The following is a 56,102-nucleotide window of genomic DNA, read 5'->3' as shown; positions in this document are numbered from 1 at the left end:
GCAGGACGACGCGCATGCGCTGTCCATCGCCCGCAATATCGCCGCCAATCTGAACCGACACAAACCGCAGGGGCCGGTGGTGCGCCCGCCGGTCGAGCCAAAGTTCGATGCGAAGAGCCTGTATGGCGTGATTCCGGTCGATACGCGCAAGCCTTTCGATGTGCGGGAAGTCATCGCGCGCCTCGTCGACGGTTCCGAGTTCGACGAATTCAAGGCGCGCTACGGCGCTACGCTCGTGTGCGGCTTCGCGCACCTGTGGGGCTATCCGGTCGGGATCATCGCGAACAACGGCATCCTGTTCTCGGAGTCCGCGCAAAAGGGCGCCCACTTCATCGAACTGTGCTGCCAGCGCAAGATTCCACTCATTTTCCTGCAGAACATCACCGGTTTCATGGTCGGCCGCAAGTACGAGAACGAAGGTATCGCCAAGCACGGCGCAAAGATGGTGACGGCCGTCGCCACGGCACAGGTGCCGAAGTTCACGGTGATCATCGGCGGGTCCTTCGGCGCGGGCAACTACGGCATGTGCGGTCGCGCCTACTCGCCGCGCTTTCTGTGGATGTGGCCGAATGCGCGCATTTCCGTGATGGGCGGCGAGCAGGCGGCGTCGGTGCTCGCCACGGTCAAGCGCGACGGCATTGAAGCCCGCGGCGGTCAATGGAGCGCCGACGAAGAGGACGCCTTCAAGCAGCCGATTCGCGAGCAGTATGAAAAGCAGGGGCACCCGTACTACGCCAGCGCGCGCCTGTGGGACGACGGTGTGATCGATCCTGCGGATACGCGCACGGTGCTCGGCCTCGGTTTGTCGGCCGCGCTGAATGCGCCGATTCCCGATACGCAGTTCGGCGTGTTCCGGATGTAAGGCACATCGGCCGGGGTTGGTTCGCCATTTCTCATGAATCACGGAGTCACCGCATGAATCTCGCCACGCTCAAGCTCACCATCGAGGGGTTTGTCGCCACCGTCACCCTGAACCGGCCCGACGTCCGCAATGCGTTCAACGAAACCGTCATCGAGGAATTGACGGGCGCGTTCCGGGCGCTTGGCGCGCGCGACGACGTGCGCGCCATCGTGCTCGCGGCCGAAGGCGTTGCGTTCTGCGCCGGCGCTGATCTGAACTGGATGAAGAAGATGGCGGGCTATTCCGACGCGGAGAACCGCGCCGATGCCATGACCCTCGCGACCATGCTCCACACGATCTACCGTTGCCCGAAGCCGGTCATCGCGCGCGTACAGGGCGATACGTATGCCGGCGGCGTGGGACTTGCCGCTGTCTGCGATATCGTCGTGGCCGTCGACACGGCACATTTCTGCCTGTCGGAAGCACGCCTCGGCCTGATTCCCGCCACCATCGGACCGTATGTGATCCGTGCGCTCGGCGAGCCGACCTCGCGCCGGTATTTCCTGACGGCGGAGCGTTTTACCGCGGCCACCGCGCAACGGCTCGGACTCGTGCATGAAGTGGTCGCACCCGACGCGCTCGACACCACCGTCGGCGCCCTCGCGGCCGCACTGGCGGAGAACAGCCCGAACGCCGTGCGCGAGTGCAAACGCCTTGTGCAGGATCTGTCCGGGCGCGACATCGACGCGGCGACGATCGGCGATACCGCCGACCGCATCGCAGCGATTCGCGCGTCGGACGAAGGCCGTGAAGGCGTCCGTTCATTCCTGGAAAAACGTGCGCCGTCGTGGCGTGCGCCGGTGTGAGCGACGCGCGACACAAACTTTCACACTTTTTTTGACGATCGCGTCCGCCGGAGATGCCGCAACGTTGGCGGCGGGTTTCTCGAACTTCGCGCCATCGTCTCGCAAAACGCATTAAAGCGACGACTTCCCGACATAAATACGGCTATTGCCCTGCCAAACCGGTTTGCCTACCATGCGCCCATTCACCCCCTCCGGCCAAGACGTGCTGCCGCACATTGCGTGCGGCCAGCGTCTGGGCCAACCGGCTTGCCAACGCCGCGCCGTGAACTTCACGCGCGGTGGCGGCCGGTCACCTCAGGAGTCATGATGGACGCCCATACCAGGCAAATCCCCCGCGCCGCCGCGCCGCCCCCAAAGGGTGAGCGGCAGGACGGTCAGGACTGGCCGGCTCGCAGCCTGCGCCACGTCTGGCATCCGTGCACGCAGATGAAACAGCAGGCGCAGATGCCCCTTATCGCCCTCGCCAGCGGCGAGGGTCCGTGGCTGGTCGACACCGACGGACACCGCTACCTCGACGCGATCAGTTCGTGGTGGGTCAACCTGTTCGGCCATGCCAATCCGCGCATCAATGCGGCGATCGTCGATCAACTCGGCAAGCTCGAGCACGCGATGCTCGCCGGCTTCACGCACGAACCGGTCGTGACGCTCGCCGAACGGCTGTCCGCCCTGACCGGCGGCGTGCTCGGCCATTGCTTCTTCGCGTCGGATGGCGCATCGGCCGTCGAGATCGCGCTCAAGATGAGCTTTCACGCGTGGCGCAATCTCGGTCACGCCGACAAGCGCGAATTCGTCTGCGTGAAAAACGGCTATCACGGGGAAACACTCGGTGCGCTGGCCGTCACCGATGTGGCCCTTTTCCGCGACGCCTACGATCCGCTGCTGCGCCATGCGCACGTCGCCGCATCGCCGGACGCGCGGCTGGCGTTCGCAGGCGAGGCGGCCGCCGACGTCGCGCGCCGCGCGGCCGCCGATCTCGGCGCGCTGCTCGAAGCGCGCGAGGGACGCATCGCTGCCGTGATCGTCGAACCGCTGGTGCAATGCGCCGCCGGAATGGCGATGCACGACCCGGTCTATCTGCGCGAAGTGCGGGCGCTGTGCGATCGCCACGGCGCTCACATGATCGCGGACGAAATCGCGGTCGGCTGCGGACGCACCGGCACTTTCTTCGCCAGCGAACAGGCGGGCATCTGGCCCGACCTGCTCACGCTCTCGAAAGGCATCAGCGGCGGCTACCTGCCGTTGTCGCTGGTAATGTGCCGGCCGGCCATCTACGACGCGTTCTACGACGACAGCACCGCGCGCGGATTCCTGCATTCCCACTCGTACACCGGCAACCCGCTGGCGTGCCGCGCGGCCGTGGCGACACTCGACATCTTCGCGCAAGACAATGTGCTCGCCCAAAATGTGACGCGCGCGAAGCGTCTGACAGAACGGCTGGCGCCGTTGGCCGGCGACCCGCGAGTCCGTCATTTCCGACAGCGCGGCATGATCTGGGCCTTCGACGCGGCCATCGACGCGCCGCAGGCCGTCACCACCTTTGCGCGGCGCTTTCATGCCGAAGCGCGCGAACGCGGCGTGCTGCTACGCCCGCTCGGCAACACGGTGTATCTGATGCCGCCGTACATTCTCGACGACGCGACGACGGACTGGCTCGCCGCGCAAACCCTGGCGGCCTTCGACGCCGCGTACGATGCGGCAAGCGCCGCCAACGGAGCCCGCTGACATGCATCCCCTGACGCAACTCGAACGCGGCCTGGCCCAGCTCGACGCACAGCATCTGCGCCGCCGGCGCCGCATCGTGGATACGCCGTGCACGCCGCACATCAAGGCCGACGGCAAACCGACGCTCGCCTTCGCCAGCAACGACTATCTCGGCCTCGCCGCGCACCCTGCCGTGGTCGCCGCGCTCATCGAGGGTGCCCGCCGGTACGGCGCCGGCAGCGGTGCGTCGCATCTCATCAGCGGACACTCGCGCGCGCACGCGCAGTTGGAAGAGGCGCTGGCAGAATTCATGGCACCGCATCTGGTGGAACCGCGCGCGCTGTACTTCTGCACCGGCTACATGGCCAATCTCGCGACGATCTCCGCGCTTGCAGGCAAAGACGCCGAGGTGTTTTCCGAAGCGCTCAATCATGCGTCACTGATCGACGGCGCCCGCCTGTCGCGCGCCAACGTGAAGGTCTATCCGCACGGCGACGTGGCCGCTTTGGCGGCATTGCTTGAAGCGAGCCAGGCCGAAACCAAGCTGATCGTGACGGACGGCGTGTTCTCGATGGACGGCGACATCGGCCCCCTGCCGGCGTTGTTGGCGCTCGCGGAGAAGCACTGCGCGTGGTTGATCGTCGACGACGCGCACGGCTTCGGCGTGCTCGGGGAAAACGGACGCGGCGTCTTCGAACATTTCGCGATGCGCTCGCCGAACCTCGTCATCATCGGCACGCTCGGCAAAGCGGCCGGCGTCGGCGGCGCATTCGTCGCGGCGCACGCAACCGTGATCGAATGGCTCGTCAACCGGGCCCGTCCTTACATCTTCACGACGGCGGCCGCCCCGGCGCAGGCGCATGCCCTGCTGACCAGTCTCGCCCTGATCCGCGGCGATGAAGGGCGCGCACGGCGCACGCATCTGCAGGCGCTGATCGCGCAGTTGCGCGACTCGCTCGACCTGCAGCACTGGCAGCACATCGCATCGCCGACGGCGGTACAACCGGTCATCCTCGGCGAGAACGCCGCTGCGCTGCATGCCGCCGCAGGGCTGGCAGAGGCGGGGCTGTGGGTGCCTGCGATCCGGCCGCCGACGGTCCCTGCCGGCACGTCGCGGCTGCGCATTTCGCTGTCGGCCGCGCATACGGCCGGCGACGTCGCAACGCTCGCCTCGGCCGTCAACCGGCTCGATCGGGACTGGACGGGGACTCGCCATGGCTGATGCCCTCCGTGCCCGGCACGCGTTTTTCGTCACCGGCACCGACACCGAAATCGGCAAGACGCTGGTGTCCTCCGCCCTGCTCCATGCGGGCGTACGCCGCGGACTTGTCTGCGCCGGGCTCAAATCGGTCGCAGCGGGCGCCATCGCGCGCGGCGGCCGGCTGATCAACGACGATGTCGAGCAGTTGCGCCGCGCGAGCAACGTCGAACTACCGGACGACTGGTACTGCCCTTATGTCCTGCGCGACGCCACCGCGCCGCACATCGCCGCCGAAGCGGAAGGCATCGCGCTCGATGGCAACGTCATCCGCGCAGGCTACGCACGCATGGCAGAGCGCGCGGATCTGGTCATCGTCGAGGGTGTCGGCGGCTTCCGCGTGCCGCTGAACGACACGTTCGACACGGCCGATCTGGCACGTGAGCTCGGGCTGCCGGTGATTCTTGTCGTCGGTCTGCGCCTCGGTTGCATCAACCACGCGTTGCTGACGGCCGAGGCGATCCTGTCGCGCGGCCTCACGCTGGCCGGCTGGGTCGCCAATCACGTCGACAGCAAATTGCGCCATGCCGAGGCCAATATCGAAGCGATCGCCACACGCCTGCCGGCACCGCTGATCGGCCGCGTGCCGCACCTGGCTCACCCCGACGCCGTCACGGCCTCGGGCTATCTCGATCTCCACCCGCTCATGGGTGATGCAGTCAACGATGCGCCGACGACCGGCGCGCCCCATTGAGCTTCCCGAATACAAGGATCCGTTATATGCAAACCCACGCCCACACCCCGAACGCCCACGGTCACGCCGATGCCGAACGCCGCAACCTCACGCCGTGGCGCACGGAAGACATCGACGCGCTGTTCGCCCTGCCGTTCAACGATCTGATCCATCGCGCGCAGCAGGTGCATCGCGCGCATTTCGACGCGAACGCCGTGCAATTGTCGACGCTGCTGTCCATCAAGACGGGCGGCTGCCCGGAAGACTGCGCGTACTGCCCGCAATCGGCGCGCTACGACACCGGCGTCGAAGCCGAGAAGCTGATGCCGATCGCCGAAGTGCTCGAAGCGGCCCAGCGCGCCAAGGACAACGGCGCGACGCGCTTTTGCATGGGCGCGGCATGGCGCAGCCCGAAGCCGCATCAAGTCGACGCCGTCGGCGAAATGGTGCGCGGCGTGAAGGCGCTCGGGCTCGAGACCTGCGTCACCCTCGGCATGCTGCGCGACGGTCAGGCCGAACAGCTGCGTGAAGCCGGCCTCGATTACTACAACCACAACCTCGACACGTCGCCCGAGTTCTACGGCCAGATCATCACGACGCGCACCTATCAGGATCGTCTCGACACGCTCGCCCGCGTGCGCGACGCCGGCCTGAAAGTGTGTTGCGGCGGCATCGTCGGACTGGGCGAATCGCGCCGCGAACGCGCCGGGCTCATCGCCCAGCTCGCCAACATGGATCCGTACCCGGAATCGGTGCCGATCAACAATCTGGTGCAAGTGGAAGGCACGCCGCTGTCGGGCAACGATGCGGTCGATCCGTTTGATTTCGTGCGCACCATCGCCGTGGCGCGCATCACCATGCCGCGCGCGATGGTGCGCCTGTCGGCGGGCCGCGAAACGATGGACGACGCCCTGCAGGCCCTGTGCTTCCTCGCTGGCGCCAATTCGATGTTCTACGGTGACAAATTGCTCGTCACCGACAACCCGCAAGCCGAAGCCGACCGCCAGTTGCTCACGCGGCTCGGCATGCGCGCCTCGAGCGAGGCGCAGCTCTCGACATGCGGGGACGACACACCCTGCGCCGCGCATTGAGGCCGATGCCCCGGTGCACGGACGACGACCGCCCTGGGCCTGTTCGCGCCAAGGCGGCCCGATCCTGCGCAGGGGCGATGAGCGGCTGACAGCGCGCGGCGCGCCCCCCATACGATTTATCTCAGGAGGCCATATGTTCGACAAGATCCTCATCGCCAATCGCGGCGAAATCGCCTGCCGCGTGGCGGCCACGGCGGCCCGGCTCGGCATTCGCACCGTCGCGGTGTATTCCGACGCCGACGCCCATGCCAAGCATGTGGCCGTGTGCGACGAGGCAGTGCACGTAGGGGGCGCGGCCGCGCGCGACAGTTATCTGCGCGTCGAGAAGATCATTGAAGCGGCGCTCGCCACAGGCGCGCAAGCGATCCATCCGGGCTACGGCTTCCTCTCCGAGAATGAAGCGTTCGCCGCCGCGTGCAAGCGCGCGGGGCTCGTCTTCATCGGCCCGCCGGTCGAAGCGATTCATGCGATGGGCAGCAAGAGCGCCGCGAAGTCGCTGATGGAAGATGCGGCGGTACCGCTGGTGCCGGGTTATCACGGCGAGCGTCAGGAACCGGATTTTCTGCAGGCACGCGCCGACGAGATCGGCTATCCCGTCCTCCTCAAGGCGAGCGCAGGCGGCGGAGGCAAGGGCATGCGCGTCGTGGAGCGCAGCGAAGACTTCCGTGCCTCGCTGGCATCGTGCCAACGGGAAGCGGCGAGCAGTTTCGGCGACGACCGCGTGCTGGTCGAGAAGTATCTGACCCGTCCACGGCATATCGAGATCCAGGTGTTCGCCGACACCCACGGCCACTGCGTCTATTTGTTTGAGCGCGACTGCTCAGTGCAGCGCCGTCACCAGAAAGTGCTGGAAGAAGCGCCGGCGCCCGGCATGACGGAAGCGCGCCGCCGCGCGATGGGCGAGGCCGCCTGCAACGCGGCACGCGCGGTCGGCTACGTGGGCGCAGGCACGGTCGAGTTCATCGTCAATCAGGACGGCTCGTTCTACTTCATGGAGATGAACACGCGCTTGCAGGTCGAGCATCCGGTGACGGAAATGATCACGGGACTCGATCTGGTCGAATGGCAATTGCGCGTGGCGGCCGGCGAGCCGCTGCCTTTGGCGCAAGACGCCTTGCGGATGCGCGGCCATGCGCTCGAAGCGCGTATCTACGCGGAAAACCCGGACAACAATTTCCTTCCGTCGACCGGCACGCTCACCGCCTTGCGCACCCCCACGGCGGTGAATTTCCAGGTGGGCGGCAGCAGCGCGCCTGCGGCAGTGCGGATCGATGCCGGTGTGCGTGAGGGCGACACCATCTCGCCATTCTACGACCCGATGATCGCCAAGCTGATCGTTTGGGGCCAGGATCGCGATGAAGCGCTCGCGCGCATGCGTCAGGCGTTGGCCCAGTACCGCGTCGTCGGCGTGGCCACGAATATCGCCTTCCTTGGCCGGCTCGTGGCCAGTGTTCCGTTCGCGGCCGCCGATCTCGACACCGGCCTGATCGAACGCCACCGCGACACGTTGTTCCCGGCAAAGACGCCTGCGCCGGCGACCGCGCTGGCGCTGGCCGTCGCGGCGCAACTCGCGCGCGAGACCGTCTCGGCGCGCCGCAAGTACCAGGACAGCGCGGACCAGCACTCGCCTTGGCAGGCCGCTACGGGTTGGCGGCTGAATGCGGACTATTGCCGCACGCTGTCGTTTGACCAGGGCGACGTGCGCCACGACGTCGTGCTGAGCTCCGGCGCCACCGGCAGTACCTTGACCGTCGGCGGCGAGACGTTGCCGTTCGCCTATCGTCACGACACGGGTGCGTACAAGATCACGCTGGGCGACCGGCGCGCGCAGGGCCACGTGCATTTCGCGCACGACACCGCCCATGTGTTTGTCGACGGGCAGGAATGGCCCCTCGCATGGCACGATCCGCTCGCGCAAGCAGGCGCGGCCGAAGGCGGCGAAGGCCGTCTGACGGCGCCGATGCCGGGCAAGGTCATCGCCGTGCTGGCGCAAGCGGGCGCGAAGGTCGAGAAAGGCGCGCCGCTGCTGGTGATGGAGGCGATGAAGATGGAGCACACCATCAACGCGCCTGCCGACGGCGAGATCGAGGAAATCCTCTTTGCCGTGGGCGACCAGGTGCCCGAGGGCGCACAGTTGCTTGCGTTCAAGCGGTGAGGCTGACGCCGAAACCCAAACACGGCCCGCCGCCGGAACGGCTCTGGCGTCGGGCCGTTCCGCCTCCACGCGAATTCTGCCAATGCTTGGGAAACGTCCGATAAAATAAACGGGGGGTGAAACGCCCCTCGCGCCCACTGGGATTGGCCCAGTCACGTATGGGATGGGTAGCGATATAACGTCGCACGAGAGCGTCTGATTGTTTAGCCTGTGGGACTCGTCTATGGAGTTCCCGCCATGCATACGAACCCTCTCGCCAAGTTTGGACAACATCTCGCCCACCTGCGCAAAGCGCGCGGCTGGTCGCAGGAAAAACTCGCGCTGGAAAGCGGCCTCGCACGTTCATACGTCAGCGGTATCGAGCGAGGCCGGCGCAACGTTGCGCTGATCAACATCTGCGTGCTCGCCGACACGCTCGGCGTGTCGTCCTCGGAAATGCTGAACTTCCCTGCCGACGGATCGACGGAAACGGTCGCCGTCTTTCCCGGCGACCGTACGCCCGTCCCCATGATTCATCGTGCGTTGCGCAAGCTCGACGAACAGGATCAGGCATGGGTCGCCGAGGTCATACGCAGCCTGAGCACGCGACTCGTGCAGACGCCGAACCGTACGATCGATGCCTGCGTGATCGCGCTGCCGCACGACAGCAGCAACGACGCCGCCGGCACAACCGACGCGGCGAAGCGCCCGCCGGCACGCGATGGATACCTCGCACGAGACACGCAACCGTCGCGCGAAGGGCCGTCATCCCGAGAGGGATATGTCCCCATGGATGGGGTGCGCATCGCTGCCCAGGCGCGAGAAGCACATGAAGGCCACCAAGGGCGCGAGGGCCGTGACGCGCGCGGCGAACGAGACGCGAAAGATACGCGTACCGATCCTTCGCCGCGTCACGGCGACCGTCCCCGCGATACCGGTTCGGATGATTAGCCGATGCCGGGGTCCGTCGTCTCCCGTCCCGTGCCGGCGGGAGGGCTATCGCCCCACCGGTCGAGGTCCAGCGCATCGCGCCAGAACCTTGCGGCCTCCCCGCCTGCGCCCGGCAATTCGGCCGGCGCCGGAGCATCGCACACGGTGATACGTTCGACATGCACCACGATCGCCAAGGCTGGCACTCGCCCGTCGTCGATGAGTCCGCCCAGAAGTTCGGGCTGGATCGACAATTGGGCCTTCCCGGCGAGATGGAGCCCACGGCGCACCGCCGCCGTCGCCAGCCAAAGGCTGATCTGCGGATGCACTAGGAGATTGCGCAAAGTTTGCCGATGCGCAGTCGCATCGAACTCCGGAATCAGTATCGTGTTGGCGTCGAACACCGCCGCGCCGGCGCCCGGCCGCGTACGACGCATATCGCCATGCCAGTCGCCGTCCGGACCCGCCGTCGTCAGGCTGAGATACCGGGCGTCATCAATGATCTGTCTCGCTGCACCGCGCAGGCCAAGCGCAACCTCCGGACTCGGGCTCTGCCCGGTTTCCATGCCTGGCAAACGGGCGTCGGACTGTATCAAAAACAATGGGTCAAGTCGAAACACAGAAATCTCCCTGGTTCACGCACGTTTCAGACTGTCACACTAGCGGCAAGGTCAGGGTGACATAGGCACCTTGCACTCGACGCGGCGTGCACGCAGTAACGCTCGGTCCTCGTCGGCATAGCTAAGAAACATCCCAAGATCCATCGCCCCGATGCGGCCAGGCGATAAGACATGGCATCAAGGACGCAGCCGTCGACCGGCGAAAGTCCACTATGAGACGCCGCCGGGAAAAGGTCAAACCGTTTTCGTCGTTTTACATTAACAAGAGAAATTTCACTATGGACTCCAATCCTTTATACCGATTCGGCAGGCATCTCGCCGGCCTGCGCAAGAAGTACAACTGGGCCCAGGACAAGCTGGCGCTCGAGAGCGGCCTGGCGCGTTCCTACCTGAGCGGTGTGGAACGCGGCAAACGGAACATTTCGCTGCGCAATATCTGCATCCTTGCCGACACGCTTGGCGTGCCGCCGCACGAACTGCTGTCGTTTGATGCGGGCATGACCGCGCTGACCGACGCACGCGCGAACCTGAGCCCGAGCGATCCCTATCCGTCGCTCAACCGCGCCATGCAAAAGCTGTCGGATCGCGACCAGCTCTGGATGGCGGAATTGGTGCGCACGCTCAGCGTGCGGCTCAACCACGGCCAGTTGCGGCAGGACTGACGCCGGCCAAGCCGGCGCGACCGGCGCCGGCCGGCCACCGCGCCACTTATGCCTGGCCGATGAATGCTTCGACCGCGCGATTGAAGGCCACGACGTTGGCGAGATTCATGCCGTGTGAAGCTTGGGGAATCATCATCCGGCGCGCGTCGGGCAAGGCCTGCGCGAGCGCGTCGAGGATGGCGGGATACGGCGCCGGACTGAGGGCGCCGCCCAGCAGCAGCACGGGCGCCTGGAGCGCGCCAAGCGCATCGATCGGCAACGGCGTGCGCGGTTCCTTGACCTGGCCGATCAGCGTGAGGGCATTGTCGCGCACCATCCGCTTGAACCAGGGCACCATGCGCCGCCAGGTATCCGGACCGCTGACCGTATCGATAAACAGAGCGAGTCCGCCATCGATGTCGCCCGCTTCGATCGCCGCATGGGCCCGCTCGCGAAATCCGCCGCGGCCGCTGTCGAACGACACGTCCGACGGGCCGCCGGACAGTTCGATGCCCGGGTCGGCCAGCATCAGCGATCGCACCGTATCGGGCGCCATCAACGCCGCGCGCATCGCAACGTAACCGCCGCGCGAGTGCCCGAGCAGGTGCACCGGCCCCTCGCCGAGTGCCCCGATGAAGGCGGCAAGATCCTCCGCGTGCTGTTCTGCAGAGAAGGTATCGCCCTTGCCGTCCCAGGCGTCGGGCCAGTAGTGGCGCAAACTCACTGACACGACGCGCCGGCGCTCGGCCAACGGCGCCATCTGCGGCTTGAAATAGCGGCAATCGCACAGGGAACCGTGCACCAGGACGAGCGGCGCGCCGGTTGCGCCCGGCGGGGCGGGCGTTTCGAGATACGCCATCGGATACCCGTTGACGGTGAGGGTGTGCGGCGTGACGACCGGCATGGCGGCAAAAAATCCGGAATCAGGGGGAAGGCCGCCAGTATAGCCGTGCCTCGACGCCGTTGTTGCACTGCGACACGGCGGGCGGCCCATGCCTTGCGCCCGCCCCTTTTGCCGGGCAACGCGAACCCGATAGTTGCATGAACCGGCCCTGGCCCGCCGCGATCGGGTATCCTTGCGAACTCCCGATTTTTGCCAACGGCAGACCTCATGGCGCTCAAAGCCACCATTTACAAAGCCGACGTGCAGATCACCGATCTGGACCGTCACTACTATCAATCGCACGGCCTGACGCTCGCCCGCCATCCGTCCGAAACGGACGAGCGCATGATGGTACGCCTGCTCGCGTTCATGCTGCACGCCCAGGAGCGGCTGGCATTCGGGCGCGGCCTGTCCACCGCAGACGAGCCCGACCTGTGGGAACACGACCTCGGCGGCGACATTCTGCGCTGGATCGACGTCGGCCTGCCCGACCCGCGGCGACTTGTGAAGGCTTGCGGCCGTGCGGCGTCCGTCGAAGTCATCGCTTTTGGCGGCCGGCAGGCCACCGTCTGGTGGCAACAAGCGCAGACGCAACTGACCCGTCTGCGCAACCTGCGCGTGCGTCTGCTCGACGAAGCGTCCAGCGAAGCGCTGGCTGCACTCGCAGGCCGCTCGATGCGCCTGCAATGCACGATTCAGGACGGCCAGGTCTGGGTTGCCGACGATTCGCATAACCTCGCCATCGGCCTGACGACGCTGCGCGAGGCGAAGTAACCCGGGCACCGGCCACCTTTGTTACACTTGACGTTAACGTCAACAAGACACGCCGCGTTTCGACGGCGGCCCGGAGACTGCGGCGCCTGCCGCGCAGCCGATCAACCATGGACATCCTGATCTTTTCGCCGGACGGCAAGACCGCCCCGTTTGAAACCGGCCTCGCCGATGCCTTGCCGGGTGCCCGCACCCGCAGCTGGCAACCCGGCGATGACAATGCGGCCGACTACCTCGTGCTCTGGAAGCCCAACGCCGAGGTCCTGAAGCCGCGCGAGCGCCTGAAAGCCATCTTCAATATGGGCGCGGGCGTCGACGCCGTGCTGGGCGTGGACGGTGAAGGCGCGCGGCGTCTGCCCGCCGGCGTTGCGCTGGTGCGCCTCGAAGACGCCGGCATGGGCGCGCAGATGGTCGAGTACGTCAGCCACGCGGTGCTGCGCTATTTCCGCCGCCTCGATGAATTGGCCGAACTGCAGGCGCAAGGCGTCTGGAAGTTTCTCAAGCCGAATCGCATCGCCGAGTTCCCCGTTGCCGTGCTCGGCTTCGGCACGCTCGGCGCACAAGTCGCTGGCGGGCTCGCCGCACTGGGCTTTCCGGTGCGTGCCTGGAGCCGCTCGGCCCGCCCCGGGCGCGAGAACGTCACGTTATACAGCGGCGCCGATGGCTTCGACACTTGTGTGTCCGGCGCGCGCGTCCTGGTGAACCTGCTGCCACTCACGCCCGATACGGCCGACGTGCTCAACGCGAAACTGTTCGCGAAGCTGGCCCCCGGCGCATTTGTCATCAACGTGGCGCGTGGCGGCCATCTGGTGGAAGCCGATCTGCTGGCGGCCATGGCCAGCGGCCAGATTGCCGGTGCCACGCTCGATGTGTTCCGCACCGAGCCGCTGCCGGCCGATCATCCGTTCTGGCGCCAGCCCCGGCTCACGGTCACGCCGCACATGTCCGCGCTGACGCTGCGCGAGGAAACCATCGCCCAGATCGCCGGGAAAATCGCCGCGCTCGAACGCGGCGAAGCGATTACCGGCATCGTCGATATCCAGCGCGGCTACTGATGCCGCGCGCCTGAGGAGACGTTCCATGTCACAGCCTGTCTTGCCCCAACGCGTCAAGGTCGTCGAAGTGGGACCGCGCGATGGCCTCCAGAACGAAAAGCAGCAAGTGCCGACGCCAACGAAGATCGCGCTCGTCGACCAATTGTCGGCGGCAGGATTCCAGAACGTCGAGTCGGCGTCGTTTGTCTCGCCCAAGTGGGTGCCGCAGATGGCCGATGGCTCGGAGGTGATGGCCGGCATCACGCGCTCGCCAGGCACCGTCTACTCGGTCCTCACGCCCAACATGAAGGGCTTCGAGGCCGCGCTCGCCGCCAAGGCCGACGAAGTCGTGATCTTCGCCGCCGCGAGCGAGGCCTTCTCGCAACGCAACATCAACTGCTCGATCGAGGAAAGCATCGCGCGCTTCGAGCCGGTCGCGCGTGCCGCCAAGGACGCCGGTCTGCGCCTGCGCGGCAGTATCTCTTGCTGTCTCGGCTGTCCGTATCAGGGCGATGTCCCGATCGAGAGCGTCGTGAATGTGATCCAGCGGCTGGCCGCCCTGGGCTGCGACGAAATCGACATTGCCGACACGATCGGCGTGGGCACGCCAGGACGCACGCGCGACGTCATGGAAGCCGCCGCCCGCGCGTTTCCGATCGAGCGCCTGTCCGGGCATTTCCACGATACCTACGGCCAAGCGACGGCGAACATCTATGCCGCGCTGCAAAGCGGCATCTCGATCTTCCATTCGTCGGTCGCGGGTCTGGGCGGCTGCCCCTACGCGAAGGGCGCGACGGGCAACGTCGCGACGGAAGACGTGCTGTATCTGCTGCACGGCCTCGGCATCACGACCGGCATCGACCTCGATGCGGTGGTGCGCACCGGCGACTTCATCTCGAAAGCGATCGGGCGCACCAATGCTTCGCGCGTCGGCCGCGCCTTGCTTGCCAAGATGCAGGACGCCGACGACGCCACTTGCGTCTGACCGGCACTTACCCGCGCTTACGCCCCAATGGCCTGCCCCATGACACAGAATCACGCCACGCCAGATCACGACACCCTTCCCGATAGCGCGCGCCGCGTTGCACAGTGGCTCACCGAGGCCGGCCACGACCGGCCGGTGGTGATGCTGCCGGCGACCGGCAAGACCTCGGCCGAAGCCGCCGCCGGTCTCGGCTGCCAAGTCGCGCAGATCGCGAAGTCCATTATCTTTCGCCGCGCGGCCGATGACGTGCCGGTCCTCGTCATCGCCAGCGGCATCAATCGCGTCGATGAGAAGAAGGTGGCTGCGAAAGTCGGTGCACTCGCGAAGGCCGACGCGCGTTTCGTCAAGGAAAAGACGGGCTATTCGATCGGCGGCGTCAGCCCCATCGGCCATTTGTCTGCGCCCGTCATGCTGATCGACGAGGATCTGCTCAAGCTGGAGAGCCTGTGGGCCGCCGCAGGGCATCCGCACGCCGTGTTCAATCTTACGCCCGCGCAGCTGCTGTCGATGACCGGTGCACCGGTCGCCGACGTCGCGCTGCGCGACTGAACGCCATGTCCGTGCCGTCGCCGTGTCAGAATCTCTGCCGGATGAATCCGGCCACGGGCTGGTGCGACGGCTGCTGGCGTACGCTCGACGAAATCGCCGCCTGGTCGACGATGTCCGACGAAGACAAACAGCGCGTCCTCGACGCCCTGCCCGCACGTCGCGCCGAGCATGTGCCGGCCGTTTCCGAAACACCCCGCTGACGCGCCGCCCGCGCGCCGGCATTTTTGGCCCCCCTCCATCCATGGGTAAAATCGTCAGCGTCGGCGAAACCTTTTCCGCCACGCATTCATTCACGCCGGAGTCGATCCGGCACTTCGCCACCCTCGCGAGCGATCATAATCCGCTGCATCACGATGCGGATTACGCGGCCGACAGCCGCTTCGGCGGACTGATCGCGTCGGGCACGCAGCAGATGTCGTATCTGGCATCGCTGCTCGCCACGCATTACGCAAAGACTGCGCAGCCGCTCGGTCTCGAGTTCGACATGAAACTGAAGAAGGCGGTGCATGCCGGCGACGACATCCGCGTCGCGTGGACCGTGACGAGCGCCACGTGGAAAGACAAACTCGGGGGCGATATCGTAACGCTCGACGGACTGGCGACCAACCAGCGCGGCGAGCCGGTCATCGCCGCGACCGCGAAGATCCTCGTCTGCCCGCGCGCGGCCTGAGCGCGGCCAGAAGAGTCCGCTCATGACATCGATCGCCCTGCCGGCCAAGATGCGCGTGTTCGAGCGCGGCTGGCTTTCTTCGAACAATATCCTGTTCCTCGGCGATTCGCCCGCGCTGATTGACAGCGGCTATGCCACGCACGCACCGCAGACGGTCGCGCTCGTCGCCAAGTCGCTGCCGCCCGGACGCACGCTGGAACGGCTCTACAACACGCATCTGCACTCCGACCATTGCGGCGGCAACGCGGCGCTGCAACAGCGCTTTGGCTGCCGCACATGGGTCCCCGCCGCCGAAGCGGACCCGGTCCGTCATTGGGACGAAGCGCGCCTGTCATTCCGCGCGACCGCCCAGCGTTGCGACCGCTTCAGTTTTGACGAAACGCTATCGCCCGGCGACACGATGACGCTCGGCGAGCGCGAGTGGCTGGTGCTCGGCGCGCCCGGGCACGATCCGCACGCGCTGATGCTGTACTGCCCCCACGACGGCACGCTGATCTCGGCCGACGCGCTGTGGCAGAACGGCTTCGGGGTAATTTTTCCGGAACTGGATGGCGAATCGGGGTTTGCCGAACAAGCTGCCGTGCTCGACCTGATCGAACAGCTCGATGTGCAGCGCGTGATCCCCGGACACGGCGCGCCGTTCGACGACGTCGCCGGTGCGCTTTCCCGCGCGCACAGCCGTCTCGACCATTTGCGCGGCGACCCGGCGCGCAACGCGCGAAATGCGCTCAAGGTGCTGATCGTGTTCCGTCTCATGGCCGAGCGCACGTTGATCCGTGCGTCGCTCGCCGACACATTGGCCGGCGCGCGCGCGTGGCGCAATGCGGCAGCCATGCTCGCGCCGCCTTCGAAATGGCCTGCGCTGCTCGATACGCTCGTCGACGAGCTGCTGCGCTCGGGGGCAGTGACGCAGGACGATGACGGCCGGCTGGCCGCGCCCGCCTGATCACAAAAAAACAACGCCGCTCACCCGAAGGCAAACGGCGTTTGAGGACGTGACGTGCCGAACGGCTGCAGCGGTCGCTACGCCGCAGCCGCCCCGCGACGCCGTTTCCGGGGCCGCATGGCACGCGAGATCATCCTATTCGTGCGCGCCAACGCCCATCAAGGGGATTTACCCTGATATCCCTGGACAACCCCGTCCGAACGCCGCGCGCCCAACTGAGGCATTCCTCGACTCGGTGATTCCACAGGGACACGCGAATGCCCCTATAATCGAACGATCGTTCGCGAACTTCAGCGACGCATGCCGCCCGCGTAACACGCGCCGACAAGGAGACTTCATGGCCCTACCTGCAATCCTGCAAAACCTGGCGCTGCCCGTGGTGGCTTCGCCCATGTTCATCGTCAGCTATCCGGAACTGGTCCTTGCGCAGTGCAAGGCCGGTATTGTCGGTTCGTTTCCGGCGCTCAACGCGCGCGAGCCGAAAATGCTCGAGGATTGGCTCGACCGCATGACCGAAGAGCTCGCGACCTATCGCGCCGCGAATCCCGACGCCGTGGTGGGGCCCCTGGCGGTCAATCAGATCGTGCATCAGTCGAACCCGCGCCTCGAACACGATGTGCGCGTGTGTGTCGAGCATCGCGTGCCGATCTTCATCACGAGCCTGCGGGCACCGCCCAAGGAACTGATCGATGCGGTGCACAGCTACGGCGGGATCGTGCTGCACGACGTGATCAATCTGCGGCACGCGCAAAAGGCCATCGAAGCCGGCGTGGACGGCCTGATCCTCGTTGCCGCCGGCGCGGGCGGTCATGCGGGCACGTTGTCGCCATTCGCGCTGGTCGGCGAAGTGCGCAAGATCTTCGACGGCCCCATCGTGTTGTCAGGTTCGATCGCCAACGGCGGCTCGATCCTGGCGGCGCAGGCCATGGGCGCGGATCTGGCGTATATCGGCACGCGCTTCATCGCGTCGACCGAGGCGAACGCCCACGAGTCCTATAAGCAGGCGATCGTCGACGCGAGCGCGTCCGACATCATCTATACGAATCTGTTTACGGGGGTCTCAGGCAATTACATTCGCCAGAGCATCGTCAACGCCGGACTCGACCCGGAAAACCTGCCCACGGCCGACAAGTCCGCCATGAACTTTTCGAAGGCGAAGGCGTGGAAGGATATTTGGGGTGCCGGACAAGGCGTCGGCCTGATGAACGAAATCGTGCCGGCCGGCGAGATCGTCGCGCGGCTCAAGCGCGAATACGACGAAACCCGCCGCCGCTTGTCGGTCTGACGCAATCCCAGCTTCTCACGCCGGCCCTCGTGCCGGCGTGACGCGCCTCGCGCCTGCGCTTCACCCCGCCGCTTCACCCCTCCGCCTCCCACGTGCCGGCATTTCCTTCACGTTTTGTGTCTCGCTCATTCGCCCCGACTCGCGCGAATCCGCCATTTGACCGCCTCACCGCCAAAGCGGCGTGAGGTTGCGGCGATTAGTGTTTCGCATGAGCCCCCGGCACCGGTCCGCGCCGAATGTGCGCAAAGCCGGTTTGTCATTCATCGCGACACGAGCGACACAATCTTGAGGAGCCCATGCCTTACCATTTTCCGCACGCCGTAAATCGTACGCCGCCGTTGCCGTACCGTCTGGCGCCCGGAGCAAACCGCCGCCCATCACAAGTCCGCATGGCAGGTGCCCTTGCGAAACGGGCCGGCGCGCAACACCCCGCACGCCCGGCCGCCGAATGCCGCCCCCCATTCGAATCCCTGAGCTTTCCGCTGGCCGAAGTCCATACGCGCGCGAAGTCCGCCCCCGGATCGCCGCCCCCCATTCACGTCCCGTCCGGAAGACTCGCGCTGGGCATCCAGTGCCTGCTGATCAGTGAACTGGTTCTGGCAAGCGCCGCGTCTCCCTTGTCCGGCAACCCGCCGCGGGCGGCGGCGATGCGGTCGCTGCATCTCGACTTTCCGTTCAAGCAATCACGTTTGCCCGCTGCGCCGCCCGTGCGTCCCGACTTGGCGCCCGTCGGCCGGCAACGTGCAAGCCGAGATATTTGGCCGATCGTAGCATTGCGCCACTACCCGTGGCTCCTCTCGACGACAGAACCAAGCGTTTCGACGCATTCCGGCAATGCCGGACCTTCGGGGCCCCGCTTGCCGAAGTTGCTCTACTGGTATCTCATGCATTTGGTCACCACCCGGGACGCCGGTGTCACGGACACCCCACCTGCGGTCTCCAATGTCACCATTCGCAAGATGGCGCCTGATATCGTCAAGACCCGCTACTCGGCGCAAGACATTCTGAGCGCCCTGGGCGATGCGGCGCATCCCTTCGAAAAACTCGGCGACTTCTTTCGTAACGCATGGGCCGCTACGGGAAATCCGCCGATCCCGGCGCGCAAATGGGCGTCGGCCAAGGGCTGGCTCAAGCGAGTCGATGCATTGACCGCACCATTACCGGTTGTCACGCAAACGCGCCTGGCCGGTCTTGTCGCCCAGCAGATGGCGGACGTGAGCGCAGGCAAGCCGCCGTCCATCGATGCTATATCCGACGTACTGTCCCAAACCGACTTGCGCGGGTTCGCAGCCGCGAAGGATATATTTGCCCTGGTTGACCCCGCCGACAACGCTCTCCCGTTTGATCTCGAACCGGAAAGCACCCTTTCCGGCCCGCCGGGCAGATGGCCGGAACCGGGGGCGGGGGAGGCACAGGAATTCGCCGATCATGCATTGCCGTTCAAGCCCGACCCCGAACCCCACGCCAGCGTGGCGCCATTCCTTGGCGCCAAGGGTGAAGCGGCTTATCTCAAAGGGTATGACTACGCGATCGGCGATGGGGCTGAACCTGCGGGTACCGGCTCGCCCGGCATCCTGACAACGTCGCAAGGCACATTGCTCATTCGCGGCAATGCCGGATATTACCGGGTACGCCAGGACGCTGGCTCCGGGCAATGGTTCATCCATACCGGCGCGCGGGCACGTCCGGAAATTCCGCTGGTGTGGAGCGAGGCTAGCGGCAAGTGGCAAGCCGAGCCACCGCTTTGTCTACGCGGCGGCGGTTGCGGCGGCAGCAAAGGACAACGGCCGGAGTCCGAGGCAGCCCTCGTCAGCGACAGCATCTACGCCGACGATCGCGTTCTGATCGCCGTTTCCGATAGGCGGGTACGCTCGGCCATCAATGACGCGTTTGACTCGCTGGCCGAGATGCATTTGAAGAGAACCAACCGGCCGGAGTATCGCGCGCGACAGGATCACAGTATCTTGGAGGCGCGCCATGACCTGGCGAAATTGCACCGGGGCATCGACAATTCCGAGCCGCTATGGTTGCAGCAACTGGAGGCGGCTGAGGCCACCGGCCGATACTACATCGATCATCCAACCCACGAGGCATACTGCCACGAACATGCGGAGATCCTTTCCTGGCATTTGGCCGAAAACGGCGTACCGCTGCAAAACTTCCGCATCATCACGATGGCGTCCGGCCCTCACACCGGACACGTGGCGGTGCTGTACACGGAGTCTCCCGTGGTGATGGACGTCCTTACCCACAGTACACCGATCGATCAACCGCCCGATACGCCCGACGGTATCACCGCAACGGAATTCGCGAGGCTGGTTTTCCCGTATCGGAAGCAAACGCTGATACTCGACCCTTGGGCCTCGCAGAAAATCATTCGCTTCGACACGGCCACGTCGCGCGAAGACGTAGCGCTGGCCATCGCCGATACGCTCATCGACGCGGGCATACCCGAGGGCCGGCCTTATCGGGTGTCGATCACGCGGCCTGTGACGCCACGCCAGAGCGCCAGATCGTCGCCGGACAGGCCTTCGCGGCAAGTCCGGCGCGCGCCGGACGTGACGCCCAGCGCTCAGTACGTGTACACGCCGCGGCCGGTCTTGCGGCCGAGATAGCCGGCCGCCACCATTTCCTTGAGCAGCGGACACGGGCGGTACTTCGAATCGGCGAACTCTTCGTAATAGACGTTCATGACCGACAGGCAAACGTCCAGCCCGATCATGTCGGCCAGCGCCAACGGTCCGATCGGATGATTGCAGCCCAGCTTCATGCCTTCGTCGATCTCCTCGGGCGTGGCGAGGTTCTCCGCCAGCACGAAGAACGCCTCGTTGATCATCGGCACGAGGATGCGATTGACGACGAAGCCCGGCGCATTCTTCACCGTAATCGGCGACTTGCCCAGCTGACGTGCCAGCGCATCCACGTCGGCATGGGTCGCATCGCTCGTCTGCAGGCCACGGATGATTTCGACGAGCGCCATCAGCGGCACCGGATTGAAGAAGTGCATGCCGATGAACTGCTCGGGACGCGCCACCACCGCTGCCAGCTTCGTGATCGAGATCGACGACGTGTTCGACGCCAGGATCGCCTCGGGCTTCGCCGCGGCTTCGAGCTGCTTGAGAATCTTGACCTTCAGGTCGAAGTTCTCGGTGGCGGCTTCGATCACGATGTCGGCCTGCGCAAGCGCGGCGTAATCCGTGGCCACCGTGATGCGGGCGAGCGTGGCCGCCTTGTCCGCCGCCGTGATCTTGTCCTTCTTGATGAGACGGTCGAGGCTGCCCGCCACAGCGGCGAGTCCCTTCTGTACGGCCGCATCGCTGATGTCGACCATCGTCACGGGCAATCCCGCAACCGCGCAAGCCTGCGCAATGCCGTTACCCATGGTGCCGGCGCCGATGATCCCTACGCTTTGAATCGTCATGTCGTGTCTACTCCATACTCCGTGGACGCCCATTTTCTGTCGGCAGCGTGCGCTCGTGGGGGGCACGCGCGGGCCCGCCTCCGTCGCGACGAAATCGGAGGCGCCATACGCCGCGCACGCGTGGTTCTGCCGTCAAGATCCGCGGGCGACGGGATCTTGCACTGCACAAATGATAACGCGAGTGCCGCGTCCCGGAAACCCGTGGCGATTTCCGTCACATATTGCGGCGATATTGCCCGCCCACTTCGAACAGCGCCTGCGTGATTTGCCCCAGGGAGCACACACGTACGGCATCCATCAGCACCGCAAAGACGTTTTCGTCCGCGATCACCGCCTGTTGCAGACGCCGCAGCATCTGTGGCGCGGCGTCGGCGTGGCGCGCCTGAAACGCGCGCAACCGGCGCAGCTGGGACTGCTTCTCGTCTTCCGTGGACCGCGCCAGCGGCACGGTGCCTGCATGGGCCTCGCTGTCCGGGGCCACGAACGTGTTGACGCCGACGATCGGGTACGAGCCGTCGTGCTTGCGATGCTCGTAATACAACGACTCCTCCTGGATCTTGCCGCGCTGGTAGCCCGTTTCCATGGCGCCGAGCACGCCGCCACGCTCACTGATGCGCTCGAACTCGCACAGCACGGCCTCTTCCACGAGATCCGTCAGTTGTTCCATCAGGAAGCTGCCCTGATTCGGATTCTCGTTGTACGCCACGCCCCACTCGCGATTGATGATCAACTGGATGGCAAGGGCACGCCGCACGGACGCCTCGGTCGGCGTGGTGATGGCTTCGTCGAACGCGTTCGTGTGCAGCGAATTGCAGTTGTCGTAGATCGCGATGAGCGCCTGCAACGTCGTGCGGATGTCGTTGAAGTCGATCTCCTGCGCGTGCAGGCTGCGCCCGCTGGTCTGGATGTGATACTTGAGCTTCTGGCTGCGTTCATTCGCCCCGTACCGGTCGCGCATCGCCACGGCCCAGATGCGGCGCGCAACGCGTCCGAGCACCGCGTATTCGGGGTCCATGCCGTTGGAGAAGAAGAACGACAGGTTCGGCGCGAAATCGTCAACGGCCATGCCGCGCGCGAGATAAGCTTCGACAAACGTGAAACCGTTGGACAGCGTGAACGCCAGTTGCGAGATCGGGTTCGCACCGGCTTCGGCGATGTGATAGCCGGAGATCGACACCGAGTAGAAGTTGCGCACGCGGTGATCGACGAAATACGCCTGGATGTCGCCCATCACCTTGAGGCTGAATTCCGTCGAGAAGATACAGGTATTCTGGCCCTGGTCCTCCTTGAGGATGTCCGCCTGCACCGTGCCGCGGACTTGCTCGAGCGTGCGCGTGCGCACGGCTTCGGCTTCGCTGGCGTTCGGCGCGCGGCCATGCGCCTTCTCGAAACGCGCCATCTGCTGGTCGATTGCGGTGTTGAAGAACATCGCAAGGATGGTTGGCGCGGGGCCGTTGATCGTCATCGACACCGAGGTCGACGGCGAGCAGAGATCGAAGCCGTCGTAGAGCGCCAACATGTCGTCGAGCGTGGCGATCGAAACGCCCGCGTTGCCGATCTTGCCGTAGATGTCGGGGCGTTCGTCCGGGTCGAAGCCATACAGCGTGACGGAATCGAAGGCCGTCGACAACCGTTTGGCCGCCATGCCCGCCGAGAGCAGTTTGAAGCGGCGATTGGTGCGCATCGCGTCGCCCTCGCCCGCGAACATGCGCGTCGGATCCTCGTTCTCGCGCTTGAACGGAAACACGCCCGCTGTATACGGAAATGCGCCCGGCAGGTTCTCGCGCATCAGCCAGCGCAGGAGTTCACCATCGTCCCGATAGGGCGGCAGCACGACTTTCGGAATCCTCAGGCCGGACAGCGTGGTGCGCGTGAGCGTCGTGTGAATCTCCTTGCCGCGCACCTTCGTGACGAGGTCATCGCCCGTGTACGCGTCGCGCGTCGCCGGCCAGCTCGCCAGCAACGCGCGTTCGGTCGCGCCCAGTTGCGCTTCGCGCGCTTCGCGCAGCGCGTCGAGCGATTGCGAAACGGCAGCGGTGTCCGCCGTCCCGGCGCCGCCGGCCATGCGCGCGCTCTCGCGCAACTGCTGGACCTCGTGCGCGAGCGTGCTCTGCGCCTCGGCGTGGACGTGATACTGACGGACAGTCTGCGCGATCTCCGCCAGATATCGCACGCGCGCGGCCGGTACGATAGCGTGCAGTTGCGTCGAGTGCCGGACATCGACACGCGGCAATCGGCCACGGCCGTCGCCGATCGGGCGGCCACGGGCGGCGAGCATCGCCACGAGGCCCTGGTACAGCGCCGTCACGCCGTCGTCGTTGAAATGGGCAGCCATCGTGCCGTAGACGGGCATCTCGCCGGGCGGTGTCTGCCAGGCGTTGCGGTTGCGCTGCACCTGCTTGGCGACATCGCGCAAGGCGTCCTGCGCGCCCTTGCGGTCGAACTTGTTGATGGCGACGAGATCGGCGAAGTCGAGCATGTCGATTTTCTCGAGCTGGGTAGCCGCGCCGAATTCGGGCGTCATGACATACAGCGAGACGTCAGCGTGCTGCACGATGGCCGCGTCGCCCTGGCCGATGCCGGAGGTCTCCACCACGATCAGGTCGAAGCCCGCCGCCCGACAAGCCGCCAGCGCGTCCGGCAGCGCCGCGGACAGTTCCCCGCCTGCGCCGCGCGTGGCCAGCGAGCGCATGAAAACACGAGGTCCGTTGCCCCAATCGCCAATGGCGTTCATGCGGATTCGGTCGCCAAGCAATGCGCCGCCCGACTTGCGCCGCGACGGATCGACGGCGAGCACGGCAATCGTCAGCGCATCGTCGTGATCGAGGCGCAGGCGGCGGATGAGTTCGTCGGTCAGCGATGACTTGCCCGCCCCGCCCGTGCCCGTAATACCGACGACCGTCGTTTTCGCAGCAGCGGCACGTTGCTGGAGCGCCGCGCGTGATTCTGCCGACAGTTTGCCGTTTTCGAGCGAGGAAATTGTCTGTGCCAATGCGCGGCGGTCGCCGTCGAAGACAGGCTGCATTGACAAGGGCGCGAACTGCGACAAGTCGCCGAGTTCACCGGCGCAACGCCGCAACATGTCGTCGATCATGCCTTGCAGGCCGAGCTGCTGGCCGTCGTGCGGAGAATAGATGCGCGTGACGCCGTACGCGTGCAGCGCGGCGATCTCGTCGGGCACGATCACGCCGCCGCCGCCGCCGAACACCTTGATATGCGCCCCGCCGCCCTCGCGCAGGCGATCGATCATGTACTGGAAGTATTCGACGTGCCCGCCCTGATAACTCGACACGGCAATGGCGTGGACATCTTCGTCGAGCGCCGCCTGCACCACTTCGGCGACCGAGCGGTTGTGGCCCAGATGAATCACCTCGGCGCCGCTGGCCTGCAGGATGCGGCGCATGATGTTGATCGAGGCGTCGTGGCCGTCGAACAGGGCGGCCGCGGTGACAAAACGCAAGCGCAGCGCCGGCGTGGCGCCGTGTATTTTTTGCGCGACGGACAGATCGGTCATGTCTCCCCCTTTTCGGTCACGGCGGGCGTGCCGCCGTGCGGGTTCGGTTCGGACAGTATATGACCGGTTGCGCCGAGCGTTAGAACTTCATGCGGATGCCGGGGCGCTCAGACAAGCCCGCGCCGCCAACGCGCGAGTGTTGCTCAGATGCAACACTGGTGGGTAAGACTTGGGGGGAGGCAGGGAATGATGAAAGCCGACGTCGGGGGCGGGGTCGGGGTCGGGCTTACGGGGCGTCAGTCGCGCCGGCGCCCGCCGTGCCCGTTGCCGCCGCCGTAGCCGTAGCCTTGCTCACGGCGATTGCCCTGCGCATCGTAGCGCCGTTCGCGTCCATCGGCCGGTGCAGCCCAGTTCGGAAACTCAGGCTCGCCTCGGCCGCGGTCGGCGTTGAAACGGCTGATGGCGTCGCGCAACGACGCCTTGTTGACGTCAAGCGGGTCGCGCATGCGACCGCCGTCCGCCCACGAAAGGGACGCGACACTCAGCAGCAGCAGCAGGGCACACCAGCGAATACGGGCACTCATCTCGATCTAACCAGACAACGGCCGGCCCAGGAGAGTGGGGCCGGTTCGCACGAGGCGCCTCCCAACGTCTGCGGCTTGCAGCAACGGGGTCAGCGCCAGGATTGAATGTACCGGGCGGGGCCGGTGAGCGTCGATGGAAAAAATGTTAGAACGGGCGATCGTGTGCAACCGTTTGTAACCGGCGCCGATGGATGCGCGTTTTGCGCCGCCTTACTGCTTCTCCACCGACAGCGAAATCTCGCGGATGCGCTCACCGCGCCGGGTCACGGTGTCTTGCGCCGATATCGTGAAGTTGACCGGACGGCCGTATTTCTTGCTCGTCATCAGCCAGTCGGCGGGCAGGCCGGTGGTCGTTGTCGTGGTGGTCCGCACGGTGGTCACGCCGCGCGTGCAGCGGGCGACGTCGCGCGCGAACTGTTTCGCCCGGTCGCGCATCGCTTCAGGCGTGCTCGACTGGAAGTCCCAGACGCACTCGTACGTTGGCGCCAGGCCATTGCCCCGGAAAATCTTGCAGTCGCCGCTCGGCATCGAATACGTTGCCTGATAGCTCGCACCCTGCTCGTTCTGGGCCAGCAGCGGGCCGGTCATGTCGTCGAAACCCTGTTGCGCGCTCTTCGCCAGTCCGTAAATGCCATCGCACTGGCCTGCGGCGAACGCCGCCTGCGTGACGCACAACAGCGTCAGCACGGCACACTTCTGTATTTTAGTCGTTACCATCATTGGAATCTCTGGAGGCGGATCATTGGCCGCGCAGCGGCCCCCGCCGCTTTGTCGTGATCCGTCATGCCCCGACATTAAACCGCAAAGCGGCGCGCGGCGAAACCCGGGGCCTGTTCACGCAGCCCCTGGACACCTCGGCGTTCGCGTGCCAATTCGAGTGGTACTGCGTGCACAAGTTCGCCAGCCCATCATCCATTCGACTGATGGCGGCGATGCGTGCATACCCTATACTCGAGGTGCAGTCTGACTGCTACGTATGGCCCGCATTACCGGCGGTTCGCCGCCATTGGCCATACCACCATGGTGCCAAGTCTTCTTGGACCTTACCATGCCGCTCCGGTACGTGCGGCTGGCGACGGCCCGATGGGTCTCAACCGGCGGAAACTTCCGCCGGTTTTCATTTCCGGATAGCCGATTTACGCAGACCCCGCCTCGGGGCGCGCCCTATCATGCCAACGGCTTAGGCAAAAGTGCCGATATCGTCGCGCGCGCCGCTCTGCAACTATCAAATCACAAGACCAATATTCATCGGGCACTCACCTTCGGGAAGTCAACGGAGTGTTTGTGGATACCTGTACGTCATTCGCGCCGCGCCTGCTTCGCCGGTGTGATGTCTCGCGCCTGAGCGGGTGAGCGCCATGGGACATCCATCGATTCCCGGCCGCGACGATCCGGTCACGCACTACGTGCGCGGTCACGGGGGCACCCTCGCGCATGTGCTCGAAGCCCTGGGCAAATTTCATACGCGCCATGGGCATTGGCCGACGCACCTTCACGTTTATCCCGAAACCCTTGCCGCGCTGGTGCAGGACCTGACCCCGCTCGGGTTCTACATGGTGCAGCTCAAGGTCGAGGTCGTCTCCGATCTCGAGCGCGACCTGTTCAGCGCCGACACCCTCGGCAACATCGCCATCTACCGCGTGCAAGCGGGGAGCATAGGCGACGTGAGCCGTGACGCCGCGCAATGGCTGGGACTCGTCTGCGACGACACCGTGCTGTCGATCCGCCCGCCATGGAGCTGAACGCACCGCCATCCGTCCCGTCGATCGACCCTGCACTTACATTCGCCCCTTTCTGACACGCCGACGTCGTGTGCGGAACGGGCCAACGCCTCCACCGTCCTGCGAGGACACCATGAACCGCTTAGCGATTGTGCTCGATGGCCTGATGCTGCTCTACCTCGCCGCTGCGGCCGTCGTCGGCATGCAAGCCAGCCAGGTCATCCCTGGCGTACTGCTCGCCAACGTACTCGGCATCCTGTTGGGGTTGCTCATGCTCGCTGTGCTGGCCGCACCTTTTTACGTGTCGCTGGTGGTCCTGGCCACGATGAGCGAACGGCACCTGCGTCTTGCCGCATGGCTGCACCGCCTGCTGCTGGCCTTGATGATCGGGCTGACGATGATCTCGATGCTCGCCGGCCATGGCGTGGAAATTTCCGCGCCGTTGTTCGCGCTGGTCGCCACGGTGTCGATCGTGAACCTGATCGCGTTGTCCCGGCAGCATACGCAATCGCAAACGTTTCATCGGTTCGGGCACTGATACCGGTTCGGCATGGGGAATGCGCAACCGCACGCCTCGCGTATGTCGTGCGCGCGAGGACGATGCTAGACTGCGTGGCATGACCGATTGGCGCAAACTCCTCGAGATGTTCGAAACCACGACCCACATTTCCCGCAGAACCGTTGCAATGACGCTGACGGCAGCGTTGACGATTTTGCTGACGGCCGTGCCCATGCCGGCCGCCCATGCCGATGGCCAACATGCGCAACACGATCACCACGCCGCATCCGATGGCATTGGCGAGCCCGGCGACGCCGCCCGCGTCACGCGCACGATCGACGTCGACATGCATGACGCCATGCGCTTCACGCCCGCGACAATCACGGTCAAGCGCGGCGAAACGATCCGCTTTAACGTGAAGAACAGCGGCCGCGTGCGTCACGAGATGATGCTCGGCACGGTCAGCGCCTTGCGCGAACACGCCGAGATGATGCGCAAGATGCCGCAGATGGAGCACGCCGAGCCCAATGCCGTGACGGTCGATCCGGGCAAACGCGGCGAGTTCGTCTGGCACTTCACGCAGGCCGGCGAGGTTCCGTTCGCGTGTCTCGAGCCGGGGCACTTCGAAGCCGGCATGGTCGGCACGATCCGGGTACGCGCCGACGCGGGGTCGATCGGCGGCGGTTGACGGCTACGCGAGTGGAAGCCGCGTCAGCCCCCCGCTGAGGGTTTCGGTGGCGGCCGATTCGAACGCGTCGACATCGCGCGCCTTCAACCGAAGGCGCAACGTCACGGCGTCGCTGTATGCGGCATCGAGCACTTCCGCCCCGTGCCGTTCGGCCACGCGGCGCAACGCCGCCTCATGGCTGAATGCGCAGCGGTAGGCCACCTCGACAGTCGGCTCGACCGCCGTGAGCGTCGCAAGCTTCAGCGCTTCGCTCACCGCCTGGCCGTATGCGCGCGTCAGGCCGCCGGCGCCAAGCTTGATGCCGCCGTAATAGCGCACCACCACGGCGAACACGTTGGCGAGGTCCTTGTGCATAAGCACGTTGTACATGGGCTTGGCTGCCGTGCCGCCCGGTTCGCCATCGTCATCGAAGCCGGACGCGCCCTCGCACAGCAACACCCAGCAGTAATGCGTGGCGTTTGGAAAGCGGCGCTTGAGCGCCTCGAGTTCGCGCATGGCCGCGTCACGCGAAGCGATCGGCATGACAATGCCGATGAAACGGCTTTTCCTGATATCGAGTTCGACCTCGACCGCCTGGGCCAAAGCAAACGTCAAAGCGTCACCGCCCCGCGCGCGAGTTCGATAACGTTGCCGCCCACACGAATTTCACGCGCCGCCGTGACTTCCAAGGTCAGGCGGCATGGCCGCTCGACGCGATCGCCCTGCGACACGCGGGCGCGCAACGGCAACGGGCGCCCCTGCGCAATGAGCCAGCCGCCAAGGTTCGCGCATGCCGACCCGGTACCCGGATCCTCGCTCACGCCCCCGCCCTGCGTCGTAAAGAAATAACGCGCGGTGATATCGAGCACGCCATCGTGCTCGCCGTCGATCGAAAACACATAGCCGGTCTTGCGCGCGAGGCTCGACAACGGCCATTGTTCCAACCGCGCCGAGTCGGGCTGTGCACGCATGACAGCGGCCGCGTCGCGCAACGGGATGAGGAGTTGATCGGCGCCGGTGTCGACCCATTGCGGCGACGAGGCGAGATCGGCGGTTGTCAGGCCCATGAGTGCGGCCACTTCGGCGTCGCTCTCGCGCGCGGCCTGCGTTTTCGGCGCGCCGCCGGCCGGGGCCGTCAGCGTCCAGTGATCGCCGTCGGCATGCACGGGCACGCGACCGGCCAGGAAGTCGATCGCCACGTCGCGGCCCAATCCCCTCAGCGAGCGCAGCACATGTGCCGTGCCGAGCGTGGGGTGGCCCGCAAAGCGCATTTCATAACCGGGCGTGAAGATCCGCACATGGGCGTCGGCCTGCACACCCTCGCGCGGCGCAAGGATGAAGGTCGTCTCGGACAGATTGAATTGCCGCGCGAGCGCTTGCATCTGGTCCTCGGTCAAGCCGCGCGCGTCTTCAAAGACACACAGCGGATTGCCGCCGAATGTCGTTTCGGCAAAAACGTTGAGGATGCGAAAGGCGTACGAGTTGGACATAAGCAACGAACTCCGGAAGCGCAAATTCAGGACGCCGACATCACCAACCGGCGCCAAAGGCCCGTTATCAGCGGGAAGACCCCAAGTCTCGCACAAGCACAGCCGGCGGGAACAGGCACAGTTGAAAATCGGATTGGCCCGGTCCGCGAATCAGATACATCCGAACTACCATGGGGAATGCCTCCGGCGCCCTCGTGTTGTTTGTCAACCCACAAGAGACAATAATTCTCAATACAGCACGATTATGATTTTAGTTTGAGACACTACACTTACAGTCATCGAGGGCGTGACCCTCTCACGACAGAAGGAGTCCTTCATGCTGGATATCAGAAAAGCCGCTGACCGAGGCGTCGCAGATCATGGCTGGCTGCGTTCGCGCCATACGTTCTCGTTCGCGAACTATTACGATCCGAACCAGGCCGGTTTCTCGGACCTGCTCGTGATCAATGACGATCGCGTGGCGCCAGCCCAGGGTTTCGGCAAGCATCCCCACCGCGACATGGAGATCTTTTCGTACGTGCTGGAAGGCGCGCTCGAGCACAAGGACACCATGGGTACGGGGTCGGTGATCGAACCGGGCGACGTGCAATTGATGACAGCCGGGCGCGGCGTGGCGCATAGCGAGTTCAATCACTCGAAAAGCGACCTGGTGCACTTTCTGCAGATCTGGATCGTGCCGGGTGAGCGCGGCCTCACGCCGGAGTATCAGCAGCGCCGCTTCACGCCCGAAGAAAAGCGTGGTCGGTTGCGTCTGATCATCTCGCCGGACGGCAGCGACGAATCGCTGCGCATCCACCAGGATGCCCGCGTGTACGCCGGTCTGTTCGACGGGAACGAGTCGGCCACGCTCGAACTCGCGCCGAATCGCTATGCATACGTGCATGTCGCGCGCGGCAGTGTCAGCGTCAACGACGTGGCGCTCGGTGAAGGCGACGGCCTGCGCGTGCGCAACGAAACCGCGCTCACGCTCAGCCGGGGCAAGGACGCCGAAGTGCTGGTGTTCGATCTGCGGCCGATCGAAACGCCGGATTTCTGAATCCCGGCGCGCACTGCGAAAGCAGTCGCGGCACGGCAGCTCGCGTTGCCGTGCCGCGTTCTCGTTGCGGGCTTTGCGACGGCGACGCATGCGCGGCAGCGCAAGGTCTGCGATACTGCGCCATCGCCGCGTTCTCCGATCCGACCATGTCCCGATTCGTTCGCATCGAATTCGTTCTTCGCGCCCGCAGGGTGGCTCCTCCCTTTCCCGTGAAGTGATGGCGCCCGATCTGGCCGCGCTCACGTGGCAGCCCAGCGCTGCCGGTCTGCTCGATCTGGCGCTCGCCCTGGCTGCCGGCGTGCTGGTGTTGCGCCACCCGCACGCGGTGCGTCCGGGATTGACGGTGCGCACACTGCCGCTGTTCGCCGCGGGACTTGCCGCGTTATCGCTCCTTGCCTATCTCGCCGCCGGTACCGTCGCCATGACAGGCGGAGATGAGGATGGCGCCGGCGCGTTCCTTGCGGACGTCTGGGCCGTACTCACGCAATCGCATTTCGGGGCGATGCAATGGCTCGCCGCGACGGGCGTCATGCTGATCGCCTGCGGCGCCTGGCTGTGGCGGCAGGCCCGCAAGAAGCTTGCGTTGACTGCCTTTTCGGCCGACGACCCGCGCGACCGGCACCATCAGCGCGAACATCAGGCCGAGCGCCTGGCGCGCGGCATTTTCGGCGCGGGCGTCGTTGCGCTGGCCGTCGCGCGGGCGGCCACCGGCCATGCGGCCGACGCGGGGTTTGTCAGCGCCGCCGTGCTCATCCATACGTTCCACGTGCTGGCCGCGGCCACCTGGACCGGTACGCTGCTCGTCGCCGGCTGCGCACTGCCGGGCTGGCGCCGGTGGCCCGTCGGCGCGCGCGCCGCGTATGGCGAACGGCTGTCGTCCATCGCCACCCTCGCACTGCTCGTGGTGCTGTGCAGCGGCCTGTTCAACGCGTGGCGCACGATCGGCGGCACGCCTGTCGCGTCATCGAATCCCGGCGCCGCACCGTATCTGGTGTGGCTGGGCGCGAAGCTCGTGCTGGTGGTGTTTGCCATTTCCCTTGGCGCATGGAACCGTTGGCGCTTCCTGCCGCGCCTGGCCGGCGACGACCACGCCGCACAGCGCGCCTTCGCTCGCATCGTCGCCATGGAAGCCCTGGTGCTTGTGATGGTCATCACGTTCGCAGCCAAACTCGGCACCACCATGCCGCCGGCCTAGCAGGCTGTCGAAATTGAGTCCCATCCAAACGGACGTTGGGCTCGGCGTTACGGATATCGATGGCATCGCGCTCGTGAGGGTCAATCAGCGAAGCGCCTTCGCGTGATGGTCAAGATGCTCGCCGATGAAAGTGGCGATGAAGTAGTAGCTGTGGTCGTAACCCGGCCGGAGGTTCAGTTCAAGAGGGTAGGCGGCTTCCTGGCAGGCAGCGCGAAGCATTTCCGGCTTCAACTGGCTTGCCAGGAATTCGTCGTCCGCGCCCTGATCCACCAGCAGCGGCAGCCGCCCGGTCGTGGTTCCGATCAACGCCACTGCGTCGTGCTGCTTCCACGCTTCGCGGTCGCGGCCGAGATACGCCGTGAACGCTTTTTCGCCCCACGGCACCTCGCTCGGCGCGACGATCGGCGAGAAAGCCGACACGCTGCGGTAGCGTCCGGGATTGCGCAGTGCGATGGTCAGCGCGCCGTGGCCGCCCATCGAATGTCCGCTGATCGCCCGAGCGTCGCTGGCAGGAAAGCCGGCCTCGATCAATGCCGGCAGCTCGTCGACCACGTAGTCGTACATGCGGAAGTGCCGTGCCCATGGCTGCTGCGTGGCGTTGATGTAGAATCCGGCGCCTTTGCCGAGGTCATAGCCCGGATCGTCGGGCACATCGTCGCCGCGCGGACTGGTGTCCGGCGCGACGATGATGATGTCGTGCCTGGCAGCGTATCGTTGCGCACCGGCCTTGGTGATGAAGTTCTGCTCCGTGCAGGTCAGGCCGGAGAGCCAATACAGAACGGGACACTTCCTGCCTTGCAATGCTGCGTTCGGCAAAAAGACACCGAACCGCATCTCGCATCCAAGGGTGACGGAAGCGTGTTTCCAGACTTCCTGGTATCCATCGTGGCTCGCGTGCCGCTCGATTCGCTCCATGCCGATCAGGCCTCCCGATAAGTGCCTTTGGCCTTGGCAGCATGGATGGCCAGAATATCCATCAGCTCCGGGCTCAGGCAATCGTAGGGCTCGAGACCCTTGCTGCGCAGTGTCTGGCGTACCTCAGCCATTGCAGACGGCGGGGTGCCGCTTTCGATGATCGAAGAGACAAAAGCCGCGAAGCCGGGGCCGTCCCAGCCGGTATCCTTCGACAGTTCGGTATGGATGAAATCCAATCCGTAGAAGGCGTGGTCCTTGTTTTCGATGCGTCCGAAAAGGTGCGTGCCACATGCGGAGCAGGCGTGGCGCTGGATCAATGCCTTGTCGTCCACCACGCTCAGTTTTTCGCCATGCGCGCTGACAGCAACCTTGTCGCGTGGCACGACACCCACGACCGAGAACAGGGCGCCCGCCGGCTTCCAGCACTTGCTGCAGCCGCATGCATGATTGAACGCGACTTGCGCATCAATCCGAACTTCGACCGGATCGTGCGCGCACTGGCAGCGCAGTGTGCCGCCCGCAAAATGGTCGGTTCCCTTGTGAATGCCACGATCAACAGCAGGATGAATTGCGATAGTCATGTACAACCTCCTTTACGATGCCTCAAAAGTGAATGACGGTCCGGATTGACTTGCCTTCATGCATCAGGTCGAACGCTTCGTTGATTTCCTCGAGCGATTTCGTATGAGTGACGAACGGTGCGAGCTGAATCTTCCCGTTCATGGCGTCTTCCACCATGCCCGGCAACTGTGATCGCCCCTTGACTCCGCCGAAGGCCGTGCCGAGCCAACGCCGGCCGGTGACCAGTTGAAACGGGCGAGTGGAGATTTCCTGACCGGCGCCTGCCACACCGATGACGACCGATTGTCCCCAGCCGCGATGCGCGCATTCGAGCGCGGCGCGCATGACGTTGACGTTGCCGATGCACTCGAAAGTGTGGTCGACACCCCACCCCGTCATTTCCACGATGACTTGCTGGATCGGCTTTTCGAAATCCTTGGGGTTCACGCAATCGGTGGCGCCGAAGCTGCGCGCCAATTCGAACTTGGTCGGGTTGGTATCGACGGCGATGATGCGTCCGGCCTTGGCGAGCTTTGCCCCCTGGATCACCGCGAGGCCGATTCCGCCCAGCCCGAACACGGCCACGGAGTCGCCTTCCTGTACCTTGGCCGTGTTCTTCACTGCGCCGAGCCCCGTGGTCACGCCACAGCCAAGCAGGCAGACGTGCTCATGGTTGGCCTGCGGATTGATCTTCGCGAGCGATACTTCTGCGATTACGGTGTATTCGCTGAACGTGGAGCAGCCCATGTAGTGATAGACGGGTTGGCCGTTGTAGCTGAAGCGAGTGGTGCCGTCGGGCATCACACCTTTGCCTTGGGTGGCGCGCACAGCCACGCACAGGTTGGTCTTGCCGCTCTTGCAGAACAGGCATTCGCCGCATTCGGCGGTGTAGAGCGGGATAACGTGGTCGCCCGGCTTGACGCTGGTGACGCCTTCACCCACTTCCACGACGACGCCGGCGCCTTCGTGGCCAAGCACGGCGGGAAACAGACCCTCAGGATCGTCGCCCGAAAGCGTGAACGCATCCGTGTGGCACACGCCGGTGTGGGTGATTTTCACCAGGACTTCCCCCGCGCGAGGGGGCTCGACGTCGATCTCGACAATTTCCAGGGGTTTGCCGGGTGCAAATGCAACAGCAGCACGCGATTTCATGTCAGTCCTTTAGACGAGAAAGAAAAATGTTCGGCAACCCGCCGTTCGGGCGGCCGCCAACGAATTCAACGGAGGTACGAGCGCACCAGCGAGACGACTTCGTCGATGGATTTCTGCGAACTTCCGGTCGCTTCCGCGACATGGGAAAACTCCTCTCGCAAATGGCTTTCGAGAACGCCGGCCATCAATCCATTGATGGCGCCGCGCACGGCGGCGATCTGCTGAAGAATCGGTCCGCATTCAGCGCCTTCTTCCAGTGTGCGCTCAAGCGCATCGATCTGTCCTCTTACGCGACGTACGCGCGCCAGAACGCGTTTCTTTTCCTCGAGCGTATGTGGCATGTCATCCTTCGATTGGAACTGGGTGGGAGTATATATAGCATACTCCCTGGCAGTATACCTAGTAGTTCACCTGATATTGAAGATTGCTGTGGCCAAGGCGCGCGTCATCGCTGCAACGACTGGCCGAACGTGCGAAGATCGGCATATCACCAGATATGACGCGGCGCCGGCAAATGCGCGCCGCGATGTTTCGTCCCGCCGAATTCAATCGCAAGAAGCGGAGCGCGCGTCCCCGGCCGCGTCACTAGACTGAAGGCATTCAACGTGCCATCAGGAGAACGCCATGTCTTTGTCCCAGCCCACTTCGCGCCGGCGCGAGTCTGCGCCCGACTCGACGGCGCCGCGAACCGGCAATGCCGCGCCGAACGCCAAACGCAAGCCGCGCTATACGACTGACGCTGCACGCTGGGCGGCGGTTATCGCACGCGACAAAGCCGCCGACGGCCGCTTCTATTACGCTGTGCGCACCACCGGCGTCTATTGCCGGCCCTCCTGCGGGGCTCGCCTCGCACTGCGCGAGAACGTGTCGTTCCACGACTCGCGCGAAGCGGCCGAGCATGCAGGATTCCGCCCGTGCAAACGCTGCAAGCCGGACAAGGCGGGATTGGCAGCCGAGCACGCCGCACGCATCGCCGCCGCCTGCCGCCGCATCGAGTCCGCCGACGCGATGCCCAGCCTTGAGATGTTGGCATCGGAAGCCGGACTCAGTACCTATCACTTTCATCGCCTGTTCAAATCGGTGACGGGTCTGACGCCGCGCGCATATGCCAACGCTCGTCGCGGCGAGCGGGTGCGCAGCACCCTGCCCATCGCCAGCAGTGTCACCGAGGCACTGTATGACGCGGGGTTCAATTCGAACGGACGCTTCTACGCCGCCGCCGGCGACATGCTCGGGATGAAACCCGCCGTCTTCCGCGACGGCGGCGCGAATGAGGTCATCCGCTTTGCCGTCGCGCAATGCGCGCTGGGCGCACTGCTGGTCGCCGCGACGCCGCGCGGCCTGTGCGCGATCTCGCTCGGCGACGATCCCGACGCCCTTGTGCGCGAATTCCAGGATCGCTTCCCGCAGGCGCAGTTGATCGGTGCGGATGCCAAATTTGAGCGATGGGTCGCGCAGGTCATCGGTTTTGTGGAAACGCCGCGCATCGGCCTCGGCCTGCCGCTCGACGTGCGGGGTACGGCCTTCCAGCAACGCGTGTGGCAAGCGTTGCGCGATATCCCGCCGGGACAAACCGCCAGTTACAGCGACGTGGCCGAGCGCATCGGCTCGCCGCGTTCCGTGCGCGCCGTCGCCATGGCGTGCGCCGCGAACACGCTCGCGGTCGCGATTCCGTGCCATCGCGTCGTGCGCCAGAACGGCGACGTATCCGGCTATCGATGGGGCGTGGCAAAGAAGCGTGCGCTATTGGCGCGTGAAGCCTCCGAGGGAGCGCGGACACCGGGTGCATCAACCGGGGATGTCAATGCTTGACCTGAGCGCTGAAATTCCTGCGCCCATCGCACCGGCGCAATCGATAACGCTCGCCGCCCGTATCGGCGGCCTCGCGTGGGATGCCCTTCGCGAATCGCTCGACGCGCGGGGCTATGCGCAGATCGACGGCCTGCTCGACGCGAAAACTTGCCGCGATCTCGCCGCGCTGTACGACGCACCCCATGATGCCAACGCCGCGCCGCGCTTTCGCAGCCGTGTGGTGATGGCTCGCCACGGCTTCGGCCGCGGCGAATATCAATACTTCGCATATCCGCTGCCGCCCGTTGTCGCGACACTGCGCGAAGCGTTCTACGCGCCGCTGCGCGAGGTCGCACACCGCTGGTATCGGGCCATGGGCATCGACATCCGGTATCCGCCTTTATATGCAGATTTCCTCGCCCGCTGTCATGCGGCCGGACAAGTCCGGCCAACACCGCTGCTGTTGCGCTACGGCGTCGACGATTACAATTGCCTGCATCAGGATCTATACGGCGAGCATGTCTTCCCGCTGCAAGTGGCGATCCTGTTATCGGAGCCCGGAGAAGATTTCGAGGGTGGGGAATTCGTGCTGACGGAACAGCGTCCGCGCATGCAGTCGCGCGCGGAAGTGGTGCCGCTCAGGCGCGGCGATGCGGTGGTATTTGCCGTGCATCACCGGCCCGTGCAGGGCACGCGTGGCGTCTACCGCGTGAACCTGCGGCACGGTGTGAGCCGTCTGCGCGCCGGTCACCGGCACACACTGGGTGTAATTCTTCACGATGCGCTTTGACGAGCGATGCCGTCCACCGCGCGTGTATCGCATCTGCCCCCATCAGACACCATTGAGGACATCGACGGCCGGTGACACCCCGCCGTCAACGCAGCATGGCAGACCTTTTCGATACCGATACGGACCCGAACCCGCGTGAGCTTGTGCTGGCCGATGGCGCGATGCTGTTGCGCGGCTACGCACTCGATTACGCTGACGCCCTGCAAGCCGGCATCGACGCGGTCGTCGCCGCCGCACCGTTGCGGCATTGGGAGACGCCCGGCGGCAAGCGGATGTCCGTCGCCATGACCAATTGCGGGCAATTCGGCTGGATCAGCGACCGCCGCGGCTATCGCTACGGCACTCACGATCCGCTGTCGGACCGACCATGGCCGCCGATGCCGGCGGCCTTCCTCGCACTGGCGCAGGCCGCCGCGCGCGACGCCGGCTTTTCCGGCTTCATGCCCGACGCATGCCTCGTCAACCGTTACGTGGGCGATGCGCGCCTGACGCTGCATCAGGACCGGGACGAGCGCGATCTCGGCGCGCCGATTGTGTCAGTCTCATTGGGATTGTCCGCAGCCTTTCTGTGGGGTGGCGCGAAGCGCAGCGACCGGCCGCGCCGCGTGCCGCTTAATGACGGCGACGTGGTCGTCTGGGGCGGTCCGTCCCGCCTCGCTTACCACGGCGTGGCGTCAATCGGCGGCGGCACGGACCCGCGCTACGGCGACGCGCGCTTCAACCTGACATTCCGCCAGGCGCGCTGACCCAGCCGCCGACTGGGTCACCGGCTTAATAGCCGATGGTGAATCGTGCGCGCGGATGCTTGTCGGTTTCGAGTTCGTCAACGAGCGCAATCGCGTAGTCTTCCATCGAAATCCAGCTCTTGCCTTGGGCGTCCACCAGCAGGCTGTCGCCGCCAAGGCGGAACTTGCCCGTGCGCTCGCCCGGCTCGAATAGCGCCGACGGCGACAGGAAAGTCCAGTTCAGTGCCGATTCGCCGCGCAACACCTTGAGGAAGGCGCGGCCTGCGCTCGCTTCCGGCTTGTACGCTTCCGGAAATTCCGGCGTGTCGATCAGCGCCTTGCCCGGCGCGATTTCCAGGCTGCCGGCGCCGCCGACGACCAACAAGCGCGGCACGCCGGCTGCCTTCACCGCGGCAATCAGCTTAACCGGATCCACGGTCGCAAAACGGCCTGCGCTGATCACGGCGTCGTGACGGGCGAGCACCGGCGCGAGCGCGTCAGGATGGGCGGCGTCACCGGCGACCACCGTCAAACCGGCTTCCGGCTCGACACGTTCGGGATTGCGGGCGATGCCGGTGACCGTGTGACCGCGTTGCAGCAGTTCGGCGGCGATACGCGAGCCGACACGGCCGGTGATACCGATAAGCGCGACTTTCATGAAATTCTCCAGATGGGCCGCCGATGCGTTCGATCGGCGATGAATGCCATCGTAATCTCCCCCGACGGGCAGAAAAAGCCCATAATGACGATTACTTTGTTGCATTTTTCGAGCAAATCATGGACCGTCTGACCGCCATGCGCGTCTTCACCGAGGTGGCCGAACGCGGCTCGCTTACGGCGGCGGCCCAGAGGCTCGACATGTCGCGCGCCATGGTGTCGCGCTATCTGGCGGAACTCGAAACATGGCTCGGTGCACGTCTGCTGCACCGGACGACGCGCGCGGTCAGCCTCACCGAAGCGGGCGTCGACGCCTTGCCGCGTTGCCGCCAGTTGCTCGGCATCGCCGACGAACTGGTGACGGCCTCGACCGATGGCGACGCCCCGCGCGGGCTGCTGCGCATTACCTGCAGTACCGGCCTCGCGCAAAGTTTCCTCGCGGCGGCGGTCACGCGTTTCATCGAGCGGCATCCGGCCGTGTCGGTTGACCTGCTGGTCGTCGACCACACCGTCGATCTGGTCGAAGAACGCATCGATCTGGCAATTCGCGTCACCTCCGAGCCGGCGCCAGGACTGATCGCGCGCAAGCTGGCGGCGTGTCCGTCGGTCGTCTGCGCCGCGCCTGCCTATCTGCAACGGCATGGCACACCGGAGCGCGTCGAGGATCTGGTCACGCACAACTGTCTCACCTACGCATACTTCAGCAAGAGTCTGTGGCAGTTCGAGCACGATGGCACGCCGGTCAGCGTGCCGGTCAGCGGCAACCTCAGCGCGAATGAAGCCAGTGTGTTGCTGGCCGCCGCGCTCGCCGGCGCGGGTATCACGATGCAGCCGCTGTATGCTGCGCTCCCCTTGCTGCGCGACGGATCGCTGCGCCCGCTGCTCGCCGGCTACACGCCGCGTGCGCTGACCATCTACGGTCTCTACACCTCGCGCAAGCAAATGCCGACAGCCTTGCGCGCCCTACTCGACGATCTCGTGCTGCAATTCGCCGCGGCACCGTTCCCCAACGCCTCCATCAACGCAAGCTGACCCCTCCGGCGACCTTGTCACGGATTTGTCACGCAAGCCGCGTAAAAACGGCGCTTGCCGCCTGCGCGTGAGCGGTGCCGCGTACGCCCCGAAGGAAGTCCCCTTGGGGGACGCCCCGAAGGAAGTCCCCTTGGGGGGGCGCCCCGAAGGAAGTCCCCTTGGGGATAACGCCGCACGTTGATCGCGCGCATGGATCCTGAGACATGCCAAAGCGAACAACATGACGCACGACGCCCCCTCCGATTCCACTGATTCCGCCGGTTCGCACGACCCGGCGCAAGAGCCTAACCGCCGCGACGACACGCCCGCCGACCCTTCCCGCCGCCGCCTGCTGCAAGGGCTGGCCGCCATCGGCGTGTCGGGCGCCACCGGCACGTTGACCGGCTGTGCGACGGAATCCGGCGCGCAAGCACCGACCGCCGTGCCCGCCAGCGACACGTTCGATGCGCAGTTGAAGTCGAACATCCAGACCGTGGTCGTCATCTATCTGGAAAACCGCAGCTTCAACAACCTGTTCGGCGATTTCCCCGGCGTTTCGCAGCCGCTGTCAAAAGTCCCCGCCTCGCACTACACGCAGATCGACCGCGATGGCAAGACGCCGCTGCCCGCCCTGCCGCCCATTTGGGGCGGTCTCGTTCCCAAAGCGCAGCAAATCGGCGGCAAGCAATACCTGATCGGCGAACAGGCCATCACGGGATTGCCGAACGCGCCGTTCATGCTCAAGGATGCCGAGGGCAAACTGCTGCCCGAGAGCGTCATCACGCGCGACCTGTGGCACCTGTTCTGGCAGAACCAGATGCAGATCGCCGACGGCCGCAACAACCAGTTCGCCGCCTGGGCCGATTCGGGCGGTCTCGTGATGGGCTATTACGGCGAGACCGCCAAAACGCTCAACCTGTGGAAGAACGCGCAGCAATACACGCTGTGCGACAACTTCTTCATGGCGGCCTTCGGCGGCTCCTTCCTGAACCACCAGTTTCTTGCCTGCGGCCGCGCGCCGGTGTACCCCAATGCAGCGCAAAGTCCCGCGCGCGACAAGATCGCGGTACTGGCGGATGGACCGGCCGGCACGCGTCTTGCCGTAGCGCCGGACTCGCCCGCGTCGGCCATCGCGGGCAAACCGAAGTTCGTGCGCGACGGCGCCATCACGCCGGACAACTTTGCCGTCAACACGATGCTGCCGCCGTATCAACCGAGTCCGGTCAAGCCGCCCGCCGCGGGCGATGCGCGCCTGGCCGATGCATCGCATCCAACGACACTGCCGCCGCAAACGCACGCGACGATCGGCGATCTGCTGTCCGCAAAAGGTGTGTCATGGGCCTGGTACGCCGGCGCCTGGCAAGCCGCGCTCGATCACAAGGGCGGCGCGGATACGCCGAACTTCCAGTATCACCATCAGCCGTTCAATTACTTCGCGCAGTTCGCGCCGGGCACGTCCGCGCGCGAGACGCATCTGCGCGACGCCGGTCTCGGCGACAGCCCGATCTCGAACCGGTTCCTTGGCGATGCAATCGCGGGCAAGTTGCCTGCCGTAACGTTCTACAAGCCGCAAGGCAATTTGAACCAGCACGCAGGGTATTCAGATGTGGAATCGGGCGATCAGCACGTCGCCAACGTGTTGGCGCACCTGATGAAGTCGCCGCAGTGGCGCAACATGATGGTCGTGATCACCTACGACGAAAACGGCGGCTGGTGGGATCATGTCGCGCCACCGAAGGGCGACCGCTGGGGGCCGGGTTCACGCGTTCCGGCGCTGGTTGTCTCGCCGTTCTCGAAGCAGGGTGTCGTCGACCATACGCTATACGACACCACGTCGATCCTGCGCTTTCTTACGCGCCGCTTCGACCTGCCCCTGCTCGAAGGGCTGGCCGAACGCAACGCGGCATTCGCCGCGCGCGGCGCCGCACCGCCGGGGGATTTGACACCCGCGTTGCGGTTTGCCTGACGCCCGTCGGAGATCTTCTCGATCTCGCTACGCCGATGAGTCGGGCTCGCTGCGAAACCGGCAACGCATGCGTACGGTCGACCATCGCTTGGCGCTCAGCAATCCCGGCTTGGAGAGTGCGCCTTCTAAATCAGGCCCCGGGCGCTCCACTTATCCGGCTGTCCGAATTCGCACGGCCACCTCTCCCTAATATCCACGATCCCTCACAACGCTCAGCCTTGGCCGCATTTACGGCCGAATGCGGCTCAGTCAAGGAGACAACCTTTGCGCTGCAGAAACTAGAATTCAGCTCCAGCAGCGCCTCGTAGTCATGGCCCTTCTTCGGTATAAACGTAACTGCGACGCCACAGGAATAAAAATGCGCCGGGTCGGTCAGAATCATTAGTGTAATGGGCTGATTGGCGGCTACGTACAACTCCGCCGAATCGGCCGGGTCAGCGTAGCGGCTGCTCGGCATGCCAATTTGGCGGCCACGAAACCCATTGCTGGCTACGAGGCGACCAAGAACTGTTCCTGCTCCCGGAGACGACCAATCGATGCAACTCTTGCCGGGTATCGCCTTGACCAAACCATTTCCGATCACCCGCAACCGAGCCCGATCCCCGTCTAGTGCCTCTGCCGCAGGCCGAAACTGCGTACTGATGCCACTGCAACCTGAAAGGGCTAGCGCTAAAACCGTCAATGCCAGCTCCCTGATAAACCGACTCAACTTCATTTAGTTGTTCCTCGATCAGCGATCTATTCTTTCTACGTCCAGGCAAGATTATCGCCACGGCAACGTGCGCTGTAGTGTCGGAGCAAGGGCGCACTCCAAGCCAGCGCCCCACATGCAATGGCGCGCTCATCTGCGCATCCAGCAAAGCCATCCGATACCGGTAGGTCTGGCGCAGCGCCTCACCCGTAGCGCGGCGTCACGAAGCGTCGGCGGCATGGCCGGTTGTGCGTGCGCCGATGCCCCCTCCGTAGCAAGCGCCATACCGGCCATCACGGCCGACGTGCGTCTCGCCCCAAACAAGCTTGCGGTGAATCTGAAAATGGCATTCCCCCTTTTGACGAACTTGTCAGACCTGCAATCGGGGGCAAGGGGCCGGATTGTGGCAGAGCCGATTCGCCTTGTCTTCCGCTTTTCGCCCAAAGACTTGACTTTCGGAATCTGCCCAACGGAGAACACACTGGATGAAAGCGCCTGGGGATCGCGGGGCGGGCCCCGTCTGACACGACGCAATCCTGAAATCGTTGCACTCATACGAAAGCAGGCTCGCGAGTTAACGCGGAAGCTACGATCATCCGAACACGCAGACCAAAACTGCGGGACTCCATGAAGCGCCACAGAGCGCGTTGGCGGAACATGAGGAGGGTCGAGCAGTATGTTGCTGTTTGCTTCGCGAAAGTACTCTTACGATTTGTGTCCGCGTCATGCCGGCGTTGCCGCTGCTTGGCCGGCGCACCGGAAGTCGCTGGGTGAACAGCCGCGAAACTTGCATCCGGAATTGCATCATGCGCTGGCCGGCATATCCAACAAGCCGCGCGTTTCGTTGACGGGCTACCGTTCGATACCCAGTCCACCGCCAGCGGGCATCGCGCGCAACCAGGGTGTTGCCACCCACGGCACGGGAGTGAGCATCGACCAGTTGAAGCGCGATCTCTTCACGCGACTCGACGCACTGGAAACCAAGGCGTTCGATGCCGGACTCGAATGGAACGAAGAAAGGGCAGTGCAACTTCGTGAAGCGAAGGAGACGCTGTCTCTCGCCTTGACGTCGCTTGAGAAGTTCGGTTGGCGGGAGAGGGTGAAGTCGCTATATGTCGGCCGCAACGTGATCGGCAAGCAAGGAACCATCACCGACCCGGACCGGATCAGCACGAAAGCGAAGCGGTTTCACGGCATCCTTGTGAGAACTCGCGACTCGCTCGAACATTTGGAGAGCGCGCTTGCGTCGCACAAACAGCCGAATGAGGCGGAGGGCGCGGCCGCCGGGACAAAGCGAACAGCGTCATCGGCCAACCATCTATCGAGCCGCCTGATTGAAGAAGCGCGCAACGAGATACCGAGGGAAAAGCGGCGGAAGTTCCTCAGGGCCGCGTTGCAATTCGTTTCGGGATGTGTGAGTGTGGCCGGCATCATCGTTGGCGCCTTGCTCCTCGTGTCGCTGCCTGTATCCATTCCGGTAATCGTCATCGGCGTAGGCATCACTATCGCCCTGAACTTCATCTTTCAGGTAAATCCGGCCTTGAAGCCTTTCGACAAAGGGTTGGGAAAACTGGAAGCCTTGGTAAAGCATCTGGAGAATGACATGCTCGGACAAATCAGGCGCGACCTTGTGGATCTCAGGCGCGAGGTCACGGACATCAAGCGCAAGCTCGAGAGCGTCGAGGCACAGCAAGCGGCTACCGCAACGAACGTCAGCAACATCGCGTTCGCATTGAACCTGCTACTCGCAAACAACACGAACCTCGATCCAAGGATCACGCAGGCCCTTCAAATCCCTGCCGCGAACGATGGCCTGCCTCCGATAGCCGCAAGCAGTCTGCAGTCCGGTCTAGCATCCGTGGGAAGTCAGACGTCACAGGCCGACCTCACACCCGCAAGTACGACAGCCAGGCAGCTCTACCTGCACGTCTGAGCTGCGTGCGAATACCTGTCAGTTTTGACAGGTGCAGCCCAAAATCGAAAGGCCTATGCTCAAGTCGGCATGATGTCGTTTCCCGTGCCTTGCAAACCACCTTTCCACCGGAGGCACTCATGACCATAGCGGAAAAATCTGCTGCGATTCTCATAACGCCAACTCAACCGCCGCAAGCGACCCCATTGAATCTGGCGGAGACGAAGCTGGTACATGACCGGCGGCTTAGGGGCGACTGGCGCTCAGGCGAAATTCGGGCGAGACCGGTAGGCTCGGACGGGCTTTGGTTGGCGGAAGTCGATATGAGCATCGATTGCGCCGGCATCGAAAAAACCATGAGCGTTGCAAAGGATATTATCAAGAAGTATTCAGAATACACGGAGGACGGGCAGCATATCGTTACGTTCGCGTACGAACGGTGGGGTATCGGGTTACCGGCAGGCCCCGTACTCGATGAGGCGCTGTCTAGCGTTAGCGGGTTTCAGTTCTGGATCAACTACGGTTGGGCTCAATATTTCGTTGGCCTGACGGCATACTTTGCCATGGCGGCTTCCGGTGCGGCCATGGATCCGGCAAACGATTTCATTTCCCCACGGTGGCTTTTTCAGCCGATGGTGTCAGGCGCTGAAAGGAGCAGACTCATTACGGCGGTGCGCCTTCGCGGTTACGTGCTCATGCAACAGGGGGTCGGCATTTCGGCGCCAGGAAGGCCGACGATACTTCACACCAACGGGGCTGCGCATTTCACGGATCATCCGGAATTCGGCACGATTCCCGGAGGCTTGAGTTACGTCGACCTGACACGATGGGAAGGCGAGTCCAGGCCGTTCACCCCGAGAGACGTCCAAATCATTCCCTAGTCCACCGAATCACTGAAATCGGACGGGACCGTCGCCCAAAGGCCTCTGGCCAATATCGGTGCGTTCGGGCAAGGCGCGGCCACGGCCCCTCAATCCAGCGCCTCGGAGCGAGCAAGCAGTTTGTCCAGCAAACGCTCGTAGAGGTCGTGCTCTTCCTCGTCGAGCACGGCGAACAGCGCCTCGTAATGCTTGCGCGCCTGCGCGATCACTTCCGCGTAGACCGCGCGTCCGGCGGGGGTGAGCGTGACCTTCACGGCGCGGCCGTCATGGTCGTTTGGGCCGCGCGACACCAGCCCCTGCCTTACCAACCCATCCGCGCCGCGGCTCGCCTGGCTCTTGTCCAGATTGGCGCGGCGCGCGAGCTCGGCGTTCGTCAGCGCGCCAGCCGTGCCGACAACCGCCAATACCCGTGCCTCGGCCAGATTCAAACCCGTCAGCTCGGCGTAGGACTGCGTGATGCGCCGGTCATGCTGCTTCATCAGCCGGTGCATCTTGTACGTCAGGAAGTCGTCGAGCGTCTTGTGCGGGTGCCGCATACGTGTTTTCCCCAAGATTCATATAGTTGCTAACGCAACCATAGCACATTAGAATGGTTGCGTTAGCAACTAAATCGCGCAACGGTCTCGATGAGACCGGCGGCCTGAACGACCACCGCTTCACGCGCGTTTCACCGGGCATCGCACCATGCATCAGCCAGACATCACGCCCCGCGCCTCGCTTTACTATACGTATCGCGTGCATCCCCATTTTTTCAGTGCGACGGAACCTTCGCGCGTGCCGGTGACCATCGTCGGCGGCGGCCCGATCGGCATGGTCACCGCCCTGGCGCTCGCGCGTCATGGCGTGCGGTGTGTCGTGCTGCAGGCGGAGCAGCAAGTTTCCGAAGGCAGCCGCGCCATCGTCTTCACGAAGCGCTCGCAGGAAATCCTGCAACACGTCGGCGTGGCCGATGCGGTCTGCGCGAAGGGTTTGCCGTGGCGTTGCGGCAATTCCTACTATCGCGGCCAGCGCGTGTTCCGCATGGAATCGCCTGTCGACGAAGACGATCGTTTCGCGCCGCTCATCAACCTGCAGCAAAACGTGCTGGAAGGCTTCCTCGTCGACGCGATCGAACGCGAGCCGCTCGTCGAGCTGCGCTGGGGCAACAAACTGATGGGCGTGACCCAGGACGACAACGGCGTCATGCTCGACATCGACACGCCGGACGGCACCTATCGCCAGGCCACCGACTGGCTGGTAGCGGCAGATGGCGCGCGCTCGACCGTTCGCAGCGCGCTCGGCTTGCGATTCGAGGGCAACAGCTACGAAGGACGCTTCGTCATCGCGGACATCCGCATCGATCTCGACTTGCCGACCGAGCGCCTGGCGTACTTCGCGCCCGAGTGGAATCCCGGCAATACCGTGCTCATGCACCGCGAACCGGACGGCATCTGGCGCGTCGATTATCAATTGCCGGCCGACGAGGACGTCGAACACGCACTCAAGCCCGAGACGATCCGGGAGCGCATCGATGCCCAATTGGCCATGATGGGTCTCGCCGGCAAAACGTGGGAACTTGATTGGTGTTCCGTGTATTCCGCGCGGGCGCTCACGTTGCCCGACTACGTTCACGGCCGCATTCTCTTTGCCGGCGACGCGGCCCATCTGCTGCCGATCTTCGGCGTGCGCGGCGCGAACACGGGCTTTCAGGACGCCATCGATCTCGCATGGAAACTCGCCGCCGTGGCGCGGCGCGCGGCGCCCGAGGCACTGTTGCGTTCGTACACGCACGATCGCGTCGGCGCGGCGCGCGAGATCATCGAGGAAGCGGGCAAGAGCACGCGTTTCATGACCCCGCCGACGCATGGACATCGCTTGTTGCGAGATGCGACGCTCGCCCTGTCGATCGATCATGCGTTCGTCCGGCCGCTGTTCCATTGGCGCACATCGCGCGCGCACGACTACCGTCATTCACCGCTCAACAGTCCCGACGACGACAACGCGCGCATGCATGCGGGACCCGTTGTGGGCGCGCCGCTGCCGAACCTGAGACTCGGGGAGAACGATTATCTGTATGACCATCTCGGCGCGGCGTTTCATCTGCTGAGCTTCAGCGATTCACCGCTCAATGCGGCGGTACAGGACGAAATCGCCAAATGGCGCGCGCGCGGCATCGCCGTGACGGTCATCGCATTCGCGCCGACGCGTCATGCCGGCGTCCCTGGCGCGGACCTCACCCTATACGACGCCACCGATCGCGCGTTGCAGAAGTACGGCGCGACGTGGGGCAGCGCGTATCTGGCCCGTCCCGATCATCACATTTGCGCACGCTGGCAGACCCTCGATGCCGACCGCCTTGCCACAGCGTTGGCCCAGGCCACAAGCCACAGCGCGCGCGCCTTTCAGGAGTAACCGTCATGACCGCCAGTCAATCCGCCGTTCAGGGCCTCGAAGATATCTATGACGCGATCGCCTCCGCCGTCGACGAGGCCCCCGAAGCCGGCCGCGAATTGTTTCTCGCGAAACTCGCCCTGCTGCTCGCCAATGAGATCGGTGATGCCCCGTGCGTGCTTGAACTGATTCGTCTGGCTGCCAAAGCGTAAGCCTTTCCGGACGCGCGTTGCGTGTCCATTTTCGTGATCCGCCGCGGCATGGTGGATTCGTCACACAAGAACACCGCCTCAGGCGGGACGTTGGAGAAGACATTCATGACTCGTGTCATTCCCGCCGTGGCCACTGCCGACGGCATGCGCCCACTCATCAAAGGTACCGCAACCGCGGACAACGCCTTCGAGGCGGCCGTTCTTGGCAAAGTCTCGCGGCGTTTGCTCGGCTTTCTGTTCGTGCTGTTCCTGTTTTCGTTTCTCGACCGCATCAACGTCGGCTTCGCCGCGCTGACCATGAGCCAGGACCTGGGCCTGAGCGGCACCCTGTTCGGCATGGCGTCGACGGTCTTCTACCTCACCTATGTTCTGTGCGGCGTGCCGAGCAATCTGATGCTCGTGAAATTCGGCGCAAGGCGCTGGATGGGCTGGATCCTGGTTGCATGGGGCTTTGCATCGAGTGCGACGATGTTCGCGCATGACGCCACGAGCCTGTACCTCATTCGCGCGCTCGTCGGCATTACGGAGGCGGGCTTCCTGCCCGGCATGCTGCTCTATCTCGGCGACTGGTTTCCGTCCGCTGCACGCGCGCGGGCGAATGCGTGGTTCATGATCGCGATGCCGGTCACGTCCGCCCTTGGCGCGGCAGCGTCGGGCTATCTGTTGCGGCTTGACGGCATGGCCGGGCTGCATGGCTGGCAATGGCTCTTTCTCGTTGAAGGCTTGCCGGCGGTTCTGCTCGGATTCGCGACATGGTGGTATCTCGACGACAAGCCGGCCAGCGCGCGTTGGCTGACGGCGTCGGAGAAGGACTGTTTGCAGAGCTTGATCGCGCGCGACCGCGAGGCCGCTGCGGCCCGGGTTGCGAAGGCGGCGGGCAAGGCACTGTCGGCGGCGAAGACTAACGTGTGGCGGGCGATCGCAACACCCGCCGTGGCGAAGTTTGCGCTAGGCTACTTCTGTCTCGTCAACACCTTGAGTTTGGCGTCGTTGTGGATTCCGCAAATCGTAAAGAGCTTCGGCACGACGAGCAACAACGTCACGATCGGTTTGCTCGCGGCGATTCCCTCGATCTGTACCATCGCCGGCATGATCTGGTGGGGCCGCCGTTCCGACCGTCTGCAGGAACGCCGCTGGCATCTGGTCCTGCCGATGATGTTCTCGGCCGCGGGCTGGCTCGTGACGTGCTTCGCGCCGGAACCGTCGCTCCGGCTCGCAGGCGTGGCAATGGCCTCGACGGGCGCCTACACCGCCATGGCGATCTTCTGGACGACGCCTGAAGGCAGTCTGGCTCCGGAGAGCCGCGCGCTCGGACTCGCCGTCATCAATGCCGTCGGCAACCTGGGCTCGGCGCTGAGCCCGATCGTCGTGGGCATGCTCAAGGATCTGACGCATTCGTTCACATCCGGGCTGCTGTTTGCGGCAGCCAGTCTGCTGGTGGGGATCGTCGTGCTGCTGGCGGCGCCGATCGGGCGATCTCACGGAAAGTAACGACGCCGGACTGCACGTGACGAGCGGCCCGGCGAGTCTGAATGACTACTTTTGCTGAATATCAGTCTTGCACGTGATCGACCGCTTCGCGGAATCGATGTTCGGCGACGAGGCCGGCGAGGTCATACGCCTCTTTGGACAGGTCTTCCATCTCCTCGAAAAACGCGTAGATAAACTTGTCGTCAAGCGAAGCAATGCTGCCCTGCCCGCCGATCGCTGCGAGCGCGACCATGCGACTGGTGATGTCGCACAAGCGAACAACCTCATGATCCCCGTGCTCACGCATGCGGGCCTTGGTTTCGTCATCGGGGGGGAGGTGACGTGCTTCAATCATAAGTCAAACTCCTTGCAACAAAGTCAAATTGCGCCCGCTTTGCCCTGTCGTGGAGGGAAACAGATCAGAGGACGAACGGGTGGGCGGGCATCAGGCCGGGGTGAGATACCGTACAGAATCCAACGGACAAAGAAACGGCTGACCCGAAGGTCACCCAGCCTGAGCCCGCCCATGGATGGGACGCAATCAGTCTGCACACGACGGACCGCGCGCAAAGCCCGGCCGTGTGCCCGTTGTCTTCTGTGTTCAGGATCTCACTCCCGAGTCGCGATTGGGTCGCGACGAGAAAAGCTTATTGCGGGCACAGGCTGCGCGCAAGCGAATAAAGGCCGCCAACGGGATTTTCGGAATTCTCCGATTCAAAGTTTGGGAGATTCCGACGGTGCATCAGTGCGATGGCATTTTGAGGGACGGGAACTTCCGAGAAGCTGGCGCGAAGGTACGCAGCCTCACTTGTTCGTACGTTTCACCAATGGTCAGCACCGACTCCTCGGCAGGCCGAACTTCCGAATATTCCCACCAAAGCAGCCCCCCCCCAACGCTACCGTCCCAACCTTGCGACAGCGAGGTTGGTTCTTCTTTACTCTGACGCCCCAACTCAATGCTGCGTGTCCTTTATTGGGCAGACGGCATCTGAGGACTTGGGGAGTTCCAAATTGATGCGAAAGCGCTCGTCATTCGGGCGGCTATCGCGACGCATACGGAAAACGCTATTTCAACCTTGAACTTGCCTCCCCCCTGCCAATAGCTGATCGGACTCGGAAGAAAGCGCAATTTCTCGCGCATGGCCGGTGTGTCCTCGATCGCTGGAAACCTGTCGGGCCTTCTAAGGCACCAGCCTCCTTGCCGAAGTTGCCTATGCAGATCGGTGACCACTTTCAGCGTTTCGTCGAGAGGCAAAAGCTTGGTTTGCGGCCAAATCGTCACCGAATTAACATTTCCATGCTTGTCGTAACCGACATTCAGTTGCTCGTGACGAGCAAGAGGTTCGACGCCATCGGAAATGTTTCCAGCGTCGATCGCCTCGAACCCTTGCTCAATTTCCTCAGGGCGTTTGCCGAATGTAACCGCCTTCCCGAGCGGCCAATACACCTTGCCCTCCAATTGCCTACGCTCCCCCAGACAACTTTTGAACCGTTGAAGCCCGTATCTCATATAGAACATATGCAAGGGCCAAATATCAAAAATCAGCGCCGTGTTGCCTTTCGTAAGCATTTCGTATGCATAAGCCGAAGCGCCGCCGGCCCCTTGGTCACGCATGGGCATCCTGGGCGAGGCAAAGGGCGACATCCGCGCCAACGCCGAACTTTGCCGCATCCACGCTTGATGCGCGCGGCGCTGCCGATTTGAGTTCGCAACCATAGCTGCGGCGTGGATCAGGCCGCACCCCACCTGCTTTGACGCGGCGACTCAGGAATTTTTAACGAAACACTTGCGCATTTCAAAAACCACCCATATAATCGCGGTCTTTCTAGGCTCGTAGCTCAGCTGGTTAGAGCACCACCTTGACATGGTGGGGGTCGTTGGTTCGAGTCCAATCGAGCCTACCAACGAATCACGCAAGAGGCACCTTCGGGTGCCTCTTGTCGTTTCTGCCGCTCGAAATCGTCATCCAAGCGTCACCCCGACGCCACGCGCGCCGCGTTACAAACGGACACAGACCGAACAAGTCGGTAGCACCTGTGACGGCGTTCCGTCACTAGACTGGTTTCCATCAACACAGCCCATATGGCTCAACGCCGGGCATCGCCAAGGAGGCCAACATGAAACGCATTCTTGCCATCGCCGCAATCACTGCTGCCGGACTGACCGCTGCGCTCGCGTCGACGGCAGCGTCGGCCCACGTCGACGTCGGACTGTATCTCGGCGCGCCGGCGCCGGTGGTGGTCGCTCCGGCCTACGCCCCTGCCCCGGTCTATGAGCCCGCACCGATCTATGCGCCGGCGCCGGTGTACGCTGCGCCCGCGCCCGTGGTCTATTACGGCCGTGACCGCTGGGAAGAACGCCGCCGTTGGGAAGCCCATCGCCGCTGGGAAGAACGTCGTTGGGACGACCGCCGCTGGGACGACCGCCGCTGGCATGACGACGATCGCCGTTGGTAAGCGATCGCCCGCCGATGCATGACGCCGGCAATGGAGCTGGTTTTGCGAAGCAAAAATAGGTCCGTTGGCGGCCCCGGGCGTTGACCGAGGCGCGCGCCTCCCAACCTGCGAAGTTTGAAAAATGAAGCGGCAGACGCCCGAACACGTCTGCCGCTTTTTCGTTCACGCACCGAAACCGCGCGATATGTCGCATTGCGAAGCACTACAGCATCGGCACCGCCGCCAATTCCCGCTTCATCCATTCGACAAAAGCGCGCGTGCGCGACGGCAACAAGTGCGCATGCGGATAGACGATGCTGACGGGCCGCGCCGGCCCTTCGAACGCCGCGAGCACGCGCACGAGCCGCCCGTCTGCGAGATATGCGGCCACCTGATAGGACAGGAAGCAACCGAAGCCAAGCCCGGCGGCGCATGCCTCGACGGCCGTCAGGCTGTGATTCACCTCCAGATTGCCGTCCACCGGCACAGCGATCTCACGGCCGGCTTCCCTGAAGCGCCAGTGCGTCAATCCGCCACCGCGCGAGCGGATGCAGTTCTGCCCCGTCAGGTCGCGCGGATGCGCAGGTGTGCCGTGCGCGGCAAGCCATGACGGACTGGCGACGACGACGCGGCGAATTGCGCCGACCGTCTGTGCGACCAGCGTCGAATCTTCAAGCGGCGAGATCCGGATGCCGACGTCGATCCCTTCCTCCCAAAGATTCACGACGCTGTCGCTCAATACCAGACGACAACTCACCGCCGGATGCGCCTGAAGAAAACGCGTCACCGCCGGGGCAACGTGCAGTTGGCCGAATAGAACCGGCGCCGTCACCACAAGCCGGCCGCTGGGCGCTTCGTGCCGCGCCGCGAGTCGCCCTTCCGCCTCGGCCAGCGCGCCCAGGATCTGACGGCAACTGTCCAGATAGCCGCGGCCTTCGTCCGTCAGCGCGATGCGGCGCGTCGTGCGGTTCAGCAAGCGCACGTCCAGTTCGGCTTCGAGCGCCGTCAGCGTATGATCCGAGCAGAGATGCCGGATCAGCATCGCCAGTTCTATGCGCAACTGCCGTTTCTCGTGCTCGGCGCGCTCGACGCTGTCGGCCAGCCGTGGGCGACGCTGATATCCGGCGAGCCCGGTTTCGCGCAAGCGCCCGATGCACAGACGCTGCGCGTGATGACGCAGCCGGCGGCCAGCGATCCGCTGGCGGGGGCCTTGGTGGCCGGCGCGCCCGTCGGGCTGCTCGGGCTGGAGCCCTCGACGCGGCGGCGCAATCGCGTCAATGGCACGATCACGCAAAGTGATGGCGCGGGGTTTGTGCTGCACGTTGCACAAAGCTTCGGCAATTGTCCGCAGTACATCCGCAAGCGCGAGGTGTTGGCCGGCGATTCGCAAGCATCGACTAGCCAACCCGTCGCCGAACCGCCGGCACATACGCTCGACGACGAGGCGCAATCGATCATCGCCAGCGCCGACACGTTTTTCGTTGCAACGTATTTCGCGAGCGATGCGCCCGACGGAGCGCCCGATGCCGCAGCCGGCGGCACGACGCGGGCGACGCATCTCAACGGCGGTGCGGACGTCTCGCATCGCGGCGGCAAACCGGGCTTCGTGCGCATCGACGACGCGCGGACACTGACCTGGCCGGAGTTTCGCGGCAACGCCTACTTCAACACGCTCGGCAATTTGCTCGCCAATCTGCGCGCGGGCTTGCTGTTTGCCGACTTCTCGACCGGCGACCTGCTGCACCTGGCGGGACACGCCGAAATTCTCTGGGACGACGAAGCACAGACCGGCTTCGTTGGGGCGCAGCGGCTCGTCCGCTTCCATGTGAACGAAATGCGGCGAGTGCGCGGCGCGCTTCCAACGCGCTGGCGGTATGACGAGGTCTCGCCGACACTCGCTCGCACCGGCGACTGGTTCAGTGGCCCAATTGCGGATGCCGGCGCACCGGTGTAAAGTGGCAACGTCCGTCACCCGACGGACGCTTTTTTGATCCTTTCCTCTTCATGACCGCACACGCGCGAATCGCCAATTTGTCCGTCGCACCTCCGCAAGGTGCCGTCGGCATGCGCGCGCGCCGGGTCGCGGTCACCGTAGTGGCGCCTCCTGTGGCGAGTGACGTGGCACCGCCCACGCTCGCCGTCGTCGCTGCCGTGGTGGCAGTGGCAGACGTGGCAGGGGTTGCACACGTCTTCGGCTGATTCTTTCGCCGGCTTTTTTTCCGCTTTCTGTCGTTTCTCGCGCCTCGCGATCCGTCTTGACGCGTGCCGCTGCGCTTGCGTAGTGCCGCCGCATCGATCAGGACTGCGATGACCCGGGGCTGAGGTTCGTCCGCCGATATTGCGAGGCGAACCCGTGCGTGTATCGACAGGAAGCCGTGCCTATCGCCTTGAAGGGGATTTCGATGAATCTCGGCTTATCCGCGTGGCGCCGTCATGGCGCGACGCTCTCGTTCGTCCTGATGTGGAGCGGCGGCGCATTGGCCGCCAAGTGGGGGCTTGCGCACGCTTCTGCGTTCGGGTTTCTGCTGCTGCGGCTCGGATTGGCGCTCGCCGCGCTATCGCTGCTCGCCGCCTGCCGGCGACAATGGCTGCCTGCGCCAGGCACACGCCGGCAAGTCGCGGTCACGGGCCTGCTCCTGATCGGCGGCTATCAGGCCACCTATTTGCTCGCGCTCGCCAACGGCATCACGCCGGGGGCGCTGGCGACCGTGCTCGGCGTGCAGCCGATCCTGACGTTGTTCGTGGTGGAACGTCATCATTCGCCGCGCCGGGTTGCCGGCCTCGTGCTCGCGTTGGGCGGCTTGTCGCTGGTTGTCGCGCAAAGCCTCACGGCCGCGCGCTTCTCGATGGCCGGCTCGTTCTGGGCCCTTGCGGCGCTGACCTGCATGACCGTCGGCACGATCCAGCAAAAGGGCTCGCAACAGCCGCCGCTCGATGTCCTGCCGCTGCAATATGCGGTCGGATTGACGCTGGCGCTCGTCATTGCCCCGTTCCAGCCGGTGCATGCCGACTTTTCCGCCGGCTTCTGGTTGCCGCTCATCTACATGGGACTGCTGATTTCGGTCGGCGCGACGCTGCTGCTGTATCGCATGATCGCGTCGGGCAATCTGGTGACGGTCACGAGCCTGTTCTATCTCGTGCCGGTGGTGACAGCGTTGCTTGACTGGGCGATATTCGGGCATCGTCCCGGGCCGCTTGCGATCGTCGGCACGACAGGCGTGCTGCTGGGGTTGAAGCTGGCGCTCGCACCTGCGCGCCAGCCCATCGCGGGCAATTGCCGGGCCTGACACCCGGCGCAGGAGGCCGGCGCCAACGCCGGCCTCCTGCAACGTCCTTACGCGTTGCGCGCCACGCCGCGACGGTTCGCCAACATCGCGTCGATGCTGAAACCGGTCGCACCGAGCACGGCCACTTGCAGGAATCCGCCGGCAATTGCCACATTCTTCAGGAAGTGGATCATCTGATTCTGATCACCGAAATTCATGTGGAAGGCGAACGCCGTGACGAGTGCGAACAGCGCCAGCACGGTCGCGACGATGCGCGTGCGATATCCCACCAGCACGGCGAGCCCGAAACCGACCTCGACGACGATCGCCGCGAGATAGGCCAGGTCCGGCAGTGGCATGCCGACAGAAGCGATATAGCCCTTGGTGGCTGCAGGCGCGGCAAGTTTGCCAAGTCCGCTGATGATGAAAATCGCCGACAGGAGAATTCGGCCGATCAGGCTTGCGGCGGCAGCGCCGCCATTCGCGTTGGGTTGCGCGTTCATGTTGATCCTATGCAAGAAGTCGAAGGGTTTGTTCAAAAGTGGTCCCGCAACCCGCGCAACGGTGTCGATGGCGGATTCGCCCGGCCTTGACAATGCCCGGCCAGTGACACGAACTATATTTGACTCTCGCCGAAACACAAAGATGGCATTTGACGTAACATCGTCAACCAGTATATGACAATCAGAGGTGCGAGATGGATTTGCTCGACGACATGCGAATCTTTGTCAACGCCGTGGACGCCCGCGGATTTACGGCGGCCGCGGAGAAGCTGGGGCTCTCGAAGCAGTTCGTCAGCCGTCGCGTCACGACACTGGAAGCGGCGCTTGGCGCGCGCCTTCTCTTGCGCACCACACGCCGTTTGGCGGTGACCGATCTCGGGCGCATCTATTACGACCGCGCCGTGAAAATTCTCGAAGATGTCGCTGCCGCGAATCTGGCGGTCAGCAGCCAGGGGGAGCGGCCGCGCGGCAACCTGCGCGTATCGGCGCCGATGTCGTTCGGCACCATGTTCCTCGCCAGCGTGATGCCGGCGTTCCTGAAAGCGCATCCCGACGTCACGATCGAGATGGAATTGAATGACCGGACGGTCGACATCGTCGGCGAGGGCTACGACGTAGCCGTGCGTATCGGGTTGTTGGCCGACTCGTCGCTGATCGCGCGTCCGATCGCGCCGATGCGGATGGTGACTTGCGCCAGCCCCGCCTACCTCGACGCACACGATGCGCCCGCCATCCCGGCCGATTTGCGCGACCACGCATGCCTGCCCTACGGCCACAGCCAGCGGGTGGAATGGACCTACCAGATCGACGGCAAACTCACCGGTGTGCCGATTACGGGGCGCCTGCGC

At 64.5% G+C, this 56,102-nt stretch carries 56 protein-coding genes and 1 tRNA gene (2 of these 57 only partly in view); 39 read left to right on the top strand and 18 right to left on the bottom strand.

All coding sequences use genetic code 11. The annotated features are described in order from the left end of the window. The 8 genes from PTE30175_RS12050 to PTE30175_RS29095 form a co-directional block, all read left to right on the top strand. Positions 1-862 carry the 3' portion of a carboxyl transferase domain-containing protein gene (locus PTE30175_RS12050; RefSeq protein ID WP_150697277.1) on the top strand. 746 nt of this gene lie to the left of the window's left edge, so 862 of the gene's 1,608 nt are visible here — the last part of the coding sequence; its start codon lies off the left edge, out of view; the stop codon is at positions 860-862. 53 nt (positions 863-915) lie between these two features. After that, the gene (locus PTE30175_RS12045; protein ID WP_150697276.1) at positions 916-1,707 is read left to right on the top strand and encodes an enoyl-CoA hydratase/isomerase family protein; all 792 of its coding nucleotides are present in this window, start codon (positions 916-918) and stop codon (positions 1,705-1,707) included. Positions 1,708-2,010: 303 nt separating this feature from the next. Then, complete coding sequence (bioA, locus tag PTE30175_RS12040; RefSeq protein ID WP_224788725.1) at positions 2,011-3,429, top strand: adenosylmethionine--8-amino-7-oxononanoate transaminase; 1,419 nt, start codon at positions 2,011-2,013, stop codon at positions 3,427-3,429. Between the two features lies 1 nt (position 3,430). Continuing rightward, entirely contained in the window at positions 3,431-4,630 is a 1,200-nt protein-coding gene (gene bioF, locus PTE30175_RS12035; protein ID WP_150697275.1) for an 8-amino-7-oxononanoate synthase, read from the top strand. Further along, positions 4,623-5,360: a dethiobiotin synthase gene (gene bioD / locus PTE30175_RS12030; RefSeq protein ID WP_150697274.1), complete on the top strand. Its 738-nt coding sequence runs from the start codon at positions 4,623-4,625 to the stop codon at positions 5,358-5,360. The genes bioF and bioD overlap by 8 nt, the downstream gene beginning before the upstream one ends. A gap of 26 nt (positions 5,361-5,386) precedes the next feature. Next, complete coding sequence (bioB, locus tag PTE30175_RS12025; RefSeq protein WP_150697273.1) at positions 5,387-6,430, top strand: biotin synthase BioB; 1,044 nt, start codon at positions 5,387-5,389, stop codon at positions 6,428-6,430. Positions 6,431-6,563: 133 nt separating this feature from the next. Beyond that, positions 6,564-8,585 (top strand): acetyl/propionyl/methylcrotonyl-CoA carboxylase subunit alpha, encoded by a 2,022-nt coding sequence (locus PTE30175_RS12020; RefSeq protein ID WP_150697272.1) that lies wholly within the window; start codon positions 6,564-6,566, stop codon positions 8,583-8,585. Positions 8,586-8,822: 237 nt separating this feature from the next. Next, positions 8,823-9,515: a helix-turn-helix domain-containing protein gene (locus PTE30175_RS29095; RefSeq protein ID WP_150697271.1), complete on the top strand. Its 693-nt coding sequence runs from the start codon at positions 8,823-8,825 to the stop codon at positions 9,513-9,515. On the opposite strand, the gene PTE30175_RS12010 is transcribed toward PTE30175_RS29095, so the two are convergent. Beyond that, a complete protein-coding gene (locus tag PTE30175_RS12010; RefSeq protein ID WP_150697270.1) occupies positions 9,512-10,060 on the bottom strand; it encodes a pyridoxamine 5'-phosphate oxidase family protein in 549 nt (182 codons plus the stop codon). The genes PTE30175_RS29095 and PTE30175_RS12010 overlap by 4 nt on opposite strands. A 332-nt stretch (positions 10,061-10,392) precedes the next feature. Between PTE30175_RS12010 and PTE30175_RS12005 the strand changes: the two genes are divergently transcribed. Further along, the gene (locus PTE30175_RS12005) at positions 10,393-10,776 is read left to right on the top strand and encodes a helix-turn-helix domain-containing protein (protein WP_150697269.1); all 384 of its coding nucleotides are present in this window, start codon (positions 10,393-10,395) and stop codon (positions 10,774-10,776) included. 46 nt (positions 10,777-10,822) lie between these two features. Here the strand turns inward: PTE30175_RS12005 and PTE30175_RS12000 are convergent, their stop codons facing one another. Continuing rightward, the gene (locus tag PTE30175_RS12000) at positions 10,823-11,659 is read right to left on the bottom strand and encodes an alpha/beta fold hydrolase (protein WP_150697268.1); all 837 of its coding nucleotides are present in this window, start codon (positions 11,657-11,659) and stop codon (positions 10,823-10,825) included. Positions 11,660-11,866: 207 nt separating this feature from the next. Between PTE30175_RS12000 and PTE30175_RS11995 the strand changes: the two genes are divergently transcribed. From PTE30175_RS11995 to PTE30175_RS11955, 9 genes are all read left to right on the top strand, one after another. Further along, on the top strand, positions 11,867-12,412 hold the full coding sequence (locus PTE30175_RS11995; protein ID WP_150697267.1) for a YaeQ family protein: 546 nt from the start codon (positions 11,867-11,869) through the stop codon (positions 12,410-12,412). Positions 12,413-12,519: 107 nt separating this feature from the next. Next, on the top strand, positions 12,520-13,464 hold the full coding sequence (locus PTE30175_RS11990) for a 2-hydroxyacid dehydrogenase (protein ID WP_150697266.1): 945 nt from the start codon (positions 12,520-12,522) through the stop codon (positions 13,462-13,464). 25 nt (positions 13,465-13,489) lie between these two features. Further along, positions 13,490-14,428: a hydroxymethylglutaryl-CoA lyase gene (locus PTE30175_RS11985; protein ID WP_150697265.1), complete on the top strand. Its 939-nt coding sequence runs from the start codon at positions 13,490-13,492 to the stop codon at positions 14,426-14,428. Positions 14,429-14,467: 39 nt separating this feature from the next. Continuing rightward, positions 14,468-14,977 carry a YbaK/EbsC family protein gene (locus PTE30175_RS11980; protein WP_150697264.1) on the top strand — a complete coding sequence of 170 codons (510 nt, stop codon included), beginning with the start codon at positions 14,468-14,470 and terminating at the stop codon, positions 14,975-14,977. Positions 14,978-14,982: 5 nt separating this feature from the next. Continuing rightward, positions 14,983-15,177 (top strand): DUF1289 domain-containing protein, encoded by a 195-nt coding sequence (locus PTE30175_RS11975; RefSeq protein WP_150697263.1) that lies wholly within the window; start codon positions 14,983-14,985, stop codon positions 15,175-15,177. 41 nt (positions 15,178-15,218) lie between these two features. Further along, positions 15,219-15,647 (top strand): MaoC family dehydratase, encoded by a 429-nt coding sequence (locus PTE30175_RS11970; protein ID WP_150697262.1) that lies wholly within the window; start codon positions 15,219-15,221, stop codon positions 15,645-15,647. 22 nt (positions 15,648-15,669) lie between these two features. Beyond that, complete coding sequence (locus tag PTE30175_RS11965; protein WP_150697261.1) at positions 15,670-16,593, top strand: MBL fold metallo-hydrolase; 924 nt, start codon at positions 15,670-15,672, stop codon at positions 16,591-16,593. Positions 16,594-16,930: 337 nt separating this feature from the next. After that, entirely contained in the window at positions 16,931-17,878 is a 948-nt protein-coding gene (locus PTE30175_RS11960; RefSeq protein WP_150697260.1) for an NAD(P)H-dependent flavin oxidoreductase, read from the top strand. Positions 17,879-18,267: 389 nt separating this feature from the next. Next, on the top strand, positions 18,268-20,493 hold the full coding sequence (locus PTE30175_RS11955) for a hypothetical protein (protein ID WP_150697259.1): 2,226 nt from the start codon (positions 18,268-18,270) through the stop codon (positions 20,491-20,493). Here the strand turns inward: PTE30175_RS11955 and PTE30175_RS11950 are convergent. The 4 genes from PTE30175_RS11950 to PTE30175_RS11935 form a co-directional block, all read right to left on the bottom strand. Continuing rightward, positions 20,451-21,299: a 3-hydroxybutyryl-CoA dehydrogenase gene (locus tag PTE30175_RS11950; protein ID WP_150697258.1), complete on the bottom strand. Its 849-nt coding sequence runs from the start codon at positions 21,297-21,299 to the stop codon at positions 20,451-20,453. The two genes, PTE30175_RS11955 and PTE30175_RS11950, sit on opposite strands and share 43 nt — an antisense overlap. 214 nt (positions 21,300-21,513) lie before the next feature. Next, a complete protein-coding gene (icmF, locus tag PTE30175_RS11945) occupies positions 21,514-24,813 on the bottom strand; it encodes a fused isobutyryl-CoA mutase/GTPase IcmF (RefSeq protein ID WP_150697257.1) in 3,300 nt (1,099 codons plus the stop codon). A gap of 236 nt (positions 24,814-25,049) precedes the next feature. Continuing rightward, positions 25,050-25,337 (bottom strand): hypothetical protein, encoded by a 288-nt coding sequence (locus PTE30175_RS11940; RefSeq protein ID WP_150697256.1) that lies wholly within the window; start codon positions 25,335-25,337, stop codon positions 25,050-25,052. 210 nt (positions 25,338-25,547) lie between these two features. After that, positions 25,548-26,057 (bottom strand): hypothetical protein, encoded by a 510-nt coding sequence (locus tag PTE30175_RS11935; protein WP_150697255.1) that lies wholly within the window; start codon positions 26,055-26,057, stop codon positions 25,548-25,550. Positions 26,058-26,695: 638 nt separating this feature from the next. Here PTE30175_RS11935 and PTE30175_RS11930 point away from each other — a divergent pair. The 3 genes from PTE30175_RS11930 to PTE30175_RS11920 all read left to right on the top strand — a co-directional run bounded on the left by PTE30175_RS11930 (position 26,696) and on the right by PTE30175_RS11920 (position 28,245). Further along, positions 26,696-27,079 carry a hypothetical protein gene (locus PTE30175_RS11930; protein ID WP_150697254.1) on the top strand — a complete coding sequence of 128 codons (384 nt, stop codon included), beginning with the start codon at positions 26,696-26,698 and terminating at the stop codon, positions 27,077-27,079. A gap of 112 nt (positions 27,080-27,191) precedes the next feature. Then, positions 27,192-27,596: a hypothetical protein gene (locus PTE30175_RS11925; RefSeq protein WP_150697253.1), complete on the top strand. Its 405-nt coding sequence runs from the start codon at positions 27,192-27,194 to the stop codon at positions 27,594-27,596. 127 nt (positions 27,597-27,723) lie between these two features. Continuing rightward, entirely contained in the window at positions 27,724-28,245 is a 522-nt protein-coding gene (locus PTE30175_RS11920) for a cupredoxin domain-containing protein (RefSeq protein ID WP_420819629.1), read from the top strand. 3 nt (positions 28,246-28,248) lie between these two features. On the opposite strand, the gene PTE30175_RS11915 is transcribed toward PTE30175_RS11920, so the two are convergent. Continuing rightward, positions 28,249-28,839, bottom strand: coding sequence for an IMPACT family protein (locus PTE30175_RS11915; RefSeq protein WP_150697252.1), 591 nt, complete (start codon positions 28,837-28,839; stop codon positions 28,249-28,251). Beyond that, positions 28,836-29,714, bottom strand: coding sequence for a PhzF family phenazine biosynthesis protein (locus PTE30175_RS11910; protein ID WP_150697251.1), 879 nt, complete (start codon positions 29,712-29,714; stop codon positions 28,836-28,838). Before PTE30175_RS11910 ends, PTE30175_RS11915 begins: the two co-directional genes overlap by 4 nt. Before the next feature lie 316 nt (positions 29,715-30,030). Between PTE30175_RS11910 and PTE30175_RS11905 the strand changes: the two genes are divergently transcribed. Both PTE30175_RS11905 and PTE30175_RS11900 read left to right on the top strand, forming a co-directional pair. After that, a complete protein-coding gene (locus PTE30175_RS11905) occupies positions 30,031-30,750 on the top strand; it encodes a pirin family protein (protein WP_150697250.1) in 720 nt (239 codons plus the stop codon). A 217-nt stretch (positions 30,751-30,967) separates the two neighbouring features. Continuing rightward, a complete protein-coding gene (locus PTE30175_RS11900) occupies positions 30,968-31,945 on the top strand; it encodes a copper resistance D family protein (RefSeq protein WP_150697249.1) in 978 nt (325 codons plus the stop codon). A gap of 84 nt (positions 31,946-32,029) precedes the next feature. Here the strand turns inward: PTE30175_RS11900 and fghA are convergent, their stop codons facing one another. From fghA to frmR, 4 genes are all read right to left on the bottom strand, one after another. Further along, positions 32,030-32,860: an S-formylglutathione hydrolase gene (gene fghA, locus PTE30175_RS11895; protein WP_150697248.1), complete on the bottom strand. Its 831-nt coding sequence runs from the start codon at positions 32,858-32,860 to the stop codon at positions 32,030-32,032. Between the two features lie 5 nt (positions 32,861-32,865). After that, complete coding sequence (gene gfa / locus PTE30175_RS11890) at positions 32,866-33,441, bottom strand: S-(hydroxymethyl)glutathione synthase (RefSeq protein ID WP_150697247.1); 576 nt, start codon at positions 33,439-33,441, stop codon at positions 32,866-32,868. 22 nt (positions 33,442-33,463) lie between these two features. After that, entirely contained in the window at positions 33,464-34,573 is a 1,110-nt protein-coding gene (locus tag PTE30175_RS11885; protein WP_150697246.1) for an S-(hydroxymethyl)glutathione dehydrogenase/class III alcohol dehydrogenase, read from the bottom strand. A 65-nt stretch (positions 34,574-34,638) separates the two neighbouring features. Next, positions 34,639-34,914, bottom strand: coding sequence for a formaldehyde-responsive transcriptional repressor FrmR (frmR, locus tag PTE30175_RS11880; RefSeq protein ID WP_150697245.1), 276 nt, complete (start codon positions 34,912-34,914; stop codon positions 34,639-34,641). 283 nt (positions 34,915-35,197) lie between these two features. On the opposite strand from frmR, the gene ada reads away from it, so the two are divergent. From ada to alkB, 3 genes are all read left to right on the top strand, one after another. Next, the gene (gene ada / locus PTE30175_RS11875) at positions 35,198-36,385 is read left to right on the top strand and encodes a bifunctional DNA-binding transcriptional regulator/O6-methylguanine-DNA methyltransferase Ada (RefSeq protein ID WP_150697244.1); all 1,188 of its coding nucleotides are present in this window, start codon (positions 35,198-35,200) and stop codon (positions 36,383-36,385) included. Then, the gene (locus PTE30175_RS11870) at positions 36,378-37,154 is read left to right on the top strand and encodes a 2OG-Fe(II) oxygenase (protein WP_150697243.1); all 777 of its coding nucleotides are present in this window, start codon (positions 36,378-36,380) and stop codon (positions 37,152-37,154) included. The genes ada and PTE30175_RS11870 overlap by 8 nt, the downstream gene beginning before the upstream one ends. A gap of 95 nt (positions 37,155-37,249) precedes the next feature. Continuing rightward, positions 37,250-37,900, top strand: a complete 651-nt coding sequence (gene alkB / locus PTE30175_RS11865) for a DNA oxidative demethylase AlkB (protein ID WP_150697242.1) — start codon at positions 37,250-37,252, stop codon at positions 37,898-37,900. A 25-nt stretch (positions 37,901-37,925) separates the two neighbouring features. On the opposite strand, the gene PTE30175_RS11860 is transcribed toward alkB, so the two are convergent. Further along, on the bottom strand, positions 37,926-38,537 hold the full coding sequence (locus PTE30175_RS11860; protein ID WP_150697241.1) for an NAD(P)-dependent oxidoreductase: 612 nt from the start codon (positions 38,535-38,537) through the stop codon (positions 37,926-37,928). Positions 38,538-38,656: 119 nt separating this feature from the next. Between PTE30175_RS11860 and PTE30175_RS11855 the strand changes: the two genes are divergently transcribed. The 4 genes from PTE30175_RS11855 to PTE30175_RS11840 all read left to right on the top strand — a co-directional run bounded on the left by PTE30175_RS11855 (position 38,657) and on the right by PTE30175_RS11840 (position 44,997). Then, positions 38,657-39,568: a LysR family transcriptional regulator gene (locus PTE30175_RS11855; protein WP_150697240.1), complete on the top strand. Its 912-nt coding sequence runs from the start codon at positions 38,657-38,659 to the stop codon at positions 39,566-39,568. Between the two features lie 220 nt (positions 39,569-39,788). Continuing rightward, positions 39,789-41,513: an acid phosphatase gene (locus PTE30175_RS11850; protein ID WP_150697239.1), complete on the top strand. Its 1,725-nt coding sequence runs from the start codon at positions 39,789-39,791 to the stop codon at positions 41,511-41,513. A 1,367-nt stretch (positions 41,514-42,880) separates the two neighbouring features. Then, positions 42,881-44,137, top strand: a complete 1,257-nt coding sequence (locus PTE30175_RS11845; protein ID WP_150697238.1) for a hypothetical protein — start codon at positions 42,881-42,883, stop codon at positions 44,135-44,137. A 119-nt stretch (positions 44,138-44,256) separates the two neighbouring features. After that, positions 44,257-44,997, top strand: coding sequence for a hypothetical protein (locus tag PTE30175_RS11840; protein WP_150697237.1), 741 nt, complete (start codon positions 44,257-44,259; stop codon positions 44,995-44,997). Between the two features lie 89 nt (positions 44,998-45,086). Here PTE30175_RS11840 and PTE30175_RS11835 read toward each other — a convergent pair whose 3' ends face one another. Then, a complete protein-coding gene (locus tag PTE30175_RS11835) occupies positions 45,087-45,533 on the bottom strand; it encodes a MarR family winged helix-turn-helix transcriptional regulator (protein ID WP_150697236.1) in 447 nt (148 codons plus the stop codon). Between the two features lie 148 nt (positions 45,534-45,681). Between PTE30175_RS11835 and PTE30175_RS11830 the strand changes: the two genes are divergently transcribed. The 3 genes from PTE30175_RS11830 to PTE30175_RS11820 all read left to right on the top strand — a co-directional run bounded on the left by PTE30175_RS11830 (position 45,682) and on the right by PTE30175_RS11820 (position 49,070). Next, complete coding sequence (locus PTE30175_RS11830; protein WP_150697235.1) at positions 45,682-47,388, top strand: FAD-dependent monooxygenase; 1,707 nt, start codon at positions 45,682-45,684, stop codon at positions 47,386-47,388. A 5-nt stretch (positions 47,389-47,393) separates the two neighbouring features. Beyond that, on the top strand, positions 47,394-47,579 hold the full coding sequence (locus PTE30175_RS11825) for a DUF2783 domain-containing protein (protein WP_150697234.1): 186 nt from the start codon (positions 47,394-47,396) through the stop codon (positions 47,577-47,579). Positions 47,580-47,684: 105 nt separating this feature from the next. Continuing rightward, positions 47,685-49,070 (top strand): MFS transporter, encoded by a 1,386-nt coding sequence (locus tag PTE30175_RS11820; protein ID WP_191629004.1) that lies wholly within the window; start codon positions 47,685-47,687, stop codon positions 49,068-49,070. 61 nt (positions 49,071-49,131) lie between these two features. Here the strand turns inward: PTE30175_RS11820 and PTE30175_RS11815 are convergent, their stop codons facing one another. Continuing rightward, entirely contained in the window at positions 49,132-49,404 is a 273-nt protein-coding gene (locus tag PTE30175_RS11815) for a hypothetical protein (RefSeq protein ID WP_150697233.1), read from the bottom strand. 615 nt (positions 49,405-50,019) lie between these two features. Further along, complete coding sequence (locus PTE30175_RS11810; RefSeq protein ID WP_420819626.1) at positions 50,020-50,796, bottom strand: DUF2515 family protein; 777 nt, start codon at positions 50,794-50,796, stop codon at positions 50,020-50,022. 81 nt (positions 50,797-50,877) lie between these two features. Here PTE30175_RS11810 and PTE30175_RS11805 point away from each other — a divergent pair. Together PTE30175_RS11805 and PTE30175_RS11800 are read left to right on the top strand one after the other, a co-directional pair. Continuing rightward, positions 50,878-50,954: transfer RNA gene (locus tag PTE30175_RS11805), tRNA-Val, on the top strand. Between the two features lie 213 nt (positions 50,955-51,167). After that, a complete protein-coding gene (locus tag PTE30175_RS11800) occupies positions 51,168-51,506 on the top strand; it encodes a hypothetical protein (RefSeq protein ID WP_150697231.1) in 339 nt (112 codons plus the stop codon). Between the two features lie 202 nt (positions 51,507-51,708). Here the strand turns inward: PTE30175_RS11800 and PTE30175_RS11795 are convergent, their stop codons facing one another. Beyond that, the gene (locus PTE30175_RS11795; protein ID WP_338044435.1) at positions 51,709-52,545 is read right to left on the bottom strand and encodes a LysR family transcriptional regulator; all 837 of its coding nucleotides are present in this window, start codon (positions 52,543-52,545) and stop codon (positions 51,709-51,711) included. On the opposite strand from PTE30175_RS11795, the gene PTE30175_RS11790 reads away from it, so the two are divergent. The 3 genes from PTE30175_RS11790 (at position 52,513) to PTE30175_RS11780 (ending at position 54,772) form a co-directional block, all read left to right on the top strand. Next, positions 52,513-53,439 carry a pyridoxamine 5'-phosphate oxidase family protein gene (locus PTE30175_RS11790; protein WP_224788724.1) on the top strand — a complete coding sequence of 309 codons (927 nt, stop codon included), beginning with the start codon at positions 52,513-52,515 and terminating at the stop codon, positions 53,437-53,439. The genes PTE30175_RS11795 and PTE30175_RS11790 overlap by 33 nt on opposite strands. A gap of 50 nt (positions 53,440-53,489) precedes the next feature. Beyond that, entirely contained in the window at positions 53,490-53,684 is a 195-nt protein-coding gene (locus PTE30175_RS11785; RefSeq protein WP_150697228.1) for a hypothetical protein, read from the top strand. Between the two features lie 203 nt (positions 53,685-53,887). Beyond that, complete coding sequence (locus tag PTE30175_RS11780) at positions 53,888-54,772, top strand: DMT family transporter (protein ID WP_150697227.1); 885 nt, start codon at positions 53,888-53,890, stop codon at positions 54,770-54,772. Between the two features lie 47 nt (positions 54,773-54,819). On the opposite strand, the gene PTE30175_RS11775 is transcribed toward PTE30175_RS11780, so the two are convergent. Next, positions 54,820-55,254 carry a DoxX family protein gene (locus PTE30175_RS11775; protein WP_150697226.1) on the bottom strand — a complete coding sequence of 145 codons (435 nt, stop codon included), beginning with the start codon at positions 55,252-55,254 and terminating at the stop codon, positions 54,820-54,822. 194 nt (positions 55,255-55,448) lie between these two features. On the opposite strand from PTE30175_RS11775, the gene PTE30175_RS11770 reads away from it, so the two are divergent. Further along, positions 55,449-56,102, top strand: the 5' portion of a protein-coding gene (locus tag PTE30175_RS11770) for a LysR family transcriptional regulator (RefSeq protein WP_150697225.1). Its footprint extends 243 nt past the window's final position; the window shows 654 of its 897 coding nt (coding positions 1-654); it begins with the start codon at positions 55,449-55,451; its stop codon lies beyond the right edge, outside the window.

It is taken from the genome of Pandoraea terrae (genome assembly GCF_902459695.1).
Classification (GTDB): Bacteria; Pseudomonadota; Gammaproteobacteria; order Burkholderiales; family Burkholderiaceae; genus Pandoraea; species Pandoraea terrae.
The sequence above is the reverse complement of the archived record's forward strand: the minus strand, read 5'-3'. Positions and strand labels throughout refer to the sequence as shown.

Coding starts and splice junctions, on each gene's coding strand:
- PTE30175_RS11840 (WP_150697237.1), top strand. CDS start 44,257: ATGACCATAGCGGAAAAATCTGCTGCGATTCTCATAACGCCAACTCAA.
- gfa (WP_150697247.1), bottom strand. CDS start 33,441: ATGACTATCGCAATTCATCCTGCTGTTGATCGTGGCATTCACAAGGGA.
- PTE30175_RS12010 (WP_150697270.1), bottom strand. CDS start 10,060: ATGGAAACCGGGCAGAGCCCGAGTCCGGAGGTTGCGCTTGGCCTGCGC.
- PTE30175_RS11990 (WP_150697266.1), top strand. CDS start 12,520: ATGGACATCCTGATCTTTTCGCCGGACGGCAAGACCGCCCCGTTTGAA.
- fghA (WP_150697248.1), bottom strand. CDS start 32,860: ATGGAGCGAATCGAGCGGCACGCGAGCCACGATGGATACCAGGAAGTC.
- PTE30175_RS11785 (WP_150697228.1), top strand. CDS start 53,490: ATGACCGCACACGCGCGAATCGCCAATTTGTCCGTCGCACCTCCGCAA.
- frmR (WP_150697245.1), bottom strand. CDS start 34,914: ATGCCACATACGCTCGAGGAAAAGAAACGCGTTCTGGCGCGCGTACGT.
- PTE30175_RS11885 (WP_150697246.1), bottom strand. CDS start 34,573: ATGAAATCGCGTGCTGCTGTTGCATTTGCACCCGGCAAACCCCTGGAA.
- PTE30175_RS11845 (WP_150697238.1), top strand. CDS start 42,881: ATGTTGCTGTTTGCTTCGCGAAAGTACTCTTACGATTTGTGTCCGCGT.
- icmF (WP_150697257.1), bottom strand. CDS start 24,813: ATGACCGATCTGTCCGTCGCGCAAAAAATACACGGCGCCACGCCGGCG.
- PTE30175_RS11985 (WP_150697265.1), top strand. CDS start 13,490: ATGTCACAGCCTGTCTTGCCCCAACGCGTCAAGGTCGTCGAAGTGGGA.
- PTE30175_RS11980 (WP_150697264.1), top strand. CDS start 14,468: ATGACACAGAATCACGCCACGCCAGATCACGACACCCTTCCCGATAGC.
- PTE30175_RS11995 (WP_150697267.1), top strand. CDS start 11,867: ATGGCGCTCAAAGCCACCATTTACAAAGCCGACGTGCAGATCACCGAT.
- PTE30175_RS11780 (WP_150697227.1), top strand. CDS start 53,888: ATGAATCTCGGCTTATCCGCGTGGCGCCGTCATGGCGCGACGCTCTCG.
- PTE30175_RS12020 (WP_150697272.1), top strand. CDS start 6,564: ATGTTCGACAAGATCCTCATCGCCAATCGCGGCGAAATCGCCTGCCGC.
- ada (WP_150697244.1), top strand. CDS start 35,198: ATGTCTTTGTCCCAGCCCACTTCGCGCCGGCGCGAGTCTGCGCCCGAC.
- PTE30175_RS11800 (WP_150697231.1), top strand. CDS start 51,168: ATGAAACGCATTCTTGCCATCGCCGCAATCACTGCTGCCGGACTGACC.
- PTE30175_RS11930 (WP_150697254.1), top strand. CDS start 26,696: ATGGGACATCCATCGATTCCCGGCCGCGACGATCCGGTCACGCACTAC.
- PTE30175_RS11860 (WP_150697241.1), bottom strand. CDS start 38,537: ATGAAAGTCGCGCTTATCGGTATCACCGGCCGTGTCGGCTCGCGTATC.
- PTE30175_RS11925 (WP_150697253.1), top strand. CDS start 27,192: ATGAACCGCTTAGCGATTGTGCTCGATGGCCTGATGCTGCTCTACCTC.
- PTE30175_RS11960 (WP_150697260.1), top strand. CDS start 16,931: ATGGCCCTACCTGCAATCCTGCAAAACCTGGCGCTGCCCGTGGTGGCT.
- alkB (WP_150697242.1), top strand. CDS start 37,250: ATGGCAGACCTTTTCGATACCGATACGGACCCGAACCCGCGTGAGCTT.
- PTE30175_RS11820 (WP_191629004.1), top strand. CDS start 47,685: ATGACTCGTGTCATTCCCGCCGTGGCCACTGCCGACGGCATGCGCCCA.
- PTE30175_RS11975 (WP_150697263.1), top strand. CDS start 14,983: ATGTCCGTGCCGTCGCCGTGTCAGAATCTCTGCCGGATGAATCCGGCC.
- PTE30175_RS11900 (WP_150697249.1), top strand. CDS start 30,968: ATGGCGCCCGATCTGGCCGCGCTCACGTGGCAGCCCAGCGCTGCCGGT.
- PTE30175_RS12000 (WP_150697268.1), bottom strand. CDS start 11,659: ATGCCGGTCGTCACGCCGCACACCCTCACCGTCAACGGGTATCCGATG.
- PTE30175_RS11940 (WP_150697256.1), bottom strand. CDS start 25,337: ATGAGTGCCCGTATTCGCTGGTGTGCCCTGCTGCTGCTGCTGAGTGTC.
- PTE30175_RS12005 (WP_150697269.1), top strand. CDS start 10,393: ATGGACTCCAATCCTTTATACCGATTCGGCAGGCATCTCGCCGGCCTG.
- PTE30175_RS11870 (WP_150697243.1), top strand. CDS start 36,378: ATGCTTGACCTGAGCGCTGAAATTCCTGCGCCCATCGCACCGGCGCAA.
- PTE30175_RS11815 (WP_150697233.1), bottom strand. CDS start 49,404: ATGATTGAAGCACGTCACCTCCCCCCCGATGACGAAACCAAGGCCCGC.
- PTE30175_RS11835 (WP_150697236.1), bottom strand. CDS start 45,533: ATGCGGCACCCGCACAAGACGCTCGACGACTTCCTGACGTACAAGATG.
- PTE30175_RS11790 (WP_224788724.1), top strand. CDS start 52,513: ATGCCGGATCAGCATCGCCAGTTCTATGCGCAACTGCCGTTTCTCGTG.
- PTE30175_RS11775 (WP_150697226.1), bottom strand. CDS start 55,254: ATGAACGCGCAACCCAACGCGAATGGCGGCGCTGCCGCCGCAAGCCTG.
- PTE30175_RS11830 (WP_150697235.1), top strand. CDS start 45,682: ATGCATCAGCCAGACATCACGCCCCGCGCCTCGCTTTACTATACGTAT.
- PTE30175_RS12045 (WP_150697276.1), top strand. CDS start 916: ATGAATCTCGCCACGCTCAAGCTCACCATCGAGGGGTTTGTCGCCACC.
- bioF (WP_150697275.1), top strand. CDS start 3,431: ATGCATCCCCTGACGCAACTCGAACGCGGCCTGGCCCAGCTCGACGCA.
- PTE30175_RS11955 (WP_150697259.1), top strand. CDS start 18,268: ATGGCAGGTGCCCTTGCGAAACGGGCCGGCGCGCAACACCCCGCACGC.
- PTE30175_RS11825 (WP_150697234.1), top strand. CDS start 47,394: ATGACCGCCAGTCAATCCGCCGTTCAGGGCCTCGAAGATATCTATGAC.
- PTE30175_RS11850 (WP_150697239.1), top strand. CDS start 39,789: ATGACGCACGACGCCCCCTCCGATTCCACTGATTCCGCCGGTTCGCAC.
- PTE30175_RS11905 (WP_150697250.1), top strand. CDS start 30,031: ATGCTGGATATCAGAAAAGCCGCTGACCGAGGCGTCGCAGATCATGGC.
- PTE30175_RS11970 (WP_150697262.1), top strand. CDS start 15,219: ATGGGTAAAATCGTCAGCGTCGGCGAAACCTTTTCCGCCACGCATTCA.
- bioA (WP_224788725.1), top strand. CDS start 2,011: ATGATGGACGCCCATACCAGGCAAATCCCCCGCGCCGCCGCGCCGCCC.
- bioD (WP_150697274.1), top strand. CDS start 4,623: ATGGCTGATGCCCTCCGTGCCCGGCACGCGTTTTTCGTCACCGGCACC.
- PTE30175_RS11855 (WP_150697240.1), top strand. CDS start 38,657: ATGGACCGTCTGACCGCCATGCGCGTCTTCACCGAGGTGGCCGAACGC.
- PTE30175_RS11935 (WP_150697255.1), bottom strand. CDS start 26,057: ATGATGGTAACGACTAAAATACAGAAGTGTGCCGTGCTGACGCTGTTG.
- bioB (WP_150697273.1), top strand. CDS start 5,387: ATGCAAACCCACGCCCACACCCCGAACGCCCACGGTCACGCCGATGCC.
- PTE30175_RS11950 (WP_150697258.1), bottom strand. CDS start 21,299: ATGACGATTCAAAGCGTAGGGATCATCGGCGCCGGCACCATGGGTAAC.
- PTE30175_RS11965 (WP_150697261.1), top strand. CDS start 15,670: ATGACATCGATCGCCCTGCCGGCCAAGATGCGCGTGTTCGAGCGCGGC.
- PTE30175_RS29095 (WP_150697271.1), top strand. CDS start 8,823: ATGCATACGAACCCTCTCGCCAAGTTTGGACAACATCTCGCCCACCTG.
- PTE30175_RS11910 (WP_150697251.1), bottom strand. CDS start 29,714: ATGTCCAACTCGTACGCCTTTCGCATCCTCAACGTTTTTGCCGAAACG.